At 40.0% G+C, this 57671-nt stretch carries 61 protein-coding genes, 1 tRNA gene and 7 pseudogenes (1 of these 69 running past the window's edge); 12 read left to right on the forward strand and 57 right to left on the reverse strand.

Features of this window, described 5'->3' with window-relative positions; all coding sequences use genetic code 11:
- Nucleotides 1–327 (reverse strand): TnpV protein (locus tag H8Z79_RS11355; protein ID WP_187002843.1); only part of this gene is annotated, 327 nt, incomplete at its 3' end.
- Between the two features lie 57 nt (nucleotides 328–384).
- On the opposite strand from H8Z79_RS11355, the pseudogene H8Z79_RS11360 reads away from it, so the two are divergent.
- A pseudogene (locus H8Z79_RS11360) lies at nucleotides 385–1131 on the forward strand (transposase); the annotation flags it as partial.
- A gap of 167 nt (nucleotides 1132–1298) precedes the next feature.
- Here the strand turns inward: H8Z79_RS11360 and H8Z79_RS11365 are convergent.
- The 3 genes from H8Z79_RS11365 to H8Z79_RS11375 form a co-directional block, all read right to left on the reverse strand.
- Complete coding sequence (locus H8Z79_RS11365; RefSeq protein ID WP_005342546.1) at nucleotides 1299–1826, reverse strand: hypothetical protein; 528 nt, start codon at nucleotides 1824–1826, stop codon at nucleotides 1299–1301.
- 110 nt (nucleotides 1827–1936) lie between these two features.
- Entirely contained in the window at nucleotides 1937–2314 is a 378-nt protein-coding gene (locus H8Z79_RS11370) for an SdpI family protein (RefSeq protein WP_187002844.1), read from the reverse strand.
- Nucleotides 2315–2345: 31 nt separating this feature from the next.
- Nucleotides 2346–2771: a GNAT family N-acetyltransferase gene (locus H8Z79_RS11375; protein WP_054705468.1), complete on the reverse strand. Its 426-nt coding sequence runs from the start codon at nucleotides 2769–2771 to the stop codon at nucleotides 2346–2348.
- A gap of 382 nt (nucleotides 2772–3153) precedes the next feature.
- Between H8Z79_RS11375 and H8Z79_RS11380 the strand changes: the two genes are divergently transcribed.
- From H8Z79_RS11380 to H8Z79_RS11405, 6 genes are read left to right on the forward strand one after another with little or no spacing between them, the layout of a single operon-like run.
- Nucleotides 3154–3540, forward strand: a complete 387-nt coding sequence (locus H8Z79_RS11380) for a plasmid mobilization protein (RefSeq protein ID WP_005334781.1) — start codon at nucleotides 3154–3156, stop codon at nucleotides 3538–3540.
- Nucleotides 3518–5071, forward strand: coding sequence for a relaxase/mobilization nuclease domain-containing protein (locus tag H8Z79_RS11385; RefSeq protein WP_187002845.1), 1554 nt, complete (start codon nucleotides 3518–3520; stop codon nucleotides 5069–5071). Before H8Z79_RS11380 ends, H8Z79_RS11385 begins: the two co-directional genes overlap by 23 nt.
- 29 nt (nucleotides 5072–5100) lie before the next feature.
- Nucleotides 5101–5427 (forward strand): hypothetical protein, encoded by a 327-nt coding sequence (locus H8Z79_RS11390; protein WP_003864545.1) that lies wholly within the window; start codon nucleotides 5101–5103, stop codon nucleotides 5425–5427.
- Nucleotides 5414–6193: an FAD-dependent thymidylate synthase gene (locus H8Z79_RS11395; protein WP_118447849.1), complete on the forward strand. Its 780-nt coding sequence runs from the start codon at nucleotides 5414–5416 to the stop codon at nucleotides 6191–6193. The genes H8Z79_RS11390 and H8Z79_RS11395 overlap by 14 nt, the downstream gene beginning before the upstream one ends.
- 16 nt (nucleotides 6194–6209) lie before the next feature.
- A complete protein-coding gene (locus tag H8Z79_RS11400; protein ID WP_225876980.1) occupies nucleotides 6210–6596 on the forward strand; it encodes a dCTP deaminase domain-containing protein in 387 nt (128 codons plus the stop codon).
- Between the two features lie 4 nt (nucleotides 6597–6600).
- On the forward strand, nucleotides 6601–6879 hold the full coding sequence (locus H8Z79_RS11405) for a helix-turn-helix domain-containing protein (RefSeq protein WP_005334794.1): 279 nt from the start codon (nucleotides 6601–6603) through the stop codon (nucleotides 6877–6879).
- 130 nt (nucleotides 6880–7009) lie between these two features.
- Here the strand turns inward: H8Z79_RS11405 and H8Z79_RS11410 are convergent, their stop codons facing one another.
- The 27 genes from H8Z79_RS11410 to H8Z79_RS11530 all read right to left on the reverse strand — a co-directional run bounded on the left by H8Z79_RS11410 (nucleotide 7010) and on the right by H8Z79_RS11530 (nucleotide 35501).
- Nucleotides 7010–7378, reverse strand: coding sequence for a hypothetical protein (locus H8Z79_RS11410; RefSeq protein ID WP_187002846.1), 369 nt, complete (start codon nucleotides 7376–7378; stop codon nucleotides 7010–7012).
- A gap of 174 nt (nucleotides 7379–7552) precedes the next feature.
- Nucleotides 7553–7867 (reverse strand): helix-turn-helix domain-containing protein, encoded by a 315-nt coding sequence (locus H8Z79_RS11415; RefSeq protein WP_005334796.1) that lies wholly within the window; start codon nucleotides 7865–7867, stop codon nucleotides 7553–7555.
- Between the two features lie 224 nt (nucleotides 7868–8091).
- The gene (locus H8Z79_RS17465; RefSeq protein ID WP_225876976.1) at nucleotides 8092–8382 is read right to left on the reverse strand and encodes a molecular chaperone; all 291 of its coding nucleotides are present in this window, start codon (nucleotides 8380–8382) and stop codon (nucleotides 8092–8094) included.
- 3 nt (nucleotides 8383–8385) lie between these two features.
- Nucleotides 8386–9270: a YodL domain-containing protein gene (locus H8Z79_RS11420; protein ID WP_187002847.1), complete on the reverse strand. Its 885-nt coding sequence runs from the start codon at nucleotides 9268–9270 to the stop codon at nucleotides 8386–8388.
- Nucleotides 9260–9520: a transposon-transfer assisting family protein gene (locus H8Z79_RS11425; RefSeq protein WP_003864553.1), complete on the reverse strand. Its 261-nt coding sequence runs from the start codon at nucleotides 9518–9520 to the stop codon at nucleotides 9260–9262. Before H8Z79_RS11425 ends, H8Z79_RS11420 begins: the two co-directional genes overlap by 11 nt.
- Nucleotides 9517–12099, reverse strand: coding sequence for a JAB domain-containing protein (locus H8Z79_RS11430; RefSeq protein WP_187002848.1), 2583 nt, complete (start codon nucleotides 12097–12099; stop codon nucleotides 9517–9519). The genes H8Z79_RS11425 and H8Z79_RS11430 overlap by 4 nt, the downstream gene beginning before the upstream one ends.
- Nucleotides 12089–12256: a hypothetical protein gene (locus tag H8Z79_RS11435; protein ID WP_173728576.1), complete on the reverse strand. Its 168-nt coding sequence runs from the start codon at nucleotides 12254–12256 to the stop codon at nucleotides 12089–12091. The genes H8Z79_RS11430 and H8Z79_RS11435 overlap by 11 nt, the downstream gene beginning before the upstream one ends.
- A gap of 83 nt (nucleotides 12257–12339) precedes the next feature.
- Nucleotides 12340–13389 carry a DUF5688 family protein gene (locus H8Z79_RS11440; RefSeq protein ID WP_187002849.1) on the reverse strand — a complete coding sequence of 350 codons (1050 nt, stop codon included), beginning with the start codon at nucleotides 13387–13389 and terminating at the stop codon, nucleotides 12340–12342.
- A gap of 28 nt (nucleotides 13390–13417) precedes the next feature.
- The gene (locus H8Z79_RS11445) at nucleotides 13418–15529 is read right to left on the reverse strand and encodes a DNA topoisomerase 3 (protein WP_187002850.1); all 2112 of its coding nucleotides are present in this window, start codon (nucleotides 15527–15529) and stop codon (nucleotides 13418–13420) included.
- Between the two features lie 72 nt (nucleotides 15530–15601).
- Nucleotides 15602–16336, reverse strand: a complete 735-nt coding sequence (locus H8Z79_RS11450; RefSeq protein ID WP_117499801.1) for a CD1107 family mobile element protein — start codon at nucleotides 16334–16336, stop codon at nucleotides 15602–15604.
- Nucleotides 16311–16619, reverse strand: a complete 309-nt coding sequence (locus H8Z79_RS11455; protein WP_117499802.1) for a DUF4315 family protein — start codon at nucleotides 16617–16619, stop codon at nucleotides 16311–16313. The genes H8Z79_RS11450 and H8Z79_RS11455 overlap by 26 nt, the downstream gene beginning before the upstream one ends.
- A gap of 26 nt (nucleotides 16620–16645) precedes the next feature.
- Entirely contained in the window at nucleotides 16646–18889 is a 2244-nt protein-coding gene (locus H8Z79_RS11460; protein WP_117698764.1) for a C40 family peptidase, read from the reverse strand.
- 51 nt (nucleotides 18890–18940) lie between these two features.
- The gene (locus H8Z79_RS11465; protein ID WP_003864573.1) at nucleotides 18941–19399 is read right to left on the reverse strand and encodes a hypothetical protein; all 459 of its coding nucleotides are present in this window, start codon (nucleotides 19397–19399) and stop codon (nucleotides 18941–18943) included.
- Nucleotides 19383–21890, reverse strand: coding sequence for a VirB4-like conjugal transfer ATPase, CD1110 family (locus tag H8Z79_RS11470; protein ID WP_207726370.1), 2508 nt, complete (start codon nucleotides 21888–21890; stop codon nucleotides 19383–19385). Before H8Z79_RS11470 ends, H8Z79_RS11465 begins: the two co-directional genes overlap by 17 nt.
- Nucleotides 21805–22194: a PrgI family protein gene (locus tag H8Z79_RS11475; protein WP_119201726.1), complete on the reverse strand. Its 390-nt coding sequence runs from the start codon at nucleotides 22192–22194 to the stop codon at nucleotides 21805–21807. The genes H8Z79_RS11470 and H8Z79_RS11475 overlap by 86 nt, the downstream gene beginning before the upstream one ends.
- A 22-nt stretch (nucleotides 22195–22216) precedes the next feature.
- Nucleotides 22217–23089: a VirB6/TrbL-like conjugal transfer protein, CD1112 family gene (locus H8Z79_RS11480; RefSeq protein ID WP_015514791.1), complete on the reverse strand. Its 873-nt coding sequence runs from the start codon at nucleotides 23087–23089 to the stop codon at nucleotides 22217–22219.
- Nucleotides 23090–23108: 19 nt separating this feature from the next.
- Nucleotides 23109–23324 (reverse strand): Maff2 family mobile element protein, encoded by a 216-nt coding sequence (locus tag H8Z79_RS11485; protein ID WP_005334815.1) that lies wholly within the window; start codon nucleotides 23322–23324, stop codon nucleotides 23109–23111.
- Between the two features lie 126 nt (nucleotides 23325–23450).
- Nucleotides 23451–25274 (reverse strand): VirD4-like conjugal transfer protein, CD1115 family, encoded by a 1824-nt coding sequence (locus tag H8Z79_RS11490; RefSeq protein ID WP_119201727.1) that lies wholly within the window; start codon nucleotides 25272–25274, stop codon nucleotides 23451–23453.
- The gene (locus tag H8Z79_RS11495) at nucleotides 25271–25834 is read right to left on the reverse strand and encodes a PcfB family protein (protein WP_114100248.1); all 564 of its coding nucleotides are present in this window, start codon (nucleotides 25832–25834) and stop codon (nucleotides 25271–25273) included. The genes H8Z79_RS11490 and H8Z79_RS11495 overlap by 4 nt, the downstream gene beginning before the upstream one ends.
- A complete protein-coding gene (locus H8Z79_RS11500) occupies nucleotides 25835–26113 on the reverse strand; it encodes a hypothetical protein (RefSeq protein WP_055297478.1) in 279 nt (92 codons plus the stop codon).
- Nucleotides 26100–26246: a hypothetical protein gene (locus H8Z79_RS11505; protein ID WP_162290843.1), complete on the reverse strand. Its 147-nt coding sequence runs from the start codon at nucleotides 26244–26246 to the stop codon at nucleotides 26100–26102. Before H8Z79_RS11505 ends, H8Z79_RS11500 begins: the two co-directional genes overlap by 14 nt.
- 68 nt (nucleotides 26247–26314) lie before the next feature.
- Entirely contained in the window at nucleotides 26315–31576 is a 5262-nt protein-coding gene (locus tag H8Z79_RS11510; protein ID WP_187002852.1) for a SpaA isopeptide-forming pilin-related protein, read from the reverse strand.
- Nucleotides 31577–32038: 462 nt separating this feature from the next.
- Entirely contained in the window at nucleotides 32039–32659 is a 621-nt protein-coding gene (locus tag H8Z79_RS11515) for a sigma-70 family RNA polymerase sigma factor (RefSeq protein ID WP_117528502.1), read from the reverse strand.
- Nucleotides 32660–32833: 174 nt separating this feature from the next.
- The gene (locus H8Z79_RS17155) at nucleotides 32834–32968 is read right to left on the reverse strand and encodes a hypothetical protein (protein ID WP_255785577.1); all 135 of its coding nucleotides are present in this window, start codon (nucleotides 32966–32968) and stop codon (nucleotides 32834–32836) included.
- Nucleotides 32969–33319: 351 nt separating this feature from the next.
- The gene (locus H8Z79_RS11520; protein ID WP_005334838.1) at nucleotides 33320–33547 is read right to left on the reverse strand and encodes a hypothetical protein; all 228 of its coding nucleotides are present in this window, start codon (nucleotides 33545–33547) and stop codon (nucleotides 33320–33322) included.
- 233 nt (nucleotides 33548–33780) lie between these two features.
- Nucleotides 33781–34134 (reverse strand): hypothetical protein, encoded by a 354-nt coding sequence (locus H8Z79_RS11525; protein WP_003864619.1) that lies wholly within the window; start codon nucleotides 34132–34134, stop codon nucleotides 33781–33783.
- Between the two features lie 77 nt (nucleotides 34135–34211).
- The gene (locus tag H8Z79_RS11530) at nucleotides 34212–35501 is read right to left on the reverse strand and encodes a Y-family DNA polymerase (protein ID WP_456298200.1); all 1290 of its coding nucleotides are present in this window, start codon (nucleotides 35499–35501) and stop codon (nucleotides 34212–34214) included.
- Between the two features lie 247 nt (nucleotides 35502–35748).
- On the opposite strand from H8Z79_RS11530, the gene H8Z79_RS11535 reads away from it, so the two are divergent.
- From H8Z79_RS11535 to H8Z79_RS11545, 3 genes and pseudogenes are all read left to right on the forward strand, one after another.
- Nucleotides 35749–36207 carry a helix-turn-helix domain-containing protein gene (locus tag H8Z79_RS11535; protein WP_005334845.1) on the forward strand — a complete coding sequence of 153 codons (459 nt, stop codon included), beginning with the start codon at nucleotides 35749–35751 and terminating at the stop codon, nucleotides 36205–36207.
- An 83-nt stretch (nucleotides 36208–36290) separates the two neighbouring features.
- Entirely contained in the window at nucleotides 36291–36815 is a 525-nt protein-coding gene (locus tag H8Z79_RS11540) for an ImmA/IrrE family metallo-endopeptidase (protein WP_005334847.1), read from the forward strand.
- A gap of 65 nt (nucleotides 36816–36880) precedes the next feature.
- Nucleotides 36881–37534 (forward strand): annotated as a pseudogene (locus H8Z79_RS11545) (CpXC domain-containing protein).
- A gap of 102 nt (nucleotides 37535–37636) precedes the next feature.
- Here the strand turns inward: H8Z79_RS11545 and H8Z79_RS11550 are convergent.
- Nucleotides 37637–37846: a DUF6219 family protein gene (locus H8Z79_RS11550; RefSeq protein WP_005334849.1), complete on the reverse strand. Its 210-nt coding sequence runs from the start codon at nucleotides 37844–37846 to the stop codon at nucleotides 37637–37639.
- Nucleotides 37847–37945: 99 nt separating this feature from the next.
- Between H8Z79_RS11550 and H8Z79_RS17690 the strand changes: the two genes are divergently transcribed.
- Together H8Z79_RS17690 and H8Z79_RS17695 are read left to right on the forward strand one after the other, a co-directional pair.
- On the forward strand, nucleotides 37946–38185 hold the full coding sequence (locus H8Z79_RS17690; RefSeq protein ID WP_334285710.1) for a penicillin-binding transpeptidase domain-containing protein: 240 nt from the start codon (nucleotides 37946–37948) through the stop codon (nucleotides 38183–38185).
- Nucleotides 38182–38238: pseudogene (locus H8Z79_RS17695) on the forward strand (hypothetical protein); the annotation flags it as partial. The gene H8Z79_RS17690 and the pseudogene H8Z79_RS17695, both read left to right, overlap by 4 nt.
- Nucleotides 38239–38311: 73 nt before the next feature.
- On the opposite strand, the gene H8Z79_RS11560 reads toward H8Z79_RS17695, so the two are convergent.
- The 25 genes and pseudogenes from H8Z79_RS11560 to H8Z79_RS11680 all read right to left on the reverse strand — a co-directional run.
- Nucleotides 38312–39187 carry an ABC transporter ATP-binding protein gene (locus H8Z79_RS11560; protein ID WP_005334851.1) on the reverse strand — a complete coding sequence of 292 codons (876 nt, stop codon included), beginning with the start codon at nucleotides 39185–39187 and terminating at the stop codon, nucleotides 38312–38314.
- 4 nt (nucleotides 39188–39191) lie between these two features.
- Nucleotides 39192–39851 carry a hypothetical protein gene (locus tag H8Z79_RS11565; RefSeq protein ID WP_005334852.1) on the reverse strand — a complete coding sequence of 220 codons (660 nt, stop codon included), beginning with the start codon at nucleotides 39849–39851 and terminating at the stop codon, nucleotides 39192–39194.
- Nucleotides 39852–40916, reverse strand: coding sequence for an ABC transporter permease (locus H8Z79_RS11570; RefSeq protein WP_040015615.1), 1065 nt, complete (start codon nucleotides 40914–40916; stop codon nucleotides 39852–39854). It lies immediately after the preceding gene.
- Nucleotides 40917–40998: 82 nt separating this feature from the next.
- Nucleotides 40999–42180: a HAMP domain-containing sensor histidine kinase gene (locus tag H8Z79_RS11575; protein ID WP_005334857.1), complete on the reverse strand. Its 1182-nt coding sequence runs from the start codon at nucleotides 42178–42180 to the stop codon at nucleotides 40999–41001.
- Entirely contained in the window at nucleotides 42168–42842 is a 675-nt protein-coding gene (locus tag H8Z79_RS11580; protein ID WP_005334858.1) for a response regulator transcription factor, read from the reverse strand. Before H8Z79_RS11580 ends, H8Z79_RS11575 begins: the two co-directional genes overlap by 13 nt.
- A gap of 176 nt (nucleotides 42843–43018) precedes the next feature.
- Nucleotides 43019–43126, reverse strand: a pseudogene (locus H8Z79_RS11585) (TnpV protein); the annotation flags it as partial.
- A 150-nt stretch (nucleotides 43127–43276) separates the two neighbouring features.
- Entirely contained in the window at nucleotides 43277–43813 is a 537-nt protein-coding gene (locus H8Z79_RS11590) for a GNAT family N-acetyltransferase (RefSeq protein ID WP_117528505.1), read from the reverse strand.
- Complete coding sequence (locus H8Z79_RS11595) at nucleotides 43782–44318, reverse strand: dihydrofolate reductase (protein WP_117528506.1); 537 nt, start codon at nucleotides 44316–44318, stop codon at nucleotides 43782–43784. Before H8Z79_RS11595 ends, H8Z79_RS11590 begins: the two co-directional genes overlap by 32 nt.
- 38 nt (nucleotides 44319–44356) lie before the next feature.
- On the reverse strand, nucleotides 44357–44887 hold the full coding sequence (locus H8Z79_RS11600) for a GNAT family N-acetyltransferase (RefSeq protein ID WP_117528507.1): 531 nt from the start codon (nucleotides 44885–44887) through the stop codon (nucleotides 44357–44359).
- Between the two features lie 30 nt (nucleotides 44888–44917).
- Nucleotides 44918–45310, reverse strand: a pseudogene (locus H8Z79_RS11605) (pyridoxamine 5'-phosphate oxidase family protein).
- Nucleotides 45311–45377: 67 nt separating this feature from the next.
- Complete coding sequence (gene queF / locus H8Z79_RS11610; RefSeq protein ID WP_055214233.1) at nucleotides 45378–45875, reverse strand: preQ(1) synthase; 498 nt, start codon at nucleotides 45873–45875, stop codon at nucleotides 45378–45380.
- 14 nt (nucleotides 45876–45889) lie between these two features.
- Nucleotides 45890–46570 carry a 7-cyano-7-deazaguanine synthase QueC gene (gene queC / locus H8Z79_RS11615; protein ID WP_117528508.1) on the reverse strand — a complete coding sequence of 227 codons (681 nt, stop codon included), beginning with the start codon at nucleotides 46568–46570 and terminating at the stop codon, nucleotides 45890–45892.
- Nucleotides 46533–47009 (reverse strand): annotated as a pseudogene (folE, locus tag H8Z79_RS11620) (GTP cyclohydrolase I FolE); the annotation flags it as partial. The gene queC and the pseudogene folE, both read right to left, overlap by 38 nt.
- Nucleotides 47009–47233 (reverse strand): annotated as a pseudogene (locus H8Z79_RS11625) (hypothetical protein); the annotation flags it as partial. The pseudogenes H8Z79_RS11625 and folE, both read right to left, overlap by 1 nt.
- A gap of 7 nt (nucleotides 47234–47240) precedes the next feature.
- Complete coding sequence (locus H8Z79_RS11630; RefSeq protein ID WP_005334864.1) at nucleotides 47241–47537, reverse strand: hypothetical protein; 297 nt, start codon at nucleotides 47535–47537, stop codon at nucleotides 47241–47243.
- A gap of 9 nt (nucleotides 47538–47546) precedes the next feature.
- The gene (locus H8Z79_RS11635) at nucleotides 47547–48545 is read right to left on the reverse strand and encodes a DUF6017 domain-containing protein (protein ID WP_117947869.1); all 999 of its coding nucleotides are present in this window, start codon (nucleotides 48543–48545) and stop codon (nucleotides 47547–47549) included.
- A gap of 78 nt (nucleotides 48546–48623) precedes the next feature.
- A complete protein-coding gene (locus H8Z79_RS11640; protein ID WP_118031502.1) occupies nucleotides 48624–49526 on the reverse strand; it encodes a ParB/RepB/Spo0J family partition protein in 903 nt (300 codons plus the stop codon).
- On the reverse strand, nucleotides 49516–50301 hold the full coding sequence (locus tag H8Z79_RS11645) for a ParA family protein (RefSeq protein WP_005334870.1): 786 nt from the start codon (nucleotides 50299–50301) through the stop codon (nucleotides 49516–49518). Before H8Z79_RS11645 ends, H8Z79_RS11640 begins: the two co-directional genes overlap by 11 nt.
- 14 nt (nucleotides 50302–50315) lie before the next feature.
- Complete coding sequence (locus tag H8Z79_RS11650; RefSeq protein WP_118031503.1) at nucleotides 50316–51281, reverse strand: ParB/RepB/Spo0J family partition protein; 966 nt, start codon at nucleotides 51279–51281, stop codon at nucleotides 50316–50318.
- Between the two features lie 326 nt (nucleotides 51282–51607).
- Nucleotides 51608–51681, reverse strand: a tRNA-Arg gene (locus H8Z79_RS11655).
- Between the two features lie 652 nt (nucleotides 51682–52333).
- On the reverse strand, nucleotides 52334–54361 hold the full coding sequence (locus H8Z79_RS11660) for an LTA synthase family protein (RefSeq protein ID WP_118040495.1): 2028 nt from the start codon (nucleotides 54359–54361) through the stop codon (nucleotides 52334–52336).
- 15 nt (nucleotides 54362–54376) lie between these two features.
- Nucleotides 54377–55246 (reverse strand): DUF3881 family protein, encoded by an 870-nt coding sequence (locus tag H8Z79_RS11665; RefSeq protein ID WP_118040493.1) that lies wholly within the window; start codon nucleotides 55244–55246, stop codon nucleotides 54377–54379.
- Between the two features lie 17 nt (nucleotides 55247–55263).
- Nucleotides 55264–56559 carry a serine--tRNA ligase gene (gene serS, locus H8Z79_RS11670; protein WP_118040491.1) on the reverse strand — a complete coding sequence of 432 codons (1296 nt, stop codon included), beginning with the start codon at nucleotides 56557–56559 and terminating at the stop codon, nucleotides 55264–55266.
- A gap of 32 nt (nucleotides 56560–56591) precedes the next feature.
- On the reverse strand, nucleotides 56592–57131 hold the full coding sequence (locus H8Z79_RS11675; protein ID WP_015541410.1) for a DUF4446 family protein: 540 nt from the start codon (nucleotides 57129–57131) through the stop codon (nucleotides 56592–56594).
- Nucleotides 57132–57143: 12 nt separating this feature from the next.
- Nucleotides 57144–57671 carry the 3' portion of a ParB/RepB/Spo0J family partition protein gene (locus tag H8Z79_RS11680; RefSeq protein WP_118040489.1) on the reverse strand. 414 nt of this gene lie beyond the right edge of the window, so 528 of the gene's 942 nt are visible here — the last part of the coding sequence; its start codon lies beyond the right edge, outside the window — the gene reads right to left on this strand; the stop codon is at nucleotides 57144–57146.

Below are 57671 nucleotides of genomic sequence, written 5' to 3' on the forward strand. Positions count from 1 at the left end.
TATGTTATTGAGGCATCCTGTCCATTCTAAGGCGTTTTCTGCCTTTAGCTGTTCCGTTATGCCCTGTGCCTGTTTCATACCCTCTATGAGCCTTTCAAAGCGTTCCTGTGCCTGTCTGTCAATGTCGGCAAGGTAAGCGTTAAGTCTGCCGCTTGTAAGAAGATTGGTGTATGTAACTTTGCAGTGATGCTTCAGATAATCCAAATGCCGCTGTCCCCAGATGCCTATCGGCTGTTCTTCTTCGGCGGGTACAGTTAAGCACGGTATTAAATAATCGCCTTGCCTTTCGTATTTGCCGCCCATTTCCTCAAAAATTGTCTTTGCCATTGTCTGTTACCTCCACATTCTTTTTTATTTTGAATGTCCGCAAAATCCGTCCTACATCAGCTGCTCAGCCTTCTGGATGAAACAATGCCCGGCATTACGACCATTCTTCCTCTTAAAAGCAGAGATCCCGACAACTGTGTGCTTCTGCGTTTCATTAAGCGTTTCAAGTCTTTCGATGTAATCCGTAAGATGGGCAAGACACGTTTCCTGGACAGCTATCAAGTCCTAGTCAAAAAGACCAAGGATCGTTTTGCCGGTTCTAAGGGACTGGCTATCTATGAGCTGGTCCTTAACAGTGTTACCACCCGTGGAGAAAATCCCTTATCCGCAATGACTCAGGATCAATGTGTTGATCTCGTATCCACATCTCAGAAAGCTGCCGATGAGATCAATCTTCAAATGCGGATCATAGCAGAGACCATGCCGGAGTACAAAGTGCTTCGTTCTATGGCCGGCGTGGGGGACCGACTGGGACCGATCATTCTTGGAGAAATCGGTGACATTCGCCGTTTTCACAGTGGCAAAGCACTCAATGCTTATGCCGGCAATGATGCTCCGCCATATCAGTCCGGACAATTCGAGAGCCGGAATCGTCACATCTCCAAACGTGGCAACCCGGCTCTCAGAAAAGCTTGTTTTGAGGTAATGCAGGCTCTCAAACTGACAAAACCTCAGGACGATCCTGTTTACCTTTTTCTGCTCAAAAAGGAACAGGAAGGGAAACCATACAACGTAGCCAAAATGGCTGCCGTCAATAAGTTTCTGCGGATCTACTACGCTCGTGCAATGGAGTTGTACAAGTAAATCTGTCCGCTTTCATTATAGCTGTTAACTGCCGGCCTGCAACAGCAGGTCTTATTAAGGTTACTCTCTTTTTTGTTCTCAAGGTTCTCGAAATCTTCAAAAATCTGCTTGACAAACATTAGCAAGATTTTTCGTTCTCTGCGACTTCCCAATAAACGGGAAGTTGGTTACTTCTTGTAATTCATTTTCTTACTTAACACCCCAAACAAAGCCAATAAAAATATTCCAATTCCAAGCAATACGCCAGCCACTTTCATTAATTCATTGTTTGTATACTCTGTATCCGGAAGAATCCCATACTTGTAATAAGAATAACTAACATGGTCTGTGGTATATGCAGCTATGGAATCTCCTACATTATATTCCGAATATACAAATCCCGGTACTTGCATTCGCTTGTGATAATCATTCACTTTTCCATTGTTGTAGTAGAAGAAATAATTCTGAGATATCGTATCAGCCGAAGCATCTTCAGCCCTTTTACCTGTAATCACAATATCCTCCATATAGTAATCTTCTCCCAGTACCATCTCTTCCATTTGTGTATTAAATGCTTTAGATGTCAAAAGTATATTTATCCAGACTGTAATGAAAGCTATACTTAAAATAATGAAACAAATCCAAAACAAAATTTTCTTTTGATTTCCAGTTAATATTTCTTTTGATTCTTTGTGCTCAACCAATTTATTACTCATTCCATAATACCTCTAAAGTACTTTTTCCTTCTTCCTTCCCTTCGTCCAAGAAGTGTATCTCACTCAAAGAACTCGGTCAATCCCGATTTCTCAGTTTCAAAAAATGGCATTTATCGTCTTGTTCCATTCTTATCAAAATTCTTTTTTAATGCTATTTCTGTTGGGAGAATAGACCCAATTAAAGGAATAAGTTGAACACCACAGATAATTCCTCCTATACTCCCAACACAATCTTCATTTTTTCCAATCACTAAAAGCATGAATATTACTGTTATCGGCAACATAACCATTCCACAGACATACCAGACTTTACCACAATATTTATGAGCAAATTCCCATGTGTCTTTGTTCTTCATAGACATCGAAGTCCGATATCCAAATACTGAATTTATTTCCTTTGGAGCCTTTTTCATAAAATATCTTCCAAAACCAATCATCGTAAATGGAAGAAGCAAATCCATAATCAACATAAAAATCCAAAACCTCATTGTAAACCTCCTTTACTACAAATCCCGCTTTCTATTTTCGTTTCCATAGCATAGTGTACTCTTTTTCACCAGTAGCTTCATCCAAGCCTTCACATTGAATAATGAACGCTTCTCTTTGGTAAAAAGAAATTGCTCTGGCATTCTTCTGGTATACATTTAATCGTAAGCTAACTTTTTTATCCTTAACATAATCTAATAAAAGCTTACCTATGCCACATGACTGCATTTCATCGGAGACAAAAATACCTTCTATATATTTATCATTTAGTCCTACAAATCCTTGTATCATTTTATCTGCTTCAAACACATAAACTTCGTATTGTGACATCATTTCTTTTACTAATTCATAATTACTTTTCCAGTATTGATTGGAAATAAAATAATGTGCTTTCAGATTTGTCTTTAACCATATGTCAGCAACTCTATCGATATCTCCGTTCAGCAACTTTCTAATCATAACAAATTTTCTCCACAACTACATCCTTTATGCTTTTCTCTTTTTTTCATTCTATCACAAGCTCACCATTAATCATCATTTTTTTGATATTTTTTCTTTTCACCCACTGTAAAACAGTCTCTGAGCGTTTCGTTATATAGAGGGGTACACATACAGAGCAAGATCCACCCATGTTTAACAGTATTGCCATTTGGCATCCTGTTCTCCTATGGGATTTATCTTGATGGGGATCTCCCCATACCCTCTCAATAACAGACGTTTCACTTGTCTGTTGGTTCCACCTAAAGGTGTTCACAGCACTATTTCTAATATCGGAAGGGACAGCCGATATTGAAATACGTGGATTCCCGGCGGGAGGAATAGTCTCAGCGAAAGGAGGAGTATGAGAACAAAAAACAAAGATAAAGAACTGAATCACAGACATTTTATAGGATTACGTCTTACAGATGTCGAACTGGATTTATTAGACCAAGGCGCTGCTTGTTTATCTGTTAGCCGATCAGAATATCTGAGGAAACTTCTATTGGAAAAGCAAATCCATCATCAGATTGAAGTTGTTGCAGACATGAATGATCTCAGAAAACTGGTCAGTGAATATGGAAAAATCGGATCGAATCTCAATCAGATCGCCAAGCATTTTAACAGTGGTGGCAGTCAGTCTCGTGCTATAGAAAATGAAATCCATCAGTGCATCACGGACTTATTCCTATTGAGAAAAGAGGTACTGAAACTGGCAGGTGGTATGAATGGCAATCGTAAAACACATTAAAAGCAGAAATGCAAATTACTCGGCTGCTATCAATTACCTTCTGTTTGAACATGATGAAAAAACCGGGAAAAAGATTGTAGATGAATCCGGACGAAGCATCCTACGAAAAGAGTTTTATATGGATGGACTGAACTGTGATCCGATGTCTTTTGACAAGGAATGTGAACTGACAAATGCTCATTTTCACAAAAATAAGAAACATGAAGATATCAAAAGTCATCACTACATTATCAGCTACGATCCAGCCGATGTTACAGAAAACGGTCTTACCGGAAAGAGAGCACAGGCAATCAGTTTGGAACTTGCAAAGCAGATGTTTCCCGGATATCAGGCACTGGTAGTTACTCACACCGATGGCCACAATGAATCCGGAAATATCCATACTCACATCGTTATCAACAGTGTGCGAAAGACTGCAGTGGAGAGGCAGACATATATGGATAAACCACATGAGGAAGCCGCCGGTTACAAGCATCGTTCCACTGATAAATTCATGAGCACTTTTAAGAAAACTGTCATGGATCGGTGCCAACAGGAAGGACTTCACCAGATAGATCTTCTTGCTCCGGCTGAGAGAAAAATCACTCAGAAAGAGTATATGGCACAGAAACACGACCAACAAAAACTTAATGAGATCAATCAGAAAATCATCGAAGATGGTCTCAAACCAACATCCACCGTGTTCCTTACACAGAAAGAATATTTGCGAAATGCGATTGATGAATGCGCTGCCACTTCCAATAGTTTTGATGAATTCCAATCTAAACTTCTGGAACAATTTCAGATCTCTGTGATTGATCATCGGGGCAGATACAGCTATCTTCATCCTGATCGACAGAAGCGGATTACTGAACGTGCACTGGGAACACGATATGGAAAAGAACACCTGGAACAGACCTTCTTACGCAAGGATCCATTGACCATTCTCTACGTCAGATCTCACCTGCGCCTGGTTGTAAATCTCCAGACAAATGTGAAAGCAATGCAGAGCCCGGCTTATGCTCATCGGGTAAAACTTTCTAACCTGCAGCAAATGGCAAATACCATTATCTATGTACAGGAACATGGATTTGATACGCAGTCAGATCTGAAAAATACACTGCTTGCATCAAAGCAGGAACTAAAAGAAATGCAGACACAGTTTGCTCAGCATCGGTCTGATCTAAGGATCCTCAACGATCAGATCCGTTATACCGGACAGTACTATGCAACTAAGGAGGTTTATTCCCAATTTTCAAATGCAAAGTACAAAGGAAAGTACCGGAAAGAACATGCGAAGGAAATTCAGAAATATGAAGAAGCCAGAGATTGGCTGAGATCCTTTTATCAGGATGGAAAGATGACAAGCCTAAAAACCTTGACTTTACAAAAAGAAAAACTGCAACAGCAGATAGCTTCCGAAGAAGAAGCAATAAGCAGCTTGAAAGAAAAACTAAAAGATCTGGATACTGCCGATCAGAATGTTGATGCCATTCTTCAGATGCAGATTCCGGAACCAGTAAGATCAAAAACCAAGGATCTCGAACGATAACCATCACAAAACAAAGGAGGAACTATCACATGACACAAGAAGAATTTAATATTGTATTTGAACTTCAGATGAGAAAGTGTGCCGATATTCTGGCACATAAAAAGAAAGAATATACCGGTGACAATATTGACCGCCTCAGTGCATTCAAGATTGCTGCCGCCTTACAAAACTGCGATCCAAAAGCAGCACTAGCCGGTATGATGTCGAAACATGTCGTATCCCTTTACGATATGTGTTATTCCACTCTGTTACATTTTGACATGGAACAGTGGGATGAAAAAATCACAGACTGCATCAATTATCTGATCCTTTTAAAAGCTCTGGTAAAGGAGGAACAGGCCTATGGATCACATTGAAACAGCTATCTTAAACTGCTATGGAATCCGGGAAGCAGAACAGAATATGGTCTTTGCTGCCAGACTCACACAACACGGTCATACGATCCAGAACATGGCAGATCTGATGGATCTTTACCGTCAATCCTACAGTCAGAAGACTGTAGAAAACATTGCAGGGCTTCCGCATCCAACCGTGCAGAAATTCATGGTCATTACCGTAGCTGTTGTTGGTGCAAGCAGACGCTTCCTGGCACAGATCACAAGACATCAGAACGAAGTAAAGTACATGAGTGCATCTCTGCAGTACAGCAATTATTCCGGTCATGCTGCATTTGCTATTCCATATGGAATCATGAAAGCAGATAAAGAAATCCAGGATATTTACAAAAAAAGCTGTCAGTCAGATCTGGAGCACTATACAGAACTCTGTACCTTAGGCATTGATCATGATTCAGCCGGATATGCCACACCGCAGGGACTTCGAAACGTACTGATCATCAGTGCAACGCCTTACCAGTGGAAGCATATGATCAGTCAGAGAACCTGCAGAAGAAATACGGATGAAACAAGGATTGTGATGCTACAGATCTGGCAGAGATTGTACAAATTAAGCCCGATTCTTTTTGCACCGGATCTGACCGGTCCATTCTGTCAGAGAGGAAGCTGTATGGAAAAACAGATGTCCTGCCAGAATCCTATTTCAAAACTTTGGATACCGTCAGATATCTTAAAAGCAGATTATCCATTGCTCATCAGAAGGGAGGTGAGCAGCCATAAAGATTAAACTGATTGACTTTGGTCTGAAAGCAGATCATCATCCCTTCCGGCCACATGAAAATGATGCCGGTGCTGATGTATTCATGCCTTATGATTGCGTATTAAAACCAGGTGAGGTTGCAAGAATTCCACTTGGATTTGGTCTCATCATCCCCGATGGATTTGCCGGATATGTCTTTCCACGAAGCAGCATGGCAGCAAAAGGACTGGTATGCGAGCTTCCACCGATCGACTCCGGTTACCGTGGTGAGATCCATGCCATTATCAGCAACGTAAGCACATCTTCTCAGACCATTCATAAAGACACACGCGTCGGTCAGCTGGTGATTACACCGGTCGTGATCGCAGATTTTGTCCTGGACATTGGTAATGAACGAGGAACCGGGGCTTTTGGAAGTACAGGAGAATAATACTATGATTACATTTGGAAGAAAATTAAAACACTTAAGACAGAAAAATCATCTCACCCAGAAAGAACTTGGCATAGCTGTTGGATTTCCCGACAGCTGTGCTGATGTCCGGATTGCTCAATATGAAGGCGATGTCCGAACACCAAAAGAGGATCTTATGAAACTCTTCGCATCAACACTCGGTGTTCCGGTTGAACTCTTTACCGTACCAGTACTCTCAGAACCTAGAGAGTATGAAGCGGCAGAATATTGGAGGTATGAGTTAGGGGCGGAACTAGATTAATTGTCATAATACTGAAATGAGGCAACGGATTTTCCGCTGCCTCGCTTTTATCATTTTGAGGGTAATTGAAAATATCCTCCTGTGTTGAGCAATCCTCTTTTTCTGCGCTTTATCTGCATATCTATATATTTCATTTTATTTCTGTTCCATCGATAAAAAGCACATATTTATCCGGATTATGAACAAGATCATAATCTTTTCCATATTCAATTGGTCTAAATTCTATTTGCATAATGGATTCGCCATTTTCGATATCTTCTTTCCAAGAATATACGGTCATATCAAGGCTGGTTGCATATCCATGATCTGTAGAAAATTTTATTGAATGAAATGAATTCTCTTTATACATTTTTAAAAGCAGTCTTGCAAATGCTTCTTTATCAGAAATATTTTTTCTGTTAGCAACTACTGTAAGATTTTCATCTCTATTCATAGAAAAACTGCCAACTACATCTGGCTCACCTTCTTTATACTTTAATAAGCTTTTTCCAATTATCATTCCAACAATAATCGAAAAACGATAGCAACAAATACAAGTGTTATATTATTTTTCTTCATTTTATCAAGTTCCTCAGAATTATATATAAGTCTTTAGAACTACTATATCATATTTTCACGTTAAACCAAATAAAAAAGAAGAGCAATAAGCCCTTCCATCTTCTTATTCACGTATTTATTCCACCAATGCTCTCACTGCATTGATAATTCTCTGTTGCTTTTCTTTAGGTAGTTTCTCTATCATTTCAGATAATTCATTCGTAACGCCGCTAACCGAATGTGTCACAACATCAATCAATAGTGTATCTGCTGAAACATCTAATGCATTTGCAATCGCAATAAAAGTATCAAGTTTTGTTACTTTCAGTCCTCTCTCTATAACACTTACATGAGTTGGACTCAAGTTTACCAGTCCTGCCAATTCTTCTTGTGTAAGATTCTTAGCTTCCCTTGCAGCTTTTATTCTCTGACCAACCGCCTTTAAATCCATTGTGACACCTCCTTTAGAACGATAATTCGGTCTAAAATTAGTATAACGATTGATCTTTAAAACATACAGAATCTACAGATTGTTAACTTGTTCTTTAGAACTATTTTAAAATAAAAAGGCCCAAAAGGGCACTTTCCCTTTTGAGCCTATACACTTTATCAGCTAACGTATTTTGCTTTCATTTTTTCTCATGGTCATGAGGCTTTTTTCTCTTAAATCGCATTCTATGAATCCTTCGATTGCTCTTTCTGTTCTTCAATAATTCGTTCGGTTGCTTTATGAATTCTATCCTTGGAATAGGGTGGTCTTAAATTCAATGATAACCGCCCTTTTTTAATCATATACGTTTCACTACCATCCTCCGAAGATCCTTTCAACCAGCAATCATCCGGATACTTCTCCGCAAAAGACCTCAACCGTTTCCGCAAGCTCTGATTGAAGGTATACACATCATAGAATCCATCATCTTCATTAGTCAGAATAATCGTTTCTTTTTCACACTTTAACCTTCGCATATTCTATCCCCGCTTTCTTTCCATTTCCTGATCCAGGTACTTTGGTATCGGCTTTCCGGACCGGCGAGCAATGGCAATCTGTTTCTGATGCAGTCGTTTGATTACGGACCTTCGTTTCTTAGGTTTATTATTTTGTTGATTTCGGGACGTCTGTTTGTTGTTGCGTGCATCAGAAATTTTTTCCAGGTTCTTCTTCTGATTATTCACCAGACCGTCCACCATATCATAGTTAGCTTCTGTACCAGATTCTCTGCTTCGTTCATAAGTGCCGTTCTGGTAGAATTTCTGGTAATGTTCCAGACGGATTTTACCATCTTGTTTTAGCTGTTCGACCGGATTTAGCGGTACCTGCTGTTGGATGTAATCATGAATCTTTTGTTTTGTCTTTTCATCGAATTTCTTACATTCTTCGACAACCATTTTTCCATAAGCATCCAGGATAACACCCTGGGCCTGATCTCGGTATACCTGATGTTCCATCAAATAAAACTGTTTTCCATCAATAATGACGGTGTCTGTTGCAATCCAGTTCCCCTTTTTCCCATCAATCTGATAATTCTCAGTTTCCATAGTGATCAGTGCACCGGATGTGTTGATACGAATAAATCCGGCCAGATACTGTGGATAGTTCTCATCTACATAGTAGCAGCCGATTTCTCCATTCTTGTTCAATACGAGCACGTCACTGACTTCGCATTGATTTTTCGTCCGTTTCCAGATGTCAGCGACTTTTTCATTTTCCTGCATTTCATGAATCGAGATTAATCGGTAATTTTCGACAGTAATCGACACATTCTGCTGTCTTGCCTCTTGATATGGCAGATGCCACAGTGCTTTTCCTGCTGTCTGCTGATCTACTCGGTAGACTGCAAATTGATTAAGCTTCATAGGCATCATCCTCCAAGTTATTCAGATAATAATTCAGATCCAGAGAATAGTAGTATTTGTCTTCGATCTGCTGTAATTTTCCAACTGTAGAATTGATGATCTCAATTATTTCATCATTCTCAGGATCACTTTCTTCCTGTTCCAAAACTTCCAAAGCTTCTTTCAGTGTTTGGATTGTTTCTTCCTTTGTGTGCTGCTGGAAGATAGCAGTAATAGTCAGTTCGTTTTCTTCCAGGTTTACATTTCTCATAGGCTCATTTCCCCCCTTTTCTTTTTCGGTATTGGTTTCATCTGTATATTCAGCTCCTTCTCGTTTTTTTCTTCGCTTATATTTTTTTCGTTATCCACTTTCTTATTGGATTCCAGAGGATTTTCCACATTTGGATGTCTTTCTTCCAAGTATTTTTCCACACGACTGATTGCATTTTGCACATAAGAATTTTCTCTAAATCCAGGAATCGAATTCAAAAATTCTTTCTGTATTTTTCCTTCAATCATCAGACTCTGCATTCCTTCATAATCACTTCCGTCTTTCAGATCAAAGCCAACACATTTCAGTCCATGCATACGTTCTGATGGGATTTTCTCATAAGCTTCCAAGGCTTCTGGTAATGTCAGGTCATAATGTACTTCACCCATTACAGGAAATTCAGCACATTCAGCCGCATAAAAGCTGATACATGTAAGATCATTTTCATAATCCACATTTTCTATTTCCGGGACAATATCGAGTATTTTTTCTCTTTGTGCTGCAAAGTCTGGAAGTTCTGCAAATCCAAATCGATCCACGTAATATGCCTGCATATCCCCACCACGGTTTGTAATGATAACATCACTGACCGACATAGAATGTGCTTTATAATCTGCCGGTGGATTATCGTTGAACATAGCGTACAAATCATCCAGCTTTTCATTTTCATGTAATCTGCCGGAATAGACACACTTATAATTTGCTGCATCGATTGTAATGCCATCTTCTTTGACCATTGCCATATTCATAAATAAATGTTGTTTTCCCGGTGTGTCTTCATCCACATGATAAATCGCATAGCGGTCACCATTACCTCTGAACATTTCTTCCTCTAGGGTATAATCATACTTAAATGGGTACATAGCCCGATCAACTCTCTCCGAAATATCCGTCCCTTCTGTAATCGTGTCTTCCAGCCAGTTTTGGATATCTCCCCATGATTCAAACTGTAGATAGCCGGCAATTTCATGCGTCCCATCCGGTGCCAGTACAATATGTCCCGGTTCGCTTTCCCGATAATCATAGCGGTATCCAGCTGCTTCCAGTGCATCTACCAGAATCCCGTATTTTTCATGTAATTCTGTTTTCTGTTTTTCTTCGAGAATGATTTCAAGCTCTTCTGTAAGCTGATCGATCATTTCACCGGCTGTCTTACGAATCACATCCATAGATGCTTTCATTTCCTTCATTTCCCGGCTGCTGCTCCAGCCTGCAATGTAAGGGAAACTATAATCCGATGTATCCAAGTCAAAGGAAGAGCATACACAGTAAGCAACAGATTCTGCTTCAACCTCTTTTGTCAGTCGGTCTTTTTCCACTCCAAGGCTTTCCATGATCTCTCTGTCATGCAGTTTTGCATGGGCGGTTTCATGAATAGCAGTCTTTAAGGTCTGACTTTCACTGAGTCCTTTTTTGATCACGATTTCCTTATCTGCATTGTGATAATATCCATTGGCATTGCCATCGATCTCATCGAATCGTATCGGCACTGGGGATATTTTCTGAATAGCCTGCATGAAAGAATCAAAATCCTGTACAGCTGCAGTCAATAATTCCGGTGCCAGTGTCTGGATTGGTTCCCCGGATGTCTGAGCAATATCAAAGACGGTAACTGCTTTAAAATGCGGAACCGTAACTTCCACCTGTTCAGTCTTAGGTTTTCCATCGGTTCCCATGATCGGTCGCTGATTTTCATCCAGAACCTCTTTTTCCTTCATTTTCTTATATGGTGCCGGTGCAATGATTGTAATTCCTTTTTCGCCTTTCATGACCTGTCTACCCATGGACTGCCAGTTTTTGTAGCTGGTAACAAGTGTGGCATCCGGTCGCTGCATGGCGATCAGCATTGTATTATTAAAGGAATAATTGTGAAACTTTGCCATGGTTTTAAGAAATTCCTGATAGCGGTTACTTGTAAAAAGTTCTTCCACACCGGATTCCAGTGACTGCATAATGCTGTCCATATCTTTTCCCTGAACCGGTAATGGAATTGTTGCTGTCTGCACTGTTGGAATATCTCTTACGTCACCCTTTTCTTTTGTATCTGTTACTTCTTCATAGGGTGCGGTGGCTTCAGTCACCATTCCTTTAGTCAGATCAATATCTTCAACACGAGTAGAAAAACGAACCCTGCTATCTGGAAATTCTCCTTTATCTCGAAAGGAATAGTAATTCCCATTCCGTCCTGTAATGATGTGATCAACCAATGAAATCCCCATCAATTCCCCTAATTCCTGCATTCTTGCTGTAGTCTGGATATCCGATGTAGATGGTGTCAGATTTCCGGACGGATGATTATGAATGAGCATCATTGAATGAGCATTCGAAAGAATTGCACTCTTAAATATTTCTCTTGGATTAATTAATGCTTCATTCAGCGATCCTACAGATACGATATTCATATTGATCGGTGTTAAATCTGCCTGTAAATTAACAATACAAAAGAGTTCCCGATCCATCTGGGAAAGAAATTCATTCATAACACGAATTGCTACATCTGGATTATTCATAGGTTCATTACTATAAAGTGGTGGCTGTTCCACCATACGAATTGCTACCTGTTCTAATTTATCTGCCATCAGCAACACCTCCAATCGGCACATTTATAATAAATTCCTGATCATGTAACGTCTCAATTTGCTTCTTCAATTTTTCAAACGAAAATGTGTGTAATAATCTTTTTTGATACTGGCTGTATCTTAAGCTTGTATTTGTTTTAATGTTTTCTTTCGTCATAATCTTCTCCTTTTCAAAAATGCCCCACGACATTTCTTTATGCCGCAGGGCGTTTGCTCATTTAACGGTTTTCATGCTTGGTATTAAAGTTCCATATCATGTTTCTTTGTTTTCGGTTTCTTATCCGGCTGTTCTTTTCCGGCTTTCTCTGTTTTTGCAGCTTGCGCTTCTTTTTCTTTCTGACGTTCTGTGAATCTATCTGCCTTTTCAAAGACATGATCCTTTGTATCAAAGTGATATACATCATTGGTAAGACGTTCTGCAGGGGCTACCTGAGTGGCATTGACTTCTTTTACCATATCTCTTAACATTTCTGCATCCACTTGCCCGTCATCTGGCAAGACCAGCATTTCATGGATGGATGATGGCAAAATGAAGAAATCATTTCCCAGAAGTTCCCCCATGTTATCCATGAATTCCGGATAAAAGATCACACCGGCTCCATCAATTCTTTCCGTATTCGTAACAACAAAGAATGTCGGCATCTCGCTTGATTCCTGCAATGTTTCCTGCAGCATTTCACGTTCATCTGGTGTCAGCATGAGAATATTTTTCTGGTACATTTCATCTATCAATGCACCTATACTTGATACCTCCGGGATCATGACATGCGGTGAACTTTTCATCGCATCTTCATGAAGCTGTTCTGCCGAGATTCCATACTGTTCAAGCAGATCATTCTTGATAAACATGGAACTTAATCCATCCTGATCCTTGCCTACTGCCACATGATAGGTGATTGCGAGGTCTTCCTTCAGCTGATGCGGCGCATTTTCGAGGACTTTCTTATTTGCTTCGGCTGATGATACACGGATAAACAGCTTGTCCTTCACGTCTTCATAATTTAAAATGGATTTCAGATCAACCTGTATCGGTGCCTCAATGACTATATCTGCAATCTTTCTGCATACAGTTTCCATTGTTACGCCAGGCTGTGCTTTATATGCTTCATACAGCTGATTAAGATTGATCGTCGGGGTAAGCATCTCACCTTCTTTTCTCACCATCAATCCCGTATAGGCACGGTTCAGTTTCTGACACTCCATCGTTGATACTTCTGCATTCTCATAATCCTTTGGTAAAAAGAGTTTGATATTGTCCTTTACTTCATTTACAAATTCATTAAAATTCATTCTTCGTTTCCTCCTCTAATCTGTTTTTTTATTTCTTTTTGCTTTTGTTTTTTGGTTTCTTTTTTGGAAAGGATAAAGAAAAATTCACCCTTCCGGTTTCATCTGCATCCATATGAAGATCTGCCTCAAAGTACATATTCTTCTTTCTGGAATACAGGTCTTTTACATGCACACATCCACTTTTCAGAAGTTCTGCAGCCATCTTTTTATCCATGGTTTTTTCCATGCTCTGCAGATAGCGGTTATCTTTCCAGAGAGCAAAGTGACAATCGTGGTTGCTACAATAGAAGTTGGTTTTGCTTTCATATACCAGGCTTCCACATACCGGACATGTTCCAATGCTTTCTCTGGTCTGAAATCTTCTTGTTTCTTCTTCGGAAATCGCATCGCATCCATTCAGCATCATGGTCAGCATGTTTTTGATCCCGGTCATAAACTGTTCCGGTGCAATCTCTCCATGCTCCATCAAGAGCAGCTGATTTTCCCATTCTGCAGTCATACTTGCAGATTTCAGAAAGTCTGGCAGGATCTCCACAAGGACTTTTCCATCATCTGTTGGAAGAATCTTTTTTCCTTTTCGGGTAGCATACTGGGAATAAATCAGTTTTTCGATGATACCGGCTCTTGTTGCCGGAGTTCCTAATCCTTTCTTTTCCGTATCTTCATCAAATTCCTTATTTCCAGCTGTTTCCATTGCCGCAAGGAGAGTATCTTCGCTATATGGTTTTGGTGGGGACGTAAAATGTTCTGTCTTTTCTGCAGCTACAGCATAGAAAGTCTGTCCCTGGGTTACTTTCGGCATTCTCTCTTTCATTTCCTGATCCGGATCTACGATTGCCATGCGATCCTTATTTTTGAAGCAGTTTTCAAAGAGTTTCCATCCATCCTCCAGAACAATCTTTCCTTTTGCTTTGAAGATTTCTCCCTGGCATTCCACTTCAATCTCTGTTTCCTGGTAAATGTGATCCTTACTCATTGCCATGACCGTATGGACTGCGATCAGGAACAGAATCTTTTCTTCCCAGGATTTCAATTCATCCAGATGGCAGGATGCAAGCTCCATCGTTGGGATGATTGCATGGTGATCTGTCACTTTACTGTTATTCATGACTTTCTTCACATCTGGCTGCTCCGGCTGATCAAACGGACCTGTCAGTTGATATTTCTCATAAATCTGACGAACCACATTTCTTGCGGTCTGCTCCATATCTTCGGTCAGATACTGGCTGTCCGTTCTTGGATAAGTGATCAGTTTCTTTTCATACAGGCTCTGAGCGGTATCCAGTGTCTGTTTGGCTGTCATTCCGTAGATACGGTTTGCTTCTCTCTGCAGTGTGGTCAGATCATAAAGCTTTGGTGCTTTTACTTTCTTTTCCGTTTCTTTTACTGCTGTGACAATAGCTTCACTTCCTTGGCATCTGCTTCTTAACTGTTCCGCCTCATCCGGATCAAAGATTTTTGGCTTTACAGCCGGAATTCCATCACAATCGAGTTCCACATTGAAATACTTTTCTTTCTGGAAATTGCTGATCTGTCCGGCACGTTCCACCAACATGGCAAGTGTCGGTGTCTGAACCCTTCCAACGGTCAGCTTTTTGAAGTACTTTGTGGTGTAAGCTCTGGTTGCATTCATTCCTACCAGCCAGTCAGCCTGAGAACGGCATACAGCAGCTTCGGCCAGATGTCGGTATTCCTCTGCGGATCTCAGATGCTGCATTCCATCAAGGATTGCTGAATCTTCCAGAGAACTGATCCATAATCGTTTCACCGGCTTTTTACTTCCGGATAAGTCATAGACATGTTTGAAGATTAATTCTCCTTCACGTCCGGCATCACAGGCATTTACGACGTATTCAATTTCCGGACTGTTGAGCAGTCTTTTTAAGATATAGAACTGATCTTTCTTATCTTCTGAGACTGTAACTTTCCAGTCTTTCGGGATGATCGGGAGATCTTCATATCTCCACTGGCTAAATTTCTCATCGTAGACATCCGGTGAAACATACTCGACCAGATGTCCGAAGCACCAGCTGACCATACAGTCGGTTCCTCTTAAATATCCGTCTTCTCGTTCCTGTGCTCCAATCACTTCTGCGATTGCTCTTGATACACTTGGTTTTTCTGCAATTACTAAATACATGATGTATAACCTCCTTCATATAACGAAACGGAGAGAGCATGTTTTACAGCCCCCTCCGCTAAAAAAGTTTATTTATTTTTCATTTTCTTCAAAATCTTCGTCTTCAGACTCTTCCTCATCCGGAATTTCTTCCAGTCCACCTGTTTCCAACCCTTCCGGCTGATCATCCTCGTCTTCCTCTTTCTTTAGCTTATAGATCTTGAAGTAGTAGTATGCTGCTACACCGCCGAGAGCCAGGATCAGGATTGTTGCCATTGCACCCATATTGGTTTTGGTAGATGCTGTTTTCTCTGGATCAACGGTAGCTTCCTTGTCTACATCCTCATTATTTGTTTCATCCAGCACAACCTTTGATGTATCTGGCTGTGGTGTTACGACAGTAGCAGTGCTGTCTTTATCCAGAAACTCTGAAAGATCATTTTCATCAATCTGGGATAACATATAGACATTCTGGGATGTGGCACTGCGGTCGATCACGATATAGAAAGTATTATTATTCTTCGTTGTAACTGTAAGAAACTCCTTTGTGGAATCATCGGTAATGTCATCTTTAACTTCACCATTTCCAGGTGTCGTAAATGCAGTTCCCTTGTCTGTTCCATCTTCTGGCAACACCTCACTTGTACTTGCCGCCTCGTCCTTTTTGTCTTCTTTGTCTGTTGACTGCTCTGTCTGAGTTGTCTCTGCTTTGGATGCCTCTGCTGATTCATCCACATAGGCAAATGCTGTGGTTGATGCTGTAAAAAGCATCATGACTCCCAACAACACTCCTGCCATTTTCTTATTCATTTTCTTCCATTTCACCATTCTGATTTTCCTCCTTATTTTTTTCTGTGAATACAAAGGAGCCCGAACCTTCTTCGTCAGACTCCCTGCTTACCTGAAATTTAACTGTTCCCTTCTGGATACCATCCAAAAGATCATATAACTGACCATTCTCCATCTTCATACCACGGATGCACCTGATCATCTCATTGTCCTCTTCCTGCTTTAATGCAGCCTGGACACCTCTGAGATATTGCTGCAGATCCGCAATCTTTTTCTCTGTCTTGGCAATCTCATCCAGATATTTTTTAATCTTTTTATTCAAACTTTCACCTCCCTTCGTTCACCCCTTTATGGCAGTCTTCCAAAGCACATGAAGTGTTGCTGCCAGTAGGATGTGCTGATATTTGAGTAATGGATCGGATCCCCGCAATGGATCATCATATTATTACCGACATAGATACCCACATGGCTTGCACCAGATGTGTTATACGTTCCCTGGAAGAAGATCAAATCTCCTGGTTTTGCTTCTTGCGGTGATACATAAGTACATACGCCTCTTAATCCATCCGCGGTCAATCGTCCATAGTTCCAGCCATTACCACAGTGGTTAATGACATAAGATACGAAACCTGAGCAGTCAAATCCGGACGGAGAGTAACCGCCCCATACATAAGGTACTCCCAGATATTTTTCTGCTTCTCGAATCATCCGAGCGAATTCTTCATCCTGCAGTGCTTCCGGTGGAATCTCATAACTCATTCCATTACCGCCTGCTCCACTGGTCACATTGTTTACATCCCACAGATAATTTCTGTTTCCATAGGTCGTATTTAATGCATTGTAGATGATCAGCTGCTCCGCATTCAGATTGGCTCTTGCCACAGCATCAAAGCTTCCATTTGTCAGTGTCACATATAGAATCTTCTTAGTGCTTGTACTGGTAACCGTTACTTCCTGACTGCCATTGTCATCTGCGATATAGGCTTCCCAGGTCTGATGTCCATGAGCAGAAGCGGCAGCATGGTTATCATAGTAAACGTCAAACTGCACACCATATCGTGCAAAGGCTCCGGTATCCTCAACCGTGTATTCCACACCATTCATTACTACCTTAGTTCCGATCGGCACAAATGGATTGGATGCATCTACAGCAATGGTATGGTTTGCAGTAGGATATGCCCCACTGGCAGTTGGACCTCCGGACCATACGCCACAACAGATTCGACAGTTACAATATCCGCTGGTCACTACCTGTCCTAATGATTCTCCGACTCGAACATTTCTGGTTTCTGTCACCGTTTCTGTTCGACCTTCTGTATTCAGATGATATTGTGCTTCAAAAAGAGATTGCAGCTCGTTTTCAACATCTGAGTACGTCCAGTCCCCATATTTTGCGGTAAGATACGAGATAAGATGGTATGGATTATGACCAATCTCAGCAATGTTGTACTGATACTCGTCATAATTCGGATGTCTTCGTTCCATCTCATTAATCTGCTGGTTCAAGGCACTTTCCAAAGCAGCATATCTGTTTTCGGCAGCATAGATATCCTCGTCTGAACTTGGATACGTTGTAATACCAATCACAGATCCAGCTCCCTCGATAGAAGCACTGCAGCTCCCCAGAGATACTGAAATGACTAGAAAAAGAAGCGCAAAAATACCGATGCCTGCGAACATGGCACGATTACGCTTTATAATCTCTTTCAAGGCAATCTTTGCTTTTACCGTCATGTTCTCGACACCGGCAATGGTTGTTGCTCCACCTAGACTGCCAACGGATTTTCCGGCTCTGGCTGCCCGGTATGCATCCTTATATCGTTTTTTCTGAAAGAAGCGGTTATAGAAATGTCTCTTTTGCTCAGCGTTCTTTACCGATTCTGCATGTTTGACTCCTTCCATACTTTCTGCAGAACCAAATTTCAGTTTCTTTTCTACAGTAGCCTCACGATAACCTCTGCGATGGGTTTTCACATCCGTTCGTTTGCTGCGGATCTGAGCATGACGCAGACCACGTAACGCAGCTTCTGTTTCACGCTCTGCAAGTCTGGCACTTTCCACACCTGCATTTTCATCTGTTTCTTCCTCTTCGGAAGAGACTGCTTTCATACCAGATATAACAGCTTGTGTGGCAATGTATTTCCCGGCTGTCCCTCCCGGTTTCATGCCAGCACCTTTCACCATCTGATTTCCTTCATCATCAAAGGATAATCTTCCGGCTTTTGCCTGTTCTTTGGTCATCTGTTTTTGCAGCTGTTTCTTCCGAATGGATTTCTTTTGGCTGTTCAGAGTGTTATCATCATCCGGGATTTTTTCATGGCGATGCAGTTTCTTTCGATATCCGGATACTTTTTCTTCCGGTGTAACTTCAACTGTATTCTCAACAGCTTCCTGCCGGACAGAAGATTTCCGGATCTTTTCCATCTGCAGTCGTTTACCTTTTCCCGATTTTGAATCTTCATTCTCAGCCTTTTTCCGTTCCCGTTCAGGAACAAATTCTTCTTTAGTTTCCGGTCGCCCACGGCTCCTGTGACTGATATCTTTTACACTACCATCATGGAGATTTTCTTCTGTCAGACCATCTCTGGTCATCTTTGCGACCTTTTTATCTTTGCCTTTAAATTCTTTTCCAGCTATAGGTCATCACCTCCTGGCACAACTTTTCTTTCTGTACTCATTCAGTTCCTGGCGTCCTATAATCGGGATACCAGGATAACCATCTGCCTGTGTCCTGATTGCTGGAGAGCTCGCCTGGATATGAAATACCCAGTTCAATTCACTCGGATCTCTCGGCCAGAAACCATTGATCAGCATAGCCTCCTTGAACTGATTGTTGTGCAGATGGATCTGGGTACGTTTATACAGAACTTCTTTCAGATCATCACTGGTAAGATGCGGATAGATTTTCTGTGCCGGATAAAAATTCCAGAATACCCAGTCAAGGATAATGTTCTGTGTTTCCAGCGGAAGTTCATACAGATGATGATCATCATTGACTGTATGAACACGGTATCCAGGCTGTGCATTTTCCAGATTTTTCATCTGAATGTAAGGATTATCCTGGTTCCACTGCCTGATTCGGATCTTATCGATTTCCTTCATGCTTTTCCGCCTCCATTTCTTTCTCTCGTTTTTCAACTTCTTCCGGTTTTGTAGTCATCAAACTGTACAGCTTCAAGTTCTTATCGAACTTGTCCTTAAATGGAATAATTGTTGTTCCATAGAAAAGAAGTCCTTCTCCTTCCCCGGAATTCGTCACATAAGACAACTGATATGGGGAAATATTCAACTGTTTTGCAAGGATCTGTCTGTCACCTGCAGCCTGATTCAGCATCAGGATAAAATCACTGTTCTCAAAGATATTTTCAATTTCCCTGCTGGCAAGAAGATCTTTGATATTCTGGGTGATACCACTTGGAATACCACCCCATTTTCTGAATCTCTTCCATATTTCTACGGAATAAGCTGCTGTCTGTTCTTCTTTGAGCAGAAGATGGAACTCATCGATATAGTACCTGGTGGATTTGATGCCGCGGTTGATCGTAACTCTGTTCCATACCTGATCCTGGACGATGAGCATTCCGATTTTCTTCAGCTGCTTTCCAAGTTCCTTGATGTCAAAGCAGACAATACGGTTATTCAGTTCCACATTGGTTCTATGGTTAAATACTTTCAGTGATCCATTTACATAGATTTCCAACGCTGTTGCAATTCTCTGTGCCTGCGGTTCTTTCTGCTTTCTGAGGCAGTCATACAGGTCACCAAGGACCGGCATATTTTCCGGTTTTGGATCTGCAAAGTACTTCTGATACACCAGTGGAAGACAGCGGTCGATCACTGATTTTTCCTCTGCTTCAATTCCATCCCTGCTTCCCATGATCAGCTCACATAAAGACAGGACAAAATCAGATTTTACACCAAGTGGATTGTCATCATCGGAATAATCCATATTGATATCCATCGGATTGATATAATCCTTACTGGTTGGTGAAATGTGTACGACCTGTCCGCCAAGTGCATGGACCAGTGGGTAATACTCACCCTCCGGATCTCCGATGATAATGTCATCCTTCGTAACAAAGAAAGCGTTGGTGATTTCTCTTTTTGCTGCAAAGGATTTACCGGATCCAGGCGTACCAAGGATCAGTCCATTCGGGTTTTTGAGCTTTTTACGATCCACCATGATCATGTTGTTACTGAGTGCATTCAATCCGTAATATAAGGATTCTCCTGTCATAAAAAGCTCCTGTGTCGTAAACGGAACAAAGATTGCTGTACTGGTAGTCGTAAGAGCCCGCCTGATTGGGATATGATTTACTCCCAACGGAACACTGCTCATCAATCCTTCTTCCTGCTGATAATCCAGACGTTTCAGCACACAGTTATATTTCTGTGCAATACCGGCCGTCTGGAAGATGGCATTATCCAGTGCCTGCTTTGTCTTTGCGGTATTTAAAAAGAGCGCTGTTACAAGGAACATACGCTCATTTCGTGACTGCAGGTCTTCCAGAAGCCTTTTCGCTTCTCCGCCATACGTGTTCAGATCCGATGGGATAATATCCATATCATATCCGGCCCGGACTGCTTTTTTCTGTTCTTCGATTTTCATACGATTGATATCCGTCACTTTGCTTTTTACCAGCTTGATTGCCTTCATCTGATCCACCGACTGCACATGCAGGTTGACGATCAGGTTCTTATCAATATCCAGAAATTCTGCCAGCATCTTATCCGTAAGCTCCGGCGCCAGGATCTGCAGATAGGAGACAGCCCCGATGGTATTTCCCATCTGGAATGTATTTCTGTCCCGGAACACAAAACTGGTCGGTGCCACATAATCCTTTGTATTGAGTCCTGTCCGGATCATGGATCCATAGTCAAACTGGAAATCTGTCATCACATCCGGATTGAATGTCTCATACAGGATCTGCAGACGTTCCACGCCATTCAGCGGATATGCCGGAACTCCCAGGATCTTAAAGTTATTCAGGATATCCGACTCGATACGTTCCAGCTTTGGTTTTGCCTCCCGGATATTTTCTGCTTCAATGGCAAATGTGATATATTTTGACTTCACCAGACCGTTGTTTCCTTTTGCCAACTGCTGTTTCAACATCTTTGCATATTCCATGCGAACATCATCAAAAGCATCCTCCTGTGGCCGGATCTGGATCACCTGCTCAAACTCCTTCATGCTGCTCTTATGATTGATAAAGCTCAGCTGAAAATGGATACTGGCATCAAAGTAATTGAGGAAATCACACCAGTTTTCAAAGATTGCATTTTTATCTTCATTCTGAGCCAGCTGGTAGTTGATGTCATAAAAGCGGATACACTTAGAATAAGTTTTTCCCTGTACCCTGCAGATCCCATCTCTTCCCATTTCCTTATAAGCGATCGACTGCTGGACGGACAGTTTTTTCTGCCTGCGTTTCTCTTCCTGCTTTTCTTTTTTCTTTTTCTCTTTTCTGTCTACTTTTTTGTATCCGGTATCTGCGACAGTTTTCTTATTTTTCTTTTTTCGCAACCGTTTTTCCTCCTTTCGGTTTTCCTGTATCCGGAGACTGTCTGATCTGTTCCGGATCTGTCTCATAATAGTTTTCAGTTTCATATTTTCTAACGGGTGAACGAAGAAACTTCACCCGGATCATATGCATCAGAACATCTTCCAGATGCATCCCGTCTTTTTCGTACATGGCAAATAAAAATGCCGGTAACATCAAAAGCACCATGACTGTTGCTGCATTACTGTTTCCCATCACATTACGCAAGAGGAAATAGCTTGGAATTCCCATTACAGCACCTATCCCGATACAGATCAACTGTCTTTTGGTCAGGTTAAATGCTACTTTATTCTTTACCTTCGTTAAATCTTTCGGTACGCTGACATATGCCATGATTTTCACTCCTTCCTGTAATTTAGTGCGCGTTAAATATCGACTTACTTAAGGATGCCGTCTTAAAGAGGCTATAGCATAAGATTACTGTGTAAGCCATAACGCCAAATAATGAAGAACTCAGATTATCTGAATACTGGATACCTGCAACAAGCACTGCATAGATTGCAACGCATACCATCATCAGAAATGCCTGGAAAGCCAGGGCAAAGAGTCCTCTGAAATAATTCGTGCCGATCTGTCCCCATTCTCTGTTACTCATAGTTGCGAATGGAATCGGCGCAACTGAGGTATATAGGTAAATCTCTATCATACGTCCATACATGATCACTGTGATCAGTACAGACAGGATTCTCATACAGAAGCCGGCGATAAGGGTTTCCAGCGCCAATACAACAAGTTCTCCGATTTCCATACTTTCCAGTGTTGCGGAAAGATCCGTCAATGCCGAAGAAATATCAATGGCAGTACTTCCTGTGATAACACCGGCCGCAGAATTAACTACGTGCTGGCCCACATCGAATACCGCCATTGTGATCGTAAATGTGTTACTCACCAGATACACAGCAATCCACATTTTTACGAAGTACTTGAAAAACATCCAGGTATCAATATCATGCATGTTATTACGCTCGGTCAGCATAGAAATCAATTCGTAGCAGAGTACGAGTGTGATAATAATACCTGCAATCGGCATGATCACGGAATCCGATAAGTTCCGGATCATACTGAATATGCTGCCGTTCCACCCTTGCGGGGTCTGTCCAACCTGGGTAGCGATCTCACCAGTCTTTTGATTGACATCAGTAAACATCGTATCTAGGTTGGAAGTGATCATCCCGGTTAAGAGTTCCCTCATCCATTCCTCAATCGCATCAAAAATCTGACTGAACATGGATCTCTACTCCTTTCTCTTAACCAAATAATCCACTCAGAAGCGGGATCAGCTGTGTTCCGATCAGGATAACACCACCACCGCTCATCAGCTGCTTAATTCCCTGGGATTTTGCACCCGGGTTGTCGTTTCCATAACCTTCCATCAGGTTGATTACGCCCCAGACACCAAGACCAGCACCGATTGCAACGACCAGTGTCTGAAGGATATTGATTGCACTGCTAAAAAAAGCCATAATCATGTGTGAACAAACGCTTTTTCTTATGGTCTGTAAGCGTTTGGCTCTACTCCTTTCCCTTTTATTCAGACCTTTTTATATCCTTATCAGTAGTAGCAGGGTGCTCGAATTCTTTCTTTCATATCAATCCTCACTTTCCTCAGCTTCAATCGCTGATACATCTTCTTGTGTTACAGTTACTTCATACATTTCAAATTCTGTATCTTTCGACATCACCAGTCGGTGTGCCAGATATTTTTCGACATCAAACGCATTATTCTTATTGAAATCGGCAAGCTCTTTGTACCGTTTGTGCTTTGTGATGTCATATTTGTTGCTTAAAAACGGCCGGACTCCACGAAGCTGTAAGATACATTTTTCTCCATCCATGACCGCCAGCTCATCTCTACTCATCAGTTCTTTTCCAGTCTTTTGATAGTTCAGTCCATAGGATCGGTTGCTGCCTCTGGTGTCTGATGTGTTGTAAAGATCAATGGTTTCCTTTCCCAGGGTTTCTGATATTTCTTTCAGTGTGGAACTTTCCTTTCCGCCCAGGAAAAGAACGGTGTCACAGTTGCCTGTGATCGTCTCAGCAGCATCCTTATAGATAGTTTTCAGCTGAGATTGTGACTGCAGAATGATAGAAGCGGAGATTTCCCTGCTTCGGATCGTAGCAATCAATTTGTCGAATTTTGGGATCTGTCCGATATTGCTGAACTCATCAAGGAGCAGCCGTACATGATAGGGAAGCCTGCCTCCATGCTCATCATCCGCTTTATCACAAAGTAAGTTAAAGAGCTGGGTGTACATGATCGCTACCACAAAGTTGAATGTGTCATCTGTATCGCTGATGATAACAAACATGGCTGTTCTCTGATCACCGATCATATCCAGTTCCATTTCGTCATACGACATGATTTCTCTTAGTTCCTGAATGTCAAATGGTGCAAGTCTGGCACCACAGGAAATCAAAATCGACTTCGCAGTTTTGCCGGCAGCAAGCTTGTACTTGCGATATTGCCTTACTGCAAAGTGTTCCGGATTTTCTGCTTCCAGTTCTTCAAACAATTCATCCACTGCATTTTTAAATTCTTCATCATCCTCCCTGGTCTCACTGGCATTGATAAATTCCAACAAAGTAGAAAAGTTCTGTTCTTCCTCTGGTGCCTCATACCAGATGTATCCGATCAGTGCAGAATACAATAGACGTTCGGCCTTGACCCAGAAATCTTCCGTTGATTTTTCGCCCTCACCCTTGGTATTCGCGATAATGGTATTGACCAGCTTCAAGATGTCTTTTTCACTCCGGATATAATGGAACGGATTGTAATGCATGGACTTTTTAAAGTTGATCGTATTTAATACCTTGATCCGGTATCCTCCATTTACCAGCATCTTCCCGCATTCAACGATGATCGTTCCCTTCGGATCGGTGACCACATAGGATACGTGGTCCGTCATCTGCATAAGATTGGGCTTCACATAGAATCTTGTCTTTCCGGATCCGGAACCACCGATAACAATCACATTCTTATTTCTGGCATACTTCGGAGCTTTTGGTCGGCTGTTCATGGTCAGACGTTCTGTTTCTGTGAGGATGACATTGTTTTCAAAAACCGGATCCATGAAGGGTTCGATGTCTTTTCTGTTTCCCCATCTTGCAGATCCATACTCCACACCCTGCCGGAACTTCTTTGCGTTTTTAGAACGATAGTAGACCACCAGTTTTAATGCACCTGCAGCCAGAACACCTACTGTAAGGTCCTGCAAAGCGATACTTGGCAGCCAGCTTAAAAATGCCAGTCGAAAATTGACTAACATCACGCCAAGTCTCTGGACCATGCTTTCTCCCAGGCAATGCCGGTACAGCCAGGATCCTTTATCTGCTACATAGAAGATAAAGAAATATGGGAGATTTAAGATCACCAGCCGTTTGACCTGGATCTTCTGTAATTTCTCCCGCATCATCGTTCCTGACCTCTGGATTTTTGTCTCTGCTTCACACGCTGGCGGTGCTTTGCTTTTCTTTCTACAGATTTCTGCAGTTTCTTTCTGACCGATGGTTTCTTCACCTGTTTCTTTTTCAGTTCTACTCCGGCATATTCCCGGAAAGCCGCTGTCATCACATCCACATCTTTGGCCTTAAAGAAGACCAGATATTTCGGTGGATCCGCACCGACTTCTTTTTTCAGGCTGTAATCAATTCCGTATTTTCTTGCCACACGGTCAAAGGATTTGATATTTTCATCTGTGATCTTTAAGTTGGAAAGCTGTACTCCCTGTGCATTCAGCTGCTTGATGGTCTGCTTTCCATGTGGCTTTTTCTTTTCAATCTTTTTTCGGGCTTTTTCCCTTCCTTTCTCCTGGGCCCGTCCGGTCTTTTCAGCCATTTTCACCTGCGTTGCTTTCTGTTTCCTGCGGTTGTCCATTTCCAGGAACTTCCGAAGGGCTGCTTTTAGCACACTGGCAGTGATCTTGACTCCCTGGATGCTCAGGCTGATCACTTTCTGATTTACTTCTTCCTGCAATTACCCACGTCCTTTCTTTCCTTTCATTTCAGAATGAAGACGGGCAATACAATATCCGATGCATGGAACATGTTTTCCATACGGACAGCCACCACATGGTGTTGTTTTTACCGCTTTTTTCTTTTCAGGAAGCAGATAATGGCACTGCTTCAAGTTACAGCCTTTCTTTTTGCCTCCCCACCAGTAACAGTACTTACAGGACCATGGCTTTTCTTCGCTGTACTTTCTTCCTTCTATAGCTGCATTTGGTTCTATGATCAGATCTTTATTTGTCTTCATTCTGTTCTTCCTCTTTTCTCATGATTTCTGTCAGTTTTTTCTCTGCCTGACTTCCGGCAGCAATGAGACAATACAAAACTGTAAATATTGCCGCTGCTCCCAGAAGAGCAACAAAAATAATGATATTTCTCATGGTTTCTCCCATCTAAAAAAGCGTCCACAGATTCCTTTCGGTTTCCATGAACGCTCATTCTTATTTGATTAGTGTTTCTTTTTTCTCATAAATGCAAGGACTCCTGTACCAGTCGCACCAATGCCGAGAAGCATAAACCACAGCCACAGATTGGTGTTATCCCCAGTCTTTGGTGAATCACTGACAGGTTTTCCACCTTCCGGTGTCTTTTCTGCCGGTTTTTTCTCATCCACCATAGTTATATGCTGTACTTCACCGGTATCCTTTACTTCGAATTCCACATCTTTTGCAACCAAATAGCCATCCGGTGCCGTTTCTTCACGGAGAGTGTATTTTCCGATCGGAAGCATTTCGATGTAATGTGCTTTCTCTGTACTGGTCCAGCTTTCCACAACTTTTCCATCCTGATCAAGGATTGTGAGTTTCGCTCCCGGAAGTTCTTTTCCGGCGATATCCTGTTTGGAGATTTTCACCTTCGTCACATCATCCTTCATCTCAACTTTCTGCACATCGGCAGTATCTTTGATCGTGAACTTCACACTTTCAGCTGTTACATAACCGTCGGTCGGTTTTGTTTCAACCAGTGTGTATTCTTTTCCGACAGTCAGCTCACGAATCACGTGTGCTTCTTTACCGGAAGTCCATTCATCCACGGTATTTCCATCAGCATCTACCACCTTCAGCTTACATCCTGGAAGTTCTTTTCCTGTTGTCAGACTGGATTTGGTAAATTCAACGACGGTTGGCTGATTATCAAAGGTAAAATCATAAGTGACTGTCGGCTGATCCTCACCTGCATACTCAAACGTAAATTCTTTTCCTTCATCGTTGGTTACGAATCCGTCCGGTGCATAGAGCTCTTTTACATAGTAAGTTGCTCCTATTGGAAGATCTGCAACAAATGTGATCTTTCCTTCTTCATCCGTAGATTTCAGTTCAATGATCTCATCGGCTTCAATCAGGACTTTACCAGTTGTCTCAGACTTAATGTCTTCCTTGGCAAATAATCCAAAGATAGCGCCTTCCAATGTACGGTCAGAATCTTTTTCTTTCTTAAGTACACTGACTTCTACTCTCTGGCGGTTGTTCTGCCAGTCTTTGTCATAGACTACAACTGGTGTATTCTGATCCACGTAAGTCAGCTCTACATGACGGATCTCACCATCCAGTACATGACCGTAAGCAGTTCCTGTTTCTTTCACATAGTATTTACCAAGTGGAAGATTTTCCAGTTTTGCAATACCGGTTTCATCTGTCTTGATCGTTGCGATCAGTTCATCCTTTTTATAGTAATCGTCACTGACGCCATCGGCAGCCTTAATGTCTTCCTCAGCATAGACTTCAAACGTAACATCTGTCAGTTTTCCGGTTACATAGTTGAAAATGTGTTCCACCACACCTTTGACCTTATCGGCCAGTGTAACAGAATCCAGGAATTCTCCCTTTTTGTTGATGATGAGTTCACCAACCGGTACCTCGTCCTTCATTTCCACTTTCTGAACCTCTCCGGTATCTTTGACTGTGAATGTCACATCATTGGCTACCAGATAACCATGCGGTGCAAACTCTTCATGTAGGGTATAAGTCTCACCCACTTTCAGATATTTGATCACATGCGGTGCATCTTTGGAAGATGTCCAGCTGTCTACTACATTTCCATCTTTATCCGTTACTTTCAGATAAGCTCCATCCAGTTCTACACCGGTTGTTGCATCTGATTTTGTGATCTCAACAGTTGTCGGCTGGTTCTTCTTTACGGATTTTAATGTTACTGTCTGTACATCCTGCCCCTGATAAGAAGCATCAAATCTCAGTACTTCATCCGAAGATACGAATCCATCTGGTGCTTTCAGTTCTTTTACATAATAGCTTCCAAGTGGAAGATCCAGTGTACATGCTGCCTGACCTTTTTCATCAGAAGTCATTTCCTGTAAAAGAGTATCTGCTTTAACGATCACTTTTCCATCTTTCGTCTGAATGTCTTTTGCATTGTAAATACCGAACACTGCTCCGGCTACTGTATTGCCTGTCTCAGCATCCTGTTTTTCGACCGTAATCGACACTTTCTGTCGTTCATCTGTGACAGAGATTTCTTTCTCGATCACTGCAGTATCCTGATCCGCATAAGCAAATTCGACATTTTCCGGCACAGTATTTAACACATAAGTGTCCGGTGCATTCTTCTCTTTAACATAGTACCTGCCAAGTGGAAGATTCTTTACGGTTGCATAACCATCTGCATCCGTTGTGACGGTTGCTACCAGTGCATCCTTTGCAAAATACAGAGTTCTCTGTCCATCTGCACCTACCTGATGATCGGCAGTATAAATATCCTCTGCCGCATAGACTTCAAATTCAGCACCTGCAAGTCCAGCCATTTCAAACTGGAATTCCTTATCAAATCCCTTTAACACTTCACCCTGTTTATAGATCTTTAACTGACCTTTGACCGGGGCATTGGTATATTCCACATCAATGACTGCATCTCCTGTGACAGGATCGGTCAGATAAGCAGTATCTGTATCAACTGCAACTGTCACATAGTTTTTGGATATTGTGTACCCATCGGGTGCCGTCACTTCCTCAATCCTGTAGTTACCAGGTTTCAGATTCTTTGGCAGTACCAGGTATCCTTCTTCATTTGTGAAATAAGATTTGTGTACCGTTGGCTTTGGATAGGATGTTGTCTGTTCCACATATTTCTGATTATCCAGGTCATATACCTTGAATTCAGTATTCGCCAGGAGTACAGATTTCTGTGTTTCTGCATCCTTTTTGATGATCTTTAATTTTGCTTTGAATTCCTTATCCAGAAGCACTCGCCATGTCTGTGGTGTATCCGGATGATTCTCTGTGATCTTCACTACAAAATCATCGACCGGTGCATAGTTGTGTTTGCTTGTGGTTTCTCTTACCACATAAGTTCCATATGGAAGCGGAATCGATCTTGCATATCCTTTTTCATCGGTAAACATTTCTGCCTGGCCATCTGCAGTCAGTACAACTGGTCTGGCTGAGTCAAAATCGTAACTTCCATCTGCTTTTACTTTCAGATCACTGACAAGCCATGCTGAAAAACCGACTCCCTTAAGTAGATCTGCATCGGTCTTTCCGTTGTTTGCTGCCTTGATGATCTGGAACGGCTGCTTGATGACAGTTTCTTTGCATACAGAAGTTCTTTCTACTGTCGGAACAGTAGCACCTTCATAAGTACAGTCCACATCATGTTCTGTCGGATCCAGTACGTATCCAACCGGAGCACTAAGCTCTTTCAGATAATACTTTCCAAGATAGAGATCCGATACAGAAGCCTCGCCATTCTTATCCGTTGTCAGAGATGTGATCAGGCTGTCTTTCTTATGGATTGTTCCGGTTCTTCCATCCGGATGAACAATATCTTCCCTTGCATAAAGACCATATACCGCACCTTCCAGTGTTGCATCACCCTGGGCTTCATTGCCTGTCTCAGCATCCTGTTTTGCAATGTTGAGCTTTGCATTTACACGTTTGTCTGTTACATTTTTAGTCGTTGTCTTTCCGATAGCAAGAGTCACATTATAAGACTTTGTATCGATCTGATACCCTGTTGGAACAGAGATTTCTTTCAGATAAACAACTTCCTGTGTCTTTTCCATTGTGAGCTGTGAAGCACCATTCTGATCAGTTGCAGGCATCTCTGCGATCAGCTTTGTACATGCAGCATCGGAATAGATCCCGTACACTGCACCAGCCAGTGCATTTCCTGTATCCTGATCTTTCTTTACAATGGATACTTTGCATTCTTTTGTCCAGGTTACTTTAAAATCCACATATTTCTCATTTCCGACACCTTCACCGAAAACAAGAGCCAGGTCCTGTGTTCCAGATCCTGTTGTGATCTTATAGGCTGAATATTCCTTATCAATACTTCCTTTCATCTTAGAAGAGAAAGTAGCACTGACATTTTCTGCCTGATTAAGTGGTGCTGTCAAATAGAACTTTGTACCACCGGAAATCTCCACATTAGCCCCTGCAGCACTGGTTTTACCGGTTGTCACATTTACAAGTTTTACACCTTTCGGCAGCTTGAAAGTGATTGTCTGCAGTTTATCCGCTTTGAATGTGGTCACACTTGTTCGCTGGCTGTTTCCTTCCACATAAGCCTTTACATTAGATTCGGAAAAGCTCATATCTACAGACGGAATGTCCGGCATATTTACACAATAATTGTAAAGCTCCATTGCCAGGTTCTTTCCTGTTGCATTAGTTCCGGATGCCCAGTCACTGGATCCATTTGCATAAGCTGCTGCAAGATGGGTAATGATGAATCTCTTTCCTGCTGGGAAATCCGGATGTTTCTCATCGAAGAAACCATTCTCATCACTTGCTTTTGTTCCGTAATAGCAGACCTTTGCAAGTGTCTTTCCATCGGCAAGTTTCTGGATCGTATAAGTTCCATTTCCCGGTCCTTTTTTCGATGGTTCAACACAGTATGCTGTCGCATTGATGCTTCCCCATTTCACATAATATGGACAAGTCAGATAAGAACCTAATCCATAATCTGCGTAATAGTACCAGGAACCGGCTGTGACTGTGACTGATTTTGTTCCTGTTTCACCGGAAGCAAGCATCATTGGCATATCAAAAGTAATACTTTCGCCTGCTTCAAGATCTGCAAGAGCAACTTCCTGGTCAACAGCTTCCTGCATAACCTCTGAGAGTGTGATCCCTGTTTCCGGATCAACGGTCTCCTGATCCTCCGTTGCTTCGATCTCTGCATCAAATTCTTTTTCTGTCAGTTCTGTTTTGCTCTCCGTTTCAGCAGCACCAGTTTCCTCTGTAGACGAGTCAGCCTCAGAATCCTCTGTTTCTGTCTTATCGGAAGAACCAGCATCCTGATCAGAAGAACTTTCTGACTGCGAATCTTTCTGCTGATCCGCTTCTTTTACCACGATCTTTCGATTGATCTGGTAGGTTGGGTGATCCGTTGTCTGTGGTTCTACATAATAGACTGCCTTATAGGAATTGGCATAATCGGTAGAAAAGTCATTCCCGTCCGTATCTTTTGCTTCCTGAAATGTAACTTTTACTTTGCTGTCATCCTGGATCGTAAGACCGGTATAATCACTCTTTACATCGAAATTGTCTCCAACCTTGATCTCATAATCCTTTGCAGTTACCACTTCATCTTCATCCAGCTGATCCTTGATCTCCTCATAATACGGAATCTTTTTTACAGATCCTGCATCCTCAGAAGCATAGGCAACAGCGGGAGAGAGTACCGTCGATAGAACCGTTACTGCTGTCAGTAAACCAGACATCACCCTGCGTGCGTTCTTTTTCACGTTCATTCTCTTAAATCCTTCCTTTCTGATTCTTTTGTGTATGGTTATCTGTTAGTTTCTGCATATTATCTTTTATACGAAGATGATCGCCTCCTTTCCTGAAATTTGCGCTATTTGGGACAGTCAGCACAAGCTGAGATAACAGCACAAATATATGGCGGTACCTGTTTGTCACAAATACCGCCACATGATTTCTACTGTCATCCTCTTTTTAGATTCAGACATTTTATTTTGATTTAAGATTTAAGCGTTTTCCTGTTTTCTTTCCCGGATCCGTTCCTATATCAGTTTCCATCTCTGATACGTTTTCTTCTGGCAGACACGCAGCTTTTCGCTCTATGCATGTTCAAACCAAATATCACTCCGGGCAGGCTATTCATTTTTCAAAGTACATGAAGGTGTTCTATGCAAACCCTTCATATAACGAAACGCTCAGAGCCTGTTTTACAGTGGTCTAATTCAATTTTTTTAAAATTCTTCGTTTTCAGCCTTTTTTTTCATCGTTTTTAATGCCCTGTTCAGGAGGTCATTTACACTCTGCTGTTTGATTCCCAGATAATCTGCGACATCCTGCTGGCGCATTTCTTCGAAATAAATCAGATTGAGTACCGTCTTTTGCCTCTCTGTCAATTCCTTGATCAGCGCATTCAGAATTTCTCTGTCGATAACATCGTCAACAAAATCTTTTGAAGATCCTCTCATAATCTCCGCATCATCTGTAACATCGCTGTTAGAAAATACACCATGATTGGTGCTGATTTTGCTCTGGCTGTATGCCATACGGTCTTCAGCCTCCATCAGCAGACGGATATACCAGTTTTCATTATCAAAGAACTCTTTATTGAATTCCTTGTTATCGCCAGTTACACTCACATATTCATAGTCATCACAACTATGAAGCGGAAATACGGTTGATTGATTTCCCGCTGTATAAAGCACATATCCGTGATCATAAACAGAGATCGTTGTATCTGCATTGATCATTTCTTTTACTACAACTTTGTGTTCTTTCAAGGATTTCACGCTTGGGATTCTTTTCTCCATATCAGCAACCTTCACGATTTTCTTCAGTTCTTTTAATGTCAACATAATGACCACCTTTCTGCCTTTCGGCTCCGGGTGGTTCTTTCCATCTTTTATGAAATTTCTGCACAGACATAAAGAACTGCAGCGCAAGAGGTCACGAACTCACCCGTTTTTTTTGAACGGGAGTCCGCGACTCCTTGATAACGCATAATCTGCTTACATAATTAGTATGTTAGATTACTGCTCATTTTGGGATTTGCACTGAATGCACTCTGATTTATTCTCTGTTTGCTGTTTGCGAAACATGGAATAATCGCCCATAGCATCGTAAGGACAACGCCTTACAAATTCCTGGTATTCGATTTCAGTCATCTTTGCTTCCTCCTTTGTGTCATATTATCAAAATCTCTATTTACAATTATTTTTGCAAAAAAGAATTCAACCTCTATATAACGAAACGCTGAGAGCCTGTTTTACAGTGGTGTACGACAAAAAAATTTAAAAATTTTTCGAAATACGTCAAAAAAGCCCGACAAAACAAATACTTCAACAATCTCCAAAACCAGAAAATACTTCTGATCTTGCAGTGTATCCGTAAATGTTTTGCCGGGCTCTTAGTGATTCCAGTCAGGTTCAGCTCCTTGACAAACTCTTGCTGTCTGGTGCGTTCTTGATGGTTCCGGCCAAATCCAACGCTTACTACAGACAGCTCATTCTATTCTGTTATGATCCCTGATTCATCATCTTTCGGGAATACGTCCGCATCCTGGACTTTAATTGTTCATCTCGGATGTGAATCGGACGAACCGACACCATATCATCCTTTACAAATATCTCCAATGTGCTGCGACATTTTTTGCACTCCACTTCTGAATCGCTTTGTGCGCTCTTTTCAATAAATGCTCCACATACAGAGCAGTGTACATGCCATTTAATAGCACCTGATCCCATATAGGCTTCCTCCTTTAAGCAATAAGATATTCTCCATTTATTACTCAACGGACCAAAGGGAAATCAAATCCGCCTTATGAGCATCATGCCATCCATTCCGTAAGTGCCAAAGCTACACGAACAGCACGATTTCTATTCTGATCAGATCTGCTTTGTCGATCTGTGCATCCTTTTTTATCCTTTCACCAGCTACCACTCACTCTTTCCGGTATAAAAAATTCCGCTGTGATTCATTAACATGATATTTCAATAGTTTCAAATACATCACCAGTCAGATCACAGATGTCCTGGATCTGGATCTCGGTATCATCAATCCGTAAGTGGACTGATGGATCAAAAAATTCTACGGTTCCAGATAATGTATGGTACTGACCAATTAATGGATTCTTCCATGACTTTTGAAAATAAGTTGCCTGTATCTTCATTCCATATGCCAGGATTCTTAATTTCATATCCAGCTCATTTTTCTTTTCCTCAGATAAATCTCTTTTCGGTTCATAAATGATTTCCTGTTGCCGGATTGTTTCATCCAATCCACGAAGTGCCGCAAATGGAGCAAACTGTTTTGCCCTGCGTCCTACATCCATGGGATGTCTCCTGGAAACCGGTCTTGGTAAATATAAATACGGTTGATATGCACTTGCCAGCACTTTTTGCACCTCCTCTAAGCACGGTGACCACCTATTTGCTCGTTGCGTTCTCTATAAGTAGAACACTCCAGCAGATTGGATCCACGCATGATCGCATTCTTTCCATAACGCTGCTTTACATTCAATACTGCTTCCTGTAAATGCCGTTCCTTATCGGTCTGTTTGGGATCATCAAACAGGCTGTACTGCACATAATTTTCAGGAGCAACCCTGTTCGCACACACCTCGATTCTTCGGATTCCGGTATATTTGTCTGCAATCCTGCGATATAAATCTTCCACTGCATCTATGATCTTTTTGGAACTGTTACTTTCTCTTTCGAGTTTTACGGTTCCTTTGGATGCCTCATGCTCATACCTGTGGTCATAGGCGATCCATAAGGTGAGAGAGTTTGTTACCAGTCCTTTTTCAAACAGATCCAGGACCAGATTGTCTGTCATTTCCCTTACGATCACAAGTGCTTCGTCAAAAGAATAATTTCGCATCAGCACCTGGCCATTCGATAGGCTGTGCTCTTCCGAATGATAGTTCTTGATGTCACTCATCCGGCATGTTTCATAACCCCATGCATGATCGATCAACAGCTCTGCATCAATCCCAAACATCTTATACAGCCAGTCTTCGGATCTTAAAGAAGCCATTGCGATATCGCCCATCGTATGGATCCCGTAACCAGCCAGTTTCTTTTCAGTCTGGGATCCAATCCTCCAGAAGTCACTTAATGGTTTATGATCCCATAGCTGCTCTCTGTAAGAGAATTCATTCAGGATTCCAATATGGTCATCCACATGCTTTGCTACGATATCCATTGCGATCTTAGCAAGATACAGATTGGTTCCCACACCTGCAGTTGCAGTGATGCCAGTTTCCTCCATGACTGCCTGCATAAGCTTTACCGCCATTTCTTTTGCAGTGAGATGATAAAGCTGCAGATAGTTTGTCACATCAATAAAACATTCATCGACACTGTACACATGGATATCTTCTTTTGAGACATACCGCAGATAGATTCCATAGATTTTTGCGGAATAATCCATGTACAGCTGCATCCTCGGCATGGCTGTAATGTACTTCACACAATCCGGTATCTCATGGATCCGGCACCGGTTCTTGATGCCAAGCGCCTTCATGGCCGGAGTGATTGCCAGGCAGATTGTTGACTTTGATCTGGTAGGATCTGCAACCACCAGGTTTGTTTTAAATGGATTCAGCCCACGTTCTACGCATTCTACAGAAGCATAAAAGGACTTCAGATCAATACAGATAATAGAAGTCTGATCCTGACTCACATTGCCACCTCCCATACGTCTTTCCTCTTTTTGTAACATGTATCCCATTTTGACTATCAATGATTGTCTATCCTTCCTGTTTTCATTGAATTACAGGAAATTCATTTCACATATCCATTGACAAAAGAGGAAATATTGTGTATCTTATAGGAAAGATGTTTCCCTTATCTGTAATTCACATTATAGGAGAGATATTTCCCTTTGTCAAGATTAATTTTTAATTTTCAGGAGACACATTTCCCGTTTTGCCTTGAGGCGGCTAATGAAACTTATAAGACAAGGCTTAGAAAGAGGTATGTTTATGACATTCGGTGAAAAAGTAAGATCATTAAGAAAAGAAAAAAAGATGAGTCAGCAGGAACTGGCCAGTATGGTTGGTGTTTCATATAGGACCATTCGATCCTGGGAAGTAGAAGGACGTTTTCCAAAACAAAATGTTCTGTATCAGAAACTGGCAGATGCATTACAGTGTGACGTTTCTTATCTCATGAGTGAGGATGAAGCTTTTATCACAGAAGCATCCGAACAGTTTGGTAACCGTGGTGCCAAACAGGCTCAGCAGATCCTGGAACAGGCTGCAGCTATGTTTGCTGGTGGATCACTGACAGACGAAGATAAAATAGCTTTTATGGATGAGATCCAGAGCCTTTATCTGGATTCCAAAAGACGTGCAAAGAAATTTACACCGAAAAAATATCTGAAAAACCAAGAGGAAAAATAATAGAAGGCGGGATTATTGTACACCTAATCTGTTACCTTATAGTTACAAGGATATTTCTGCCCTTTTTATTTTTTACTTTTGAGGTGATTTATTTGAGAAACACTTACATATATACAGAAACAAAGAAATTAATCAAGAAATATGGCACCAGGGATCCCTTTGAGATCATGGATCAGATGAACATTGTTGTCGGGGAAACTTCCAGATATAAGACACTGAAAGGATATTGTTTTATGAGCTGCAAGACGATCTATGTCATGATCAGCAGTTTCCTTTCAGAAGAAGAAAAGATGATCGTTGCCGCCCATGAATTAGGGCATATCATCCTGCATCGTTCCCAGCTGAAAATGGCTCCGATGCAAGATGATACACTCTACAATATGACGGATAATACAGAATACCAGGCCAATCTGTTTGCTGCCGATCTTCTGATTGATGATGAGGAGATCGAAGATATGGTTCAGAACGAAGACCTGGATTACTTCGGACTCTGCAGTTCTCTGAATGCAACTCCGGAACTCATGAGCTTTAAACTATACAGCCTGACAAAACGAGGCCAGGCTTATCATATGCCGATGGAGATTCAGAGTAATTTCCTGGCAAAATAATAAAGGATAAGCGCATTCTACAATAAGAAAACTATAGATTTATCTCACTGAAAGGAGGAACATTTATGTCAAGACATCATATTGAAAAAGTAACTTGTCCTTCCTGCCATCATGAGGGGGATTTTGAGCTCTGGGACAGTATTAATACTGCACTGGATCCTGAAATGAAAGAGAAGGTACTTAATAAATCTATTTTCCTTTATACTTGCCCGAGCTGTGGAGAGACCTTTCGTTTAAACTATCCTACACTCTATCACTAGATGGAAGATCTTATCATGATTTATCTGGTTTCTGAATCAGAAGTAGAAAAGACATATGAAATGTTTTATGGTGAAAATGCTTTGTTTGATTTTCGTACTGAAAAATATTTATCCCGAATCGTAACGTCACCAAATCAGCTCGTTGAAAAGATACAGATTTTTGATGCAGGTAAAGATGACAGGATAATGGAACTTGTTAAATTACTTGCGACAGATTCTCTTCTCGAAAATAATCCTGATGAAGAATTTGATGAACTGCGCTTTGCTGTCGACGATGACGGAACAAATATTCTTGTAATCATTAATAAGGGTGAGACCACTGGTGCAGTTGACATTGACGATATGTATGAATTTGCTTCTTCACACTGCACTGATTTCAAAGATCTCCGAGATGATGAGGATATTGTTATCAATCGGGAGTGGATTCTTAACAAACTTGCTGAAGCAGAAAACGAATAGTATATTTGGTGGCTACACCCCCAAGCCCCTGTAGAATAAATAACGCCAGTACTGGATATCAAAAATCCCGCACCGGCGTTATTTATTAAAATATTTTGTTTTTTAATCTTCAACACTCTCTACTGAAACTTCTTTTTTCTTCCTACTTTTACCAGAAATCATCTTGTGTCCTGTATAAATAGCCATAATCATGCAAAGCAAAGTACTTGCTGCAAAGTACTTATGGCCTTCTTTTGATCCCTTATAACCTGTATAAAAAGTTCCAAGCATTGTAATCAGTGCACTGATAGACCAATATTTATGTGCTTTCATTCAGATACCTCCTGCCGTTTTTCTTAATCATATACCTTTTAAAATATATATACAAACTGGTATTTTGAATCAATCGACAAGCAGCTCGGAGCTTCCACTATAAATTCATACCTTCAGCAAATAGGATATGGCAATGAAAATATATCCGGAGATTTCTCTTCCTACTGGATGCAGTCATCCTTAAAGATTTCACCAGTAGAACAAGTTGAACTTTTGAAAAATTTATATCGAAACAACTTCAACTTTACTCCTGCTAATATTCATGCCGTCAAAAATTCCATCCATCTTACCGCCTCTGAAAATGGAGAATTTATGGAAAAACCGGAACCGGACGAGTGAACGGGCAGGATATAAATGGCTGGTTTATAGGTTTTATAGAAAGCCAAAATAATACATACTTTTTCTCCACAAATATTCAAAGCGAACAACGTGCAACTGGTAGTAAAGCATCAGATGGTGCTTTATCTACTCGTATTGATTCGTCACATAAATATAAGCATCTTCCAACGTTGCAGGAATTGACATACACTCCAATTCTGGCTGTATTTCAGAAATCACTCTTAACTGCAATCCCCCCTCAACATACTGTTTTGATGTAATACGATACTTCTGTTCCACTTCTCTTGCTTTTCTCTCATCAGGTACTTTGCAAATCCAGATTTTCCCCTGTGCTTCTTCTGTCAAATTCTTCATAGAACCCGCATATAAGAAACTACCTTTGTGCATAATTGCAAGTTGGTTACAGGTAGCAGCCAAATCTTCCACCACATGAGTTGAAAACAAAACCGTTCTGTTTTCAGAAAAATCTACTAACAAATTGCGGATGCGAATACGTTCCTCTGGATCTAAACCGGTAGTCGGCTCATCCACAATCAAAAATTCCGGTTCATTTAAAAGCGCCTGCACTAATCCTACCCGTCGTTTCATCCCGCCTGACAACTGTTTCATTTTCTTTTTCCGGTGTTCTGCAAGACTGGTCTTTTTCAAATAATATTCTATTCGTTTCTTGCATTCTGCTTTTGGAACACCTGCCAAATCACCCATATACTCTAAACACTCCTGAACAGTCAAATTCGGGTAAAGATCAATTTCCTGTGGCAGATACCCTATTTTTCTCTGGATTTTTTCATAGTTTCCTTCACTATATAAAATCCTGTCCAATGTGACCGTTCCACTTGTAGGTTTAAGTACAGTAGTTAAAACCCTCATCAAAGTTGTCTTTCCTGCTCCATTTTCTCCCAATAATCCAAAAATTCCATTCGGTATATTTAAATTCGCATGATTGATTGCTGTCACACCATTTTTAAATCTTACTGTTAAATCCTCAATATGAATACTCATAAACTTACCCTCTCTTTCTAACTATTTTCGGCAATACTACCAATAAAATCAATCCAATACCAATACACAAAGCTTTCCCTTGCAGCCATGTAACATCAGCAGTATTTTCTATATCTCTGAAAGCATAGGAAAACAGATTCCATGCCCCAAAAAGTTTATCTCCTCCCGTGGAATTTGTTGCTACCCATATCAGAAGACAGCTTCCAATCCCCATCCACATATTGCGAAAAAGCATAGACAATGTATTGACCAATATTCCCCAAAAGAAAATGGTTACTACAATCGCTAAAAAATAGGCAATAAACTGAAGTATTTCACTTTCTGTTGCCGGATGTGTGACCGGTTTTTGAAACACAAAAAACAATCCGTAACCTAAAACAGCAAGCAGTAATAAAAAAACTTCCTGTATCATTATTCGCTGCATGATGGAGCAAATTCTCTTTCTTATTGGATACAGCCTATGGATTTCTGATCTCTTGCTTGTAATTTCCTGCACATAAGTGTCCGCACAAAAAACAGCAGTCAATATAGCAAAAGGTGCCTCAATGGAAAGTCCTATTTCATTTGTGAATACAACCCCACGTATCAAGCTTAAAATCACAACAAAAGATACTGCATAAGCAATCTTATAAAACGGCAGAACAATCTTCATTTCCTTCTTCATTTACATCCGCCTCCTCTTCCAAATCTGTATTGAAATCAGAATAATCACTACAGATGCTAAAATAAGTAGACTCTGATTTAAAAATGCCATTGGTGGCGGTGTCGTATCGAAAAGCTGATCAGGGAATCGAACCATAATCGCAAAAGGTCTTCCCCAATATCCATAAACTCCTTCCGCATTTCTTCCGCCCATATTGGAATATACCATGTAAAGAATCAGAAGTGGCACTCCCGGAAGTGGATTTTTAAATAGGAGTGAAATCAATGTATATACACTTACAATCATCAGCATATTGGGAAGTATATAAAGTACAGTAGAAACTATAAAATCCCAGAACCGCACTTCAAACCCACTGTCTTTTGTATAAATAACACACAATGCCCAAAATAATAGATTTATAATAGTCAGAGCAATCAAACAAATTGCAAATCCTGCGCTTACTTTTCCCAATACATACTTTCCGGCAGTGATCGGTTTCGTGTGAAGCAATTCATAAGTATGCTTTTTCGTATCCTGTAAAAACAGAACCGCTAACATAATTGTTGCAAAAAAACACATAAACAACCCTGCAAAATCAGCAAATTTTCTTGAGTAATAAAAAGAAAACGTCTTATTTTTCATTTTTTCGTTCAGATATGCGTTGATTTCTTCTGATGTTCCTTTGTAATAGGCACTATCTTCGTACATATATCTTGCACTATACCAATCATATTTTTCCTCCAGATATACGAATGCTTCTTCTAACTCCATATCAACAAGTTCGCTCATTACGGATTGTGCCTCTAAATCAGACATTTCTAATTCATCAATTAGTGCTTGTTTTATCTGTCCACTCCATATTTCTCGATGTTTTTCAGGATTCGCAGGAATATATCCTTCATAAACATCTCCTAAGCGAACTGTATCAGGATAATCATTGACAATTTTCTCTCCTTGCCCTAAATAGTGTGTCATTAAATATGGACTTGTCGTATTAAACACACCATAAATCACAAGCAGAATACCTACCCAAAATAACGGTCGCTTTAGATAATTCTTAATCTCTCTTTTAAAAATAGCAATCATACGTTTGTCTCCTTTCCTTGTTATAGACATCATAAAATATAAATCACAACAAAAAGACAACAGTATAAAAAAATCGGACTGCTTATGCAATCCGATGAAATACTGCTGTTATTACAGCTCCACTCTGTTTTTCGTTTTCTATAAGTAACTGTCCGCCATGCTTTTCACAATACAATCTGCTGATATACATACCCATTCCTGAATGTTTCAAACTATCTTTCACATTTTGCTGATAAAAAAGCTCTGTTGCCTTTTGTTTGTCTACTGTAAATCCCACTCCATCATCCTTTACTCTGATTTGTAATTCAGAATAAGTAAGGAGAACTTCCATTTCCACTTTTGTTTTGGCATAACGAAAGGCATTTGACAAAAGATTTTCTATAACCTCTAAAATCACTTCCTTATCTCCCGAAAATTTTTCTGCTGTTTCCGAACATTCTAAATCGTATTGCTTTCCAAATTTTTTCTCAAACACATTCATCTCTGCACGTATGTCTGTTTCTAACTGCTTACTTGTAATTTTTTCTGCCACCAACTCCCTTGCATCTAAACTGCTCATCTTTCGCATTGTTTCCACAAATATATCCATACGTTCAATCTGTTTTTTGCTTTCATTTACCATATCTAGGGCTTGCTCCATATTTATCTCTTTCTTAGGGAGATATTCTGAAAGCATTTCCTGATACCCCTCCAGCACAGATAGTGGAGAACGTATATCATGTGCAATCGCTGTTCGCAAAGCCTTTTCTTCCTCAATCATTTTCCATAATTGATGGTTATTTTCTGCAAGCTGCTCCTTCATCCGTTCAAATTCTCTGCACAATCTTCCCATTTCATCTTTATTTTCATAGGTAATATGAAAATCCAAATTATTTCGACCAACTTGTTGTGATGCCAGTTCTAATTCTTCAATGGGATTTTTCAATTTATGCTTATAAAAAAGAAACACTGCTATGATATTGCCTACCACAGACACGATAAGTACTGTAAACGTCTGAAGGAAATCGCATATCTCTGATACATGATAATCAAATTTTTTCATTTCATAAGAATTCGGTCTCGGAACATCTGTCAAATACTTTCTACCTTCACCTTCTGCCATTTCAAAATACTTTTCTTGATCTACATATTTCCACCAAATGTCATCTTGTATAGTGGCTGCCATTCGCATAATCAATGCTGAAAGATAAAAACTAACTATCAAACTAACAATCATATACAAAACTATAGTTTTTCTCAACGAAAGATTTCTTATTTTGTCCATTTATATCCCATCCCCCATATCGTTTCAATATATTCATGCTCCGTATATTGATTGATTTTTTTACGAATTCTACGAATTAACTCTGTCACCACTCGGCTATCTCCTTCTGCATCGTATCCACTAATCTTTTCATAAATACGTTCCTTATCAAACACCATTTCAGGGTTCATGGATAAAAGTTCTATAATCTCATATTCTAATTTAGTAAGCCCTAAAGCATTTCCTTTAATATGTACGCATTTACTGGCATAGTCAATTACTAATTCCCCATAAAACCGTTGTTCTGTTTTTCTATGTAAACGTTCCTCACGTTTCAAATGGGCAATAATTCTGGCATCTAATTCTTTCAAACTGAATGGTTTTAAAACATAATCATCGCCACCAGACAACAATCCCATTACTCGATCCTGTTCTTCTACTTTTGCAGTCAAAAAAATAATCGGACAGGAAACCATATCTCTGATTCTTCTGCACACTTCAATTCCGTCCATTCCCGGCATATTTACATCCAATAAAATAATATCGGGATTTACACTTATCTTTTCCATTGCTTCTATGCCATTTTCTGCAATAATCACTGTATAATTCTTCAATGTAAAGTATTGATTCAACATTTTTAGCAATTCTCTATCATCATCAACCATTAAAATTTTATAGTTCATAAATTCCACCTCTGGCTATAATGCTATCTTTTCTTTATAGTATATCTTATAAAAAACAACAAATAAACAACAATTCCTAAAAGGCAACAGCCTTTCTAAACTGCCGCCTTTTCTCCTTCATTTTATTTCCATTATTGATAAACCATCTCTGTATCCACAATCTCCCTTGCACACGATTACATATTGTTCATTCTCGCTACCCATTCCATCTGATTTTCTGCCTTTAACTGTTCCGTGATCCCCTGTGCCTGTTTCATCTGCTCTACAATTCTTTCAAACCTTAAATACTTATAGTCGTCTGTATCCAAACAAACAAGCCGAAGTCGCACAACAACTTGAAAATCTTATCAACGGAACAACAGTCCCAGATACTATTATAAAAAAGGAAAAAGAGCTCCTTCGAGCTCTTTTGATTCAGTTCTGTAAACTTGAATTTACCGAATGACCTTTTCAAACTGGAATATTCCGTCCGGGAACTGCTCGTCCAGTTCTTCGGAGCACATTTCCGGATCATTCGGATCTTGGTGATATTTATTAAAAAACTCTACAATGTGGAAGCCGCAGCGATTGACATAAAAATGAATGTTGCGCTGCTCAAAATACGGAGTGACCGTTTCCCACACCTTCACTTCCGGGTACAGTTTTTCAACAGCACACCAAGCAGCATATCCGATACCTTTGCTATGGACAGCCGGAGAAACAAAAAGAAGATCAAGGTCACCTTTTTCGCCGTCAACTTTGATCACTATGCCGCCGACTTTTTGACCGTCCAGTACGATACGGTAGGCTTCTCCGCCGTCAATGGACTGCTCAATCGTATCCCGTGATATGATTTGATCCTCTTCCTCAAAGTGGTCATCTCTAAGTCCAAATTCTTCCATCGCACCATAATTAAAGGCTTCCTGATTATCCAAAATAAACTGTTCTCTATCGCTACATTCAAGAGGAAACAGCTGTACAATAGTATTCATATCTTTGCTCCTTAAAATTACGATTTTTTACTGCTACTTTTCGTCTATAAATCTTTCTTGTAAACTGTTCATTGTCCTCAGACATTTCTTCAATTGTTATATCAAAATCATTCTCATCAAATTCTGGGAAAAAAACATCCCCTTGCTCTATATTTATATTAATTTCAGTAATGTACATTACATCCACTAATGGTATAGCTTCTTTATATACTCCATAACCACCGGCTATATATACATCCTTTCCTTTCGCTAACTCGATAGCCTCTTTTACACTAGATGCTGTATGAATATTTCTTCCAACATATTTTTTACTTTTTGAAATAACTATAGTTTCTCTATTTGGGAGTGGATGACCGATTTCATCATATGAATTCCGTCCCATTACCACAACATTTCCTGTTGTAAGTTCCTTGAACTGTTTTTGCTCGCCCTTAATTTTCCATGGGATTTTTCCATTTTTCCCAATACAATTATTTTTTGAACGAGCTACTATTAAACCTATCATATGATACTCCCTCCTACAGATTCCATTCTCTTTGTCAATCATTCTACACTTCGAACCTTATCCAAATCAATCCAGTATCTTTGTTCCACAACACCATCAACCACGACTTCGTTTTCTAGTATTCCTCCATTGTTTTCAATGCTTTTAGCCGAACCAATATTTCCTTTATCACAAACCATCAGAACTTTATTTATTCCTAGCTTTCTACATTCTTTCAAAGCCAACGATATCATTTTTGTTGCAATCCCTTTTCTTCTCTCTGATGGGCGAACACCATCTCCTATGTGTCCACCATTTAATAACAATGCTTCGTTTAAATAATGTCTAATGTTTACAGCACCTACAACAATGTTTCGTTCTTCATCTAAGCAAAAAAATGTAGAATCAGGAACTAATCCCTCACTTGTGTCTCTTACTTCCAGATTGTTACAATAGTAATCAAAATCACTGTAATCTAAACGACCAATTACATATGGAATAATTTCTTCACCAGAATTATTCCACTCATCTAACATATCTACAATTTGATTACGATATTTATTTGTTGCTTTTACTAACTTAAGTTTCACAATAATACCTCCAGCACTAATCCTTTGTTATTAGAATTTAACTTCCTGTGGTTCATGTGTAAATGAACTAAATGTAGCTGTGGCATTTTTGAAATAGAATACTTCTGTATTACCATCATCTGCTGAGTACATATTCTGTAAAGATGGGTATGCATCAAGCATAGACTGTCTTGCTTCTCTTCTGTCATCTTCTACAAGTTCTCCAGCCACACGGAGCCACTCTCCATCCTTAAATGCACAGATTTCTACCTTTGGGTTTGCGTGAATCTGCTTTGAAACATCCTTGGTTTTACCTGTCTGAATATACAATTTACCTTCAAAAATATGGGCTGTTCCAAAAGGTCTAACTCTTGGCTGATCTCCTTCTACTGTTGCCAAATAATATGTTTCTGCTTCCTTTTAAAATTTTACTACCTGTTCCATTATGTAATCCTCCTATCTCAATTTTTATTTTGATAGGTTCATTATATCACTATTTTCCCTATTATTCTTATCTATTATCAACCTTTTCCGGATACATATCATGATTTGCCATTCTATTAAATGCGATTTCTTCCCATTTTGTTCCAGGCTTTCCATAATTACAGTAAGGGTCTATTGATATTCCACCTCTCGGAGTAAATTTTCCCCATACCTCAATGTATTTTGGATCCATAAGTTTTATCAAATCTTTCATAATTATGTTCATACAATCTTCATGAAAATCACCGTGATTTCTGAAACTAAATAAGTATAGTTTTAATGATTTACTTTCCACCATTTTAATGTTGGGTACATATGATATTGTAACAGTGGCAAAATCCGGTTGACCTGTTATGGGACACAAACTTGTAAATTCAGGGCAATTAAATTTTACAAAATAATCATTTCCCTGATGTTTATTCTCAAAAGTCTCTAACATCTCCGGTGCATAATCGCATGGATACTGTGTTTTCTGATTACCTAATAATGTTATGTCTGCTGTCTCTTCTTTGCTTCTTCCTGTCATAATTCTTCTCCTTTTTATTCCATTGCCGGATCTTTAATTCCGTTTAACTCAAACGCTTTAGCTCTGTCTATACATGTTCCACATTTGCCACAAGGTTTTTCTCCACCTTCATAACAACTCCATGTGTATTTATATGGCACATTTATCTCAAGTCCCTTTTTAACAACCTGATCTTTAGTTGCATTGATAAATGGTGCTACAACCTTAATCTGTTTTCCACTTCCAAGATATATCGCTTCATTTATTGCATTATTAAAATCGCTGCTACAATCAGGATATGCACTTCCAGCTGCATCATCTGCATGTGCTCCATAATATATCTCACTGCAGCCTTTTGAAAGTGCTATACTGGCAGCACTTGATAAGAATAATCCATTTCTAAATGGAACATATGTTGAAACAGGTGAACCATTTGTACTCTTAATCTGGTCATTATATGATTCTTTAGGTATTTCCTTATCAGAATGTGATAATAGGGAACAATCGCTATATTGAAAAATTTTTGCAAGGTCAAGATAAATATGTTCTACATTATAGTATTTTACAATTTTATCTGATGCTTCTATCTCTTTTGTATGTTTCTGACCATATGCTATTGATAATGCAATAACATTTTCTGGACCATATTTTTCTACTGCCATACCAAGGCATGTTGTACTATCTATTCCACCACTGAACAAAACCATTGCTTTCATTGTTAAATCTCCCTCTTAATGTTTGTGTATATGTTTTTGTGTTAGTTTTTTTAATTCCTCTTGCAGTCATGCAGCTGTGACATCCTTCAATAAGTACTGCTATATCTTCTGCTCCTGTAACCATCTGCATAATATCTGCAATATCACTTCCTATTCTTTCCTGAAGTTGTAATCTTTTCGATACCATATCTGCTATTCTTGCTATCTTACTAAGACCTATCACTCTTCCCTTTGGAATATAGGCAACCGTTACCTTCATATCATACATAAGTGCAAGATGATGCTCACAATAACTGAAAATATCTATGTCTTTTACCACTACCATATCAGAATTTCCATTTTGACTTTTACATTCCACGTTTTCGAACTCTTCTTCCAGTCTATCAAGTGCAAATGTTTTGTTAAACATATCTGCAATTTCTTCATTTGTATAATTCATTCAAATTCAGTAATTTCTTCTTTTGGGACAACATCATACAGTGTTGGTGCCTGATGACTTAATTTTACGCCATTTTCATTTGCATCTTTAAGCAGATTCTTAACTTTTTCTCTTGAATCCTCCGGTACTTTTATGTACTCCCACATAAATGCTACCACATCGGACGGTGTGTCTTTTTTAAGTGGTGGTAACTGAATATAATCATTGTTTTCGCTCATTTTCATATCCTCCTCACGATATAATAAAATCAATAATGCGTTCTCTTGTCATGTCCAGTACAGTATCTACGAACACTCCTGCAAAAAGGATCAGATACAGAATTACACTCAGCGAAAACAGAAATGCAACCTGTACCCAGTCATGGTAACAGTATGCAGTCGCTATAATCAACAAAGTGAATATAAACCCAAGGATCCCTCTGACAACCGCATAAGTCTGTACTGTCATCTTTACTGCCAGTCCGATCACAAAAAGGATCAGCCATACCGGCAGTAATAATATTTTCCCAGCAAGTTTTAAAATAAACATGTGCACCTCCTATCTTACCAGTCCTGGCATATCATGGTTCACCTCTGCCTGATAATACCCGTTCATCGTAGACGGTGCATTAAACAGGGATGCTAATAAATATTTCTTGATGTTCTTCACTTTGGTGGTGTTACCACGCATACAGTGTAAGACATACTCGATATGTGAATAGGTCAGCATCAGAAATTTTTTCTTCACCAGTGATGCCGGATACCAGTTGCTGGCAATCAATATCTTGTCATTTTTACACATCACAGTTTCTACGATCAGGTTCACGATTTCATCTACCTGTCGCATATCGTCATGATGGGTTACTTCCAGTGATTCATAATCAATGGTCTCTTTGACAAGGTTTTCATAAGCCTGATAATCCTCAGAGCGGTTATCGCTATCAAATCTTTTCTCATCCACAGATATGATAGGATTAGATTTATTATCATTCATTTCAGTATCACTAAGATTAGTATTATTAGGGTTTGAAATGTAAACTTCTTGAAGTTTGTTTTCGGGACTTCTAGAAGTTTGATTTTGGGACTTCATGAAGTTTAAATTGTAAACTTCTGCAGGCTCTTCATTTTCCACAGAAGTTTGTTTTTTAAACTTCTCTAATTCCTCTCCAAATTTTTTCTCATCTGTTTTCTCAGGCATAAAGGTTTTTACGTAGATAACATTCACCTTTCCAAATCCCTGCCTGCGTTTCTCAATCAGACCAATTCCTGTTTCGTCATCCAGCTCTCTCATGGATTTGATGGCTTTATTTCTGCCACAGTTCAGTAATTCCATGATATCTTCGATGGAAAAGTAGATATATGCTCTGTTTTTGTCGTCAAACCACTGATTTTTGATGGAAAGAGACATTCGATCCAACATCAGTCCATATAAAATTTTAGCATCGCTTGATAAATCTTTAAAATAGCTGTCTGTAAATAATGCTTTTGGTATGCGGTAGAAGCTGAACTGATCAGCTTCGGTACCGTAAAAATAATTAAATGTCATTTTTTTCTCCATAATTTCCTCCTTTCGTTTTCTGCTAAGAAGTCCTCTTTTTAAACTTCTTTGACTTTGTTTTCTTAGCTTTTTCTATCCTTAACAGGACTGTTCCTGCATCCATTTTTCTAATAATGATTCAATTACCTGTTCCATATCTTTGGCTGTATAATCATCCGGAAAATACTTTGTCAGTTTCTTTTCTGAGAAAGTAAGAGACCGGGATACTTTCTTTGCCATCACACAGTTATTGAAAATCGATAACATCTGAATCTGATTGATTGGTCCATCATTCAGCTGATTTCTGAGTGCTGCAATCTGTTTTGGTTTGATGAATCCGGTGTCGCTGATATATTCGTAGATCCATCCCTGTACTTCCTTATCGATGTAGGAGATATTGACAGCAACCGTAAACTGAAGCTTCTTGTTATCTACCAGATCAAGAAGTTCCGGAATAAGTTCTGTTAATCGTACAAATCTTTGAACCTGAGCTCTACTTTCCCCAACTTGCTTGCTCAAGACTTCATCTGATCTCAACTTCGTCTCATTTTGAGACAAAGTTAAATCTGTTCTGATTCCCTGCCTTTTCATTGCATCAAGTTTCATCTTGTAAGCAAAAGCTTTCTCACTTGGTAACAGTTCCTCTCGCTGAATATTAGCGTCCACCATAGCCACAATGGCATCATCATCTGATAATTCTCTTACGATTGCCGGAATTGTCGTCAGTCCTGCAAGCTGTGCTGCATGCATTCTTCTGTGACCGGATACCATTTCATATTCTTCATTTTCATCCATGCGAAGCAGTACCGGTGTCAGTATTCCATTGATCTTTACACTTTCAACCAGATCCTGCATCTTTTCATCATCCAGCACCTTGAACGGATGATTTTTAAACGGATGGATCTTACTGATTTCTATCTCCATTGCAGATTCTTCATTTACCACACCAAGCAGTTCATCAATACTTGCCAGTTTAATCTTTTCGCCACTTCTATTTTTCATTCTTCAAAACCTCCTGTGTTAAGTTCTTATATGCCTCTGCAACCTTTCCTTTTGGACAGTGCATATAGATGCTTTTTCCCTCTGCACTGGTCTCAGCAGCTTTTACAGACATCGGAATTACATTTTCAAATACCTCGATCTGACTTCCGTATGTTGTATGTACTCTTGATGCAATGTCCCTTGCGTAATTGGTTCTGAAATCTACCATAGTCAGGAGAATACCCTCAATCGCCAGTTTCCGGTTCAGTCTTTTCTTTACTGTAAGAATGGTCTTGATCAGCTGCTGAAGTCCTTTAACAGGCAGATATGCGGCCTGTACAGGTATCAAAACAGAATCAGAAGAGACCAGTGCATTGATTGTCATCATACCAAGACTTGGCATACAGTCGATCAGGATATAATCGTATCGGCCTCTTATCGCATCGATATATTCCTTCATGATCATTTCTCTGCTCATAACATTTCCCATCGTTACTTCCAGGGCAGAAAGCTCAATATTTGCCGGAAGTAGATCTACATTTTCCTGGTGATGTAAGATACCATCTTCCAGAGAGATTTCTTCTTCGTTAATGACATCCATCATGATCGTTGCCAGTGTGATGCGAAGATCATCTGGTTCCTCATATCCAAGACTTGCTGTTAAACTTCCCTGTGGATCCGCGTCGATCAGCAACACTTTCTTACCTTCTCTTGCCAGTCCAATGCCTACATTTACGGTTGTGGTGGTCTTTCCAACGCCGCCTTTCTGGTTTACTACGGATATAACTTTACACATGATTTCTTCCTCCTTTAACTTTCCCATGATTCTTTTTTCCATAATTTCAACAGTGCCAGTATTTCCCGCTTCATCATTGCCGGTGTATAAGAATTTGGAAAATACTTATGTAGCTGTTCGTTTGTGAAAGCCACTCTTGTGATTTCACCCTTTTTAACCTCACACATGATTTCTTCCATCTTTTCCAGTGACAACTGTTTTTCTTTACTCAGTTGCCGGATCCTCTGGGCCTGTGAGAGTGATGGGATTGCCTGTGCATACTCCATTGCTACAAGCAGTTCTCTTTGTTCTTTTTCGCTTAATGCAGCTATCTCTACAGCCGGACAAAAAGAAATGATCTCATCATCCAGTTTCTGCAACATTTCCGGTATCAGTTTTGTCAGTGAGATATAACGCTGCACTTGTTTTGGGCTATCACCACAATCTTCACTGATGATTTCTATTGCCCGCTTTCTTGGTGTTTTGTGGTCAACTTGGCTCTTTTTTCGACCACTTTTTCTTTTTAATACGTCATTCTTCAGTTTGTAAGCAAAAGCTTTTTCACTGTAGCTGATCCGTTCTCTGTGAAGATTGGAATCTACCATGCTCAAGATGGAATCATCTTCACTTAATACTCGGATGATCACCGGTACTTTACGGTATCCCAGTTTCTCCGCAGCATGTTTTCTTCTGTGACCGGATATGATCTCATAGTATCCATCCGGTACTGGTCTGACGATTAGCGGATTTAAAATTCCATACTTCTCAATGCTTTCCTGCAAAAGAAACATTTCCTTATCATCTTTTACCTGAAACGGGTGCTCTTTGAACGGACGAAGACGCTCAATCTCAATTTCTATGATTTTTTCTTCGTTTTCTCCTGATTGTCTGTTTGGCTCAGTCATCTTGACTCCTTTCCTCCAGGATTCAGGAAATAAAAAATGCCTGCCTGGAACTTTTATAGATAGTAAAGTTCCAAACAGACATTGCTGTTTGACCATTAGCTGTAGCTAATAGAATTGAATACTGTTTCAGCTAATTTATGTTTGCAGGTTTGGGAGAGATTGTTTCTTTTCCCGCCTTTTCTCTGATTTACATCCCCGAATAAGGGGTGACAACGGAGCGGAACCCAAATGTTAGCTGGACTTCTTAAAACCCATGTTTGCAAACCGGTAATTTTGATTAGCTGTCAGCTAACAAAAATCGGATTGCGTTAGCTGGAAATTGATCATTTTGAATGGAATTTTGTGTCACGAACGTGATTTGAAAATAACAAAAGCGTTCGTTGTCAGCTAATCCAGCTAACATTTTCGAACGCTTTGAAGCCCGTCGCCAAGAGGATTTGAACCTCCGACCCCTCGCTTAGGAGGCGAGTGCTCTATCCAGCTGAGCTATGACGACACATGCCGCAAACCCTTGATTTTACTGGGTTTCTAGGATTTTTCCCTTCGGCCATATATAAGATTATCAACTCTTTTTCGAGTTGTCAATCTACAGATTTTTTTGATTTGGTAACATTAGAACGTTCCCCCATTTGGGGAATGCTTTGTTGTCACCATTAGCATTTTTCAGAATAGATTCGAACTGAAAGTTGTTTTTCATTTTTTCCCTTTGGGGAATGCCTCGGCTTTCTCTTAGGAGGCGAACCCTCTATCCTGCTGAGGTACTGGGACATTCTTAAAAATCTATTCAATTTTATCTAGTTATCATATCAAAAGGCGTTTGTTCCACCTAGCCCTTAGGAGGCGAGTGCTCTATCCAGCTGAGCTATGACGACACATGCCGCAAACCCTTGATTTTACTGGGTTTCTGGGATTTTTCCCTTCGGCCATATATAAGATTATCAACTCTTTTTCGAGTTGTAAATCTACAGATTTTTTTGCTTTGCTAACATTAGAACGTTCCCCAATTTGGGGAATGCCTCAGCTTTCTCTTAGGAGGCACTTGTTCTATCTATTAAGCTAAGGAAACACATATATTATTTAATATGGAGCAGCATATTGTGCTACTCCACATAAAATTGTACTATATCTTTCTTTAAAAAACAAGACCTTTATTTTTGAAGATTGAAAAAGTCATTGTCACGATTTTTTGTATCAACCAGATCATTATACTGCAAGATCGAATAGTCCTGAAGTAATGAATAATATGGTGATGTCTCATCATTCAACTCATAGAACTTTCCGTCAGATCCGACATATCCGTTTCCTGTCAGCACCGGAATTTCCTTCTGCAGATCCTGCTGGTATTTCTGGAATCCAGTCAATTCACTTCCTGTCGTTTCCATCAGACGTGTCTGAAGGTAATTCATACTCGTCTGCTCTACTTTCTGTCCACCAATGTCATAATTTGCCCAGATTACAAAAGGAATTGCATAACGATGACGCATCATTTCTTCATCATTCCAGTTCTTATATTGTCCCTTTGTAAGTGCATTCATGGACGCATCATTAATTCTCGGCTGATGATCTCCCGTCATAAATATTACAGTCGGTTCATCTACATTTTTGAAATATTCCACCAGATCTTTGAAAGCATCATCTGATAATTTAATCAGGCTCAGATAGGTTTCAACATCTTCTGCTTTCATATCTTTAAGTGAAATTGTCTGCTTATAATTATCATCACCCCTGCTGATAAACGGGCTGTGATTCTGCACTGTCATGACATATCCAAGATACGGATCATCTGAATCCTTCTTATAGCTTTCAAAGTCTTCGATGATTCGCTGATAGGAACCGGCATCTGTAGCATAATGTCTCAGTTTTTCTATCGGTGTCGTTACCGTGTCATAATTGTAGAAATCTTTAAATCCAAGCAGTGGATACGTTCTGTCACGTCTGTAATTACTTGCTCGATGAAGATGAATCGCAGTACTTCCCATGTACCCTTCATCCTGAAGCTGTGTCACAAGTGATGGCATTGCATCTTTTACAAAAAGCTGGAATGCAACCGCACCCGTCGGCAGAAATGCAAGTGAATTTCCTGTCAGAAATTCATATTCTGTATTTGCTGTCTGTCCGCCTACAATGGACGCATACGTTGTACCACTTACACAATTTCTGTCATTCATCAATCCATGGACAAACGGCATATAATCTTCGTTTGTTTCAAAATCACCCAGATCTTTCAAATCTGAAAATGCTTCATTGATCACAACGATCACATTCGGATGTTCCTTGGTTTTATCCACTGTATCCGATTCATATTTTGATGTAATTTCTTCGACTTTTTCAAGGCTGTAGCCTTCTGGCTTTTTCAGTATAGAATAATGAATGCTTCGTGAAAAACCTGCAATACTGCCATATGTTCGATAGCTTCTCATTGGGTCAAACAGGCTCAGCTTCAGCCCATGATTATCAAGATAATCTGTAAGGATGAATTGTTTCACACCTACTACCGATATAATGGCCATTACAATGATTCCGCAAAGTCGAAATTTCTTTTTACTGAAAACAGGTTTACATTTTATAACTCTGCCAAACATAAAGAAATCAAACAAGAGCAACAGTGTAACCAGATGATACCAGTCAAATTTTATTTCGTATGAAGACGCAACCTCTGCCGCTGTACTTATAGTTGCAATATCAGAGGCAATGATCGGAGTTCCTCTAAACTCATATACAAAATAGTTTGCAATATTGAACATAACACATATAAACGCGCAAATGTCAGTTCCCAGTCGTATTCTGTTTGTAAGAACAATACATATCAGTTCTAATATTAAAATAAAACATATATTAAAAAGTAAAAGACTTTTATTCAGTCCGGAAAAGCTTTTTCCCATTGCAAATGTAGCTGCTTCCATATTCAGAAAAATGAAACATGGAGACAAAAGCACATACAGGATATTTATGATCCGACCAGTCTTTTCTTTTACTTCCAGCTTCACAAAAATAAGTACTGTGCCGATTGCCCACAGACCTGCAAGAACAAGTATCTTTATTCCATTTCCCAAAGTGTGTGAGTTGTATATGATACTTTTATAATTAATTCCAAAATACAAAACAAATAAAAACGAAACGAACAGGCAGATATAATCTCTCCATCTCTGCCTGCCTTTATTTTTCAGTTCCTTCATTTCTAATCCTCAATTCTAAAATTGCAACTGACCCTGCAACCAGACAGTGCCTTTAAATCTTCTGCCCACCTGTGGGTCTCCCAGAAGATCTTTTCGGTTAATACACACATCAAACTGCATATTGTTGCTTTCTATAGTCATCTGAACAAGTTCCTCATCTGTGACAATATTGCTGCCCGTATGCACTTCCAGAATTTCACCCAGTATGCTGTATTGATCACACTGAATTCCATAAGGCATAAAATAAGAATCTACAATAGAAAGAATATCCTCATTCACAATTCTGGTTGAAATCATAGAATACGTATCCATTTCTTCCATTGTCAGATTTTCCATTGCCTCTTCATCGCCATTTCTGGCCGCAGCAATCATGGAACTTCTGTTCTTTGCAGATTCCTGCTCCACCTTGACAGCTTCTTTATCTTTGAGGACTGGGAGAAGGATTTTTCCCTCTCCCGCAAGTCCTGATAAAATCAATGAATGATTATCAATTTTTTCTTTTCCGCTTTCCTTCATATATTCGGCAGCATTCTGAAGATAAAAAATCAATGTAATTCCGATTCGCAGATCATCACATGCTCCGGAAAAGGCATTCTTGTCTACATGCTTTTCTACCGTAACTGCTTCCTGCGTCGTAACTCCTGTTCCACGAAAGAACGGATAATAGTACTCCACATGAAATCTGTCTTCCTCATCATACTGGCCGCAAACAGTGATTCCACAATCGTTTCCATAGTTTCTCGAAAATTCAGCAAATGTACCATCCGGATAATTCTGAATAACATTTTTTTTATCATAATTTTTGATGACATCGAGAATGATTTTTTTCATCTCTTCTCGTTTACTGATCTGAGAAAAACCGATTGCTTTTAAAAAGCTGTGCAAAATATACCTCCGTACCCTTATGCCTGGGTCTTTTTCTCAATCTTTTTCATGCCGCCCATGTATGGCTGCAGTGCTTCCGGAATATTTACAGATCCGTCTGCATTCAGGTTGTTTTCCAAAAATGCAATCAGCATTCTCGGAGGTGCTACTACAGTATTATTTAATGTATGCGCAAGATATTTCTTACCATCTTTACCGTTTACACGGATTCTCAGACGACGAGCCTGTGCATCGCCAAGGTTAGAGCAGCTTCCTACCTCGAAGTATTTCTTCTGACGTGGAGACCATGCTTCTACATCAAGGGATTTTACTTTCAGGTCTGCCAGGTCACCGGAGCAGCATTCCAATGTACGTACCGGGATATCCAGAGAACGGAACAGATCAACAGTGTTCTGCCACAGTTTATCAAACCACATCGGGCTTTCTTCCGGTTTGCAGACGACAATCATTTCCTGTTTTTCAAACTGGTGGATACGATAAACACCTCTCTCCTCAAGACCATGAGCACCTTTTTCTTTACGGAAACATGGCGAATAGCTTGTAAGTGTTTTTGGAAGTTCTTCTTCAGGAACAATCTGATCTATGAATTTGCCGATCATAGAATGCTCACTTGTACCGATCAGATAGAGATCTTCGCCTTCAATCTTATACATCATGGCATCCATTTCTGCAAAACTCATTACACCTGTTACAACATTGCTTCTGATCATGAAAGGCGGTACACAGTAAGTAAATCCTCTGTTGATCATGAAATCTCTTGCATATGCAATAACTGCGGAGTGAAGTCTTGCGATATCACCCATCAGATAATAAAATCCATTACCTGCAACACGTCTTGCACTGTCAAGATCGATTCCGTCAAAATTTTCCATAATTTCTGTATGATATGGAATTTCATAATCCGGAACAACCGGCTCACCAAATTTTTCAATTTCAACGTTTTCGCTGTCATCTTTACCAATCGGAACAGATGGATCGATGATATTCGGAATAACCATCATATTTTTCAGAAGTTCTTCTTCTACTTCTTTTTCTCTTGCAGAAAGTTCATCAATACGCGCACCGGATGCTGCAACCTGTTTCTTTACTTCTTCTGCTTCTTCGCGTTTGCCCTGTCCCATCAGTGCACCGATCTGTTTGGAAATTTTATTTCTTTCAGCTCTGAGTGCTTCGACTTCCTGTTTGATTTCTCTGTTTTCTTTGTCCAGAGCGATTACTTTATCAACCAGTTCCAGTTTGTTATCCTGGAATTTGTTGCGGATGTTCTGTTTTACGATTTCCGGATTTTCTCTCACAAATTTAATGTCTAACATAATTTCTCCTCCTGACAGTTCCTACTGTCTCTTTATTTTTCTATACCACTTTCTTCTTCACTGATATCGGCAAGTCCAAAATTTACTGCCTTACGCAAAGCCTCTACTTCTTCCTGACTGAGCATCACATAAGATTCACCTTTAACAATTTCTTTTAAATAAAGGAAACAGTTATCTCGGCTGTGTACTGCATTCAGAATCAGGCCGGTATTGTCTTTATCCAACAATGCAAGTGCAAAGCTGAGTTTACCACCTACATCATCAAATGCATCATATTTCTCTACGCCATATTTACTGAAAATAATTTTAAAATGCTGTTCCAGTGCTTTTATTGCATGCTCATGGTCTTCTTTTGCTTCATACAATCTGTCAATCTGAGCAAATTTGCGTACAAATGTTTTTTCTAAGGATTGTGCGTCGCTTCCTTTCATAAACATTTTGTATTTTCTTTCCAGTCGTGTAAGGCGCATACCATTACTGATCATAAATCCAATCAGAATAACGACTATAACCAGTAATACAATAATGATGATTCCAGAGTCAATACCCATACTATCAAAAATTGTACTCATATCATACTCCTTTTAACCAATGGATTCAAATAAATCGATAATTCTGTCCAAATCGTCTCTGGAATAGTATTCAATTTCTATTTTTCCTTTATTATTTTTCTTGCGGTGAATGAATACGCGTGTTCCTGTAATTCCTTTCATTCTTTCCTCAAGGCTTTCATAAATGGCATCTTCTGTCGGATTTGCGACTTTATCTTTTCTCTTTTGCGGTGTAAGTATTGTTTTTACCAGTTTCTCTGTCTCTCGCACGCTGAGTTTTTCATCAAATATTTTCATCGCAGTCGTATACTGTTTTTCTGGATCCTCAATTGCAAGAATTGCTCTTGCATGTCCGGCTGAAATCATCTCATCAACCATCATCTGCTGTACACGTGCATCCAGTTTCAAAAGTCTCATGGAGTTGGTTACTGCTGTCCTGCTCTTTGAAACTCTTTCTGCGATTTCATCCTGTTTCATGTGAAATTCATCAATCAGACGTTTATATGCCATAGCTTCTTCCACCGGATTGAGGTCTTCTCTCTGAATGTTTTCAATGAGAGA

It is taken from the genome of Blautia intestinalis (assembly GCF_014297355.1).
Classification (GTDB): Bacteria; Bacillota; Clostridia; order Lachnospirales; family Lachnospiraceae; genus Blautia_A; species Blautia_A intestinalis.

Bases quoted from the DNA above. Each gene is read 5' to 3' on its own strand.
- H8Z79_RS11380 (WP_005334781.1), top strand. From the start codon at position 3,154: ATGAGAACAAAAAACAAAGATAAAGAACTGAATCACAGACATTTTATA.
- H8Z79_RS11645 (WP_005334870.1), bottom strand. From the start codon at position 50,301: ATGTGTAAAGTTATATCCGTAGTAAACCAGAAAGGCGGCGTTGGAAAG.
- H8Z79_RS11460 (WP_117698764.1), bottom strand. From the start codon at position 18,889: ATGACCAGAGATGGTCTGACAGAAGAAAATCTCCATGATGGTAGTGTA.
- H8Z79_RS17465 (WP_225876976.1), bottom strand. From the start codon at position 8,382: ATGCGAAGGTTAAAGTGTGAAAAAGAAACGATTATTCTGACTAATGAA.
- H8Z79_RS11450 (WP_117499801.1), bottom strand. From the start codon at position 16,336: ATGGTGAAATGGAAGAAAATGAATAAGAAAATGGCAGGAGTGTTGTTG.
- H8Z79_RS11470 (WP_207726370.1), bottom strand. From the start codon at position 21,890: ATGAGACAGATCCGGAACAGATCAGACAGTCTCCGGATACAGGAAAAC.
- H8Z79_RS11580 (WP_005334858.1), bottom strand. From the start codon at position 42,842: ATGAACTATAAAATTTTAATGGTTGATGATGATAGAGAATTGCTAAAA.
- H8Z79_RS11550 (WP_005334849.1), bottom strand. From the start codon at position 37,846: ATGAAAGCACATAAATATTGGTCTATCAGTGCACTGATTACAATGCTT.
- H8Z79_RS11560 (WP_005334851.1), bottom strand. From the start codon at position 39,187: ATGAGTATTCATATTGAGGATTTAACAGTAAGATTTAAAAATGGTGTG.
- H8Z79_RS11565 (WP_005334852.1), bottom strand. From the start codon at position 39,851: ATGAAGAAGGAAATGAAGATTGTTCTGCCGTTTTATAAGATTGCTTAT.
- H8Z79_RS11430 (WP_187002848.1), bottom strand. From the start codon at position 12,099: ATGGCAGATAAATTAGAACAGGTAGCAATTCGTATGGTGGAACAGCCA.
- H8Z79_RS11530 (WP_456298200.1), bottom strand. From the start codon at position 35,501: ATGGGAGGTGGCAATGTGAGTCAGGATCAGACTTCTATTATCTGTATT.
- H8Z79_RS11475 (WP_119201726.1), bottom strand. From the start codon at position 22,194: ATGGCATATGTCAGCGTACCGAAAGATTTAACGAAGGTAAAGAATAAA.
- H8Z79_RS11575 (WP_005334857.1), bottom strand. From the start codon at position 42,180: ATGGACAAAATAAGAAATCTTTCGTTGAGAAAAACTATAGTTTTGTAT.
- H8Z79_RS11415 (WP_005334796.1), bottom strand. From the start codon at position 7,867: ATGGATTTAAAGGCGGTTGGTCAGAGAATAAAAGCTGCAAGGGAAGCT.
- serS (WP_118040491.1), bottom strand. From the start codon at position 56,559: ATGTTAGACATTAAATTTGTGAGAGAAAATCCGGAAATCGTAAAACAG.
- H8Z79_RS11535 (WP_005334845.1), top strand. From the start codon at position 35,749: ATGAAACTTATAAGACAAGGCTTAGAAAGAGGTATGTTTATGACATTC.
- H8Z79_RS11395 (WP_118447849.1), top strand. From the start codon at position 5,414: ATGGATCACATTGAAACAGCTATCTTAAACTGCTATGGAATCCGGGAA.
- H8Z79_RS11480 (WP_015514791.1), bottom strand. From the start codon at position 23,089: ATGTTCAGTCAGATTTTTGATGCGATTGAGGAATGGATGAGGGAACTC.
- H8Z79_RS11365 (WP_005342546.1), bottom strand. From the start codon at position 1,826: ATGAGTAATAAATTGGTTGAGCACAAAGAATCAAAAGAAATATTAACT.
- H8Z79_RS11510 (WP_187002852.1), bottom strand. From the start codon at position 31,576: ATGAACGTGAAAAAGAACGCACGCAGGGTGATGTCTGGTTTACTGACA.
- H8Z79_RS11435 (WP_173728576.1), bottom strand. From the start codon at position 12,256: ATGACGAAAGAAAACATTAAAACAAATACAAGCTTAAGATACAGCCAG.
- H8Z79_RS11390 (WP_003864545.1), top strand. From the start codon at position 5,101: ATGACACAAGAAGAATTTAATATTGTATTTGAACTTCAGATGAGAAAG.
- H8Z79_RS11445 (WP_187002850.1), bottom strand. From the start codon at position 15,529: ATGTATTTAGTAATTGCAGAAAAACCAAGTGTATCAAGAGCAATCGCA.
- H8Z79_RS11520 (WP_005334838.1), bottom strand. From the start codon at position 33,547: ATGGGATCAGGTGCTATTAAATGGCATGTACACTGCTCTGTATGTGGA.
- H8Z79_RS11410 (WP_187002846.1), bottom strand. From the start codon at position 7,378: ATGATAATTGGAAAAAGCTTATTAAAGTATAAAGAAGGTGAGCCAGAT.
- H8Z79_RS11425 (WP_003864553.1), bottom strand. From the start codon at position 9,520: ATGAGAAATGTAAACCTGGAAGAAAACGAACTGACTATTACTGCTATC.
- H8Z79_RS11505 (WP_162290843.1), bottom strand. From the start codon at position 26,246: ATGAGAAATATCATTATTTTTGTTGCTCTTCTGGGAGCAGCGGCAATA.
- H8Z79_RS11525 (WP_003864619.1), bottom strand. From the start codon at position 34,134: ATGGATGTAGGACGCAGGGCAAAACAGTTTGCTCCATTTGCGGCACTT.
- H8Z79_RS11500 (WP_055297478.1), bottom strand. From the start codon at position 26,113: ATGAAGACAAATAAAGATCTGATCATAGAACCAAATGCAGCTATAGAA.
- H8Z79_RS11375 (WP_054705468.1), bottom strand. From the start codon at position 2,771: ATGATTAGAAAGTTGCTGAACGGAGATATCGATAGAGTTGCTGACATA.
- H8Z79_RS11640 (WP_118031502.1), bottom strand. From the start codon at position 49,526: ATGAAAAATAGAAGTGGCGAAAAGATTAAACTGGCAAGTATTGATGAA.
- H8Z79_RS11650 (WP_118031503.1), bottom strand. From the start codon at position 51,281: ATGGTCAAACAGCAATGTCTGTTTGGAACTTTACTATCTATAAAAGTT.
- queF (WP_055214233.1), bottom strand. From the start codon at position 45,875: ATGACAGGAAGAAGCAAAGAAGAGACAGCAGACATAACATTATTAGGT.
- H8Z79_RS11675 (WP_015541410.1), bottom strand. From the start codon at position 57,131: ATGAGTACAATTTTTGATAGTATGGGTATTGACTCTGGAATCATCATT.
- H8Z79_RS11590 (WP_117528505.1), bottom strand. From the start codon at position 43,813: ATGAATACTATTGTACAGCTGTTTCCTCTTGAATGTAGCGATAGAGAA.
- H8Z79_RS11630 (WP_005334864.1), bottom strand. From the start codon at position 47,537: ATGTTTATTTTAAAACTTGCTGGGAAAATATTATTACTGCCGGTATGG.
- H8Z79_RS11370 (WP_187002844.1), bottom strand. From the start codon at position 2,314: ATGAGGTTTTGGATTTTTATGTTGATTATGGATTTGCTTCTTCCATTT.
- queC (WP_117528508.1), bottom strand. From the start codon at position 46,570: ATGAAAGCAATGGTTTTGTTCAGTGGTGGAATAGATAGTACAACATGC.
- H8Z79_RS11465 (WP_003864573.1), bottom strand. From the start codon at position 19,399: ATGAAGGAAATCGATAAGATCCGAATCAGGCAGTGGAACCAGGATAAT.
- H8Z79_RS11385 (WP_187002845.1), top strand. From the start codon at position 3,518: ATGGCAATCGTAAAACACATTAAAAGCAGAAATGCAAATTACTCGGCT.
- H8Z79_RS17155 (WP_255785577.1), bottom strand. From the start codon at position 32,968: ATGACTGAAATCGAATACCAGGAATTTGTAAGGCGTTGTCCTTACGAT.
- H8Z79_RS11515 (WP_117528502.1), bottom strand. From the start codon at position 32,659: ATGTTGACATTAAAAGAACTGAAGAAAATCGTGAAGGTTGCTGATATG.
- H8Z79_RS11635 (WP_117947869.1), bottom strand. From the start codon at position 48,545: ATGGAGAAAAAAATGACATTTAATTATTTTTACGGTACCGAAGCTGAT.
- H8Z79_RS11595 (WP_117528506.1), bottom strand. From the start codon at position 44,318: ATGATAGGTTTAATAGTAGCTCGTTCAAAAAATAATTGTATTGGGAAA.
- H8Z79_RS11660 (WP_118040495.1), bottom strand. From the start codon at position 54,361: ATGAAGGAACTGAAAAATAAAGGCAGGCAGAGATGGAGAGATTATATC.
- H8Z79_RS11485 (WP_005334815.1), bottom strand. From the start codon at position 23,324: ATGGCTTTTTTTAGCAGTGCAATCAATATCCTTCAGACACTGGTCGTT.
- H8Z79_RS11490 (WP_119201727.1), bottom strand. From the start codon at position 25,274: ATGATGCGGGAGAAATTACAGAAGATCCAGGTCAAACGGCTGGTGATC.
- H8Z79_RS11440 (WP_187002849.1), bottom strand. From the start codon at position 13,389: ATGAATTTTAATGAATTTGTAAATGAAGTAAAGGACAATATCAAACTC.
- H8Z79_RS11405 (WP_005334794.1), top strand. From the start codon at position 6,601: ATGATTACATTTGGAAGAAAATTAAAACACTTAAGACAGAAAAATCAT.
- H8Z79_RS11420 (WP_187002847.1), bottom strand. From the start codon at position 9,270: ATGAAGCTTAATCAATTTGCAGTCTACCGAGTAGATCAGCAGACAGCA.
- H8Z79_RS11570 (WP_040015615.1), bottom strand. From the start codon at position 40,916: ATGATTGCTATTTTTAAAAGAGAGATTAAGAATTATCTAAAGCGACCG.